We start from the raw sequence: 44,509 nt of genomic DNA, 5'->3' as shown, positions 1-44,509 counted from the left end.
ACAAATTCCCCATACTGCACCAGGTCACCTGATTTAACTACTTTCATGGCTTCTTCGACGGGTAGCAGTTTGCGTTTATATTCCATGCTGTAATCCATCTTAGGGTAATTCCTCCTTACTGGCATATTTCTGAAGGATTCTAGTTTAATATGAAAATATATCATCATAGGGACGGTCCTTCTGATATATATCTGCTATAATAACCTCCCGTAATACCTTTATCTTCATCGGTGGTTGTGTCCTCCACCCTGCGGGTACTCCTGGTGTTCCACCCTGCGGGTGTCACTATTAAGGTTGCGGGCATGGGGGTGGTTAATAAAGCCAGGCTGCAGGCCGGAGCGTAGAATGTTGTTGGCAGGACTGCTCGCGGCCGCAACCCGGAAACTGATTAACCCCTGAGCAGGTCTCCGGCGATTACCAATCTCTGAACCTCGCCGGTTCCTTCGTATATCTGGAATATCTTGGCATCACGGTAGTATTTCTCTACCGGGTAGTCCTTGGTATAGCCATATCCGCCAAATACCTGCACTGCTTCGGTAGCGCAGAATACGGCGGTATCACCGGCGTAGGCTTTGGCCAGGGAGGCGGCTTTGCTGAAACGGGGAACATTCATATCCTGCAGCGAGGAAGCCTCCAGATAGAGCAGGCGGGAGGCTTCAATCCTCATGGCCATATCCGCCAGCTTGAACTGAATGGCCTGGAAGCTGCAGATGGGTTTGCCAAACTGGGTGCGCAATTTGGAATATTCCAGGGAAGCATCCAGACAGGCCTGGGATACGCCGGTGGCCATGGCGGCAATGCTGGCCCGGGAAAGGTCCAGAGTCTTCATTATGATATAGAAGCCCTGTCCTTCGGTGCCCAAAAGATTCTTGGCCGGAACCCGGACATCTTCAAATATTACTTCAGTGGTGTTGGAAGTCCTGATTCCCAGTTTATCTTCGGTTTTGCCTACGGTTATACCGGGGGTATTGCGGTCAACAATAAAGGCGCACATACCTTTGGTACCCATCTTCTTATCCAGGGTGGCCAGTACGGTATAAACACCGGCGGTTCCGCCATTACTGATGAACTGTTTGCTGCCGTTTAGAATATACTCATCGCCGCTTTTGACGCAGCGGGTGGCAATACCGCCGGCATCGGAACCGGCTCCTGGCTCGGTCAAACAGAATGCTGCCAGTTCGCCATCCAGCAGGCGTCCATAAAATTCTTTTTTCTGCTCGTGATTGGCGGCTACCAGGACGGGGTCAGAGGCCAGAAGGGTGCTGGCTACCATGACGGTACCTACGCCGGCATCGCCCCAGCAAATTTCTTCAGCGACAATGTTTTGAGCGGTATGATCGAGGCCTGCTCCGCCATATTCGGCTGGTACTCCGATGGTCATCAGGCCTACTTCATGCATCTTTTTAATGCAGTCTTCGGGATAAATGTGGTTGTTATCCCACTCGGAGGCATAGGGTGCTATCTCATTGGTCGCAAAATCATGGGCCATTTTTTTCATCATTTCTTGTTCTTCATTTAAACGAAAATCCATTATTATTCCTCCCTATGTGAAATTTTTCAACGAAAGCCTTGATTTTATTGCAAAAAGTAATTAATCCGCCGGCTTGTATAAATATACCGCTCGCCGTCTTCGCATGGGCAACACCTGCGGCTTGTCTCGTGGCTCAAGGGGTGCCGCGCTAATCTCCCATCCTGGTCACAACCTTAATAGTGACACCCGTAGGGTGGAACACCAGGAGTACCCGCAGGGTGATAGCGCTCTCGCGACGTCCTGTCGCTCGCCCCCTTTCGCCTGCTCGCCTTCGCCGGTGCAACCTTAATAGTGACATCCGAAGGATGGAACATCAGGAGTACCCGCAGGGTGCTGCATCCATGCTTCGCCAACGCTCGCTTTGTATATTTATGCAACCCTCATGCAACAAAAGGGGTTTTTGCAGTAGAGTCAAAAAGTAATTAATTCGCTTCGTTAGTCGAACCTAGATATCTCTGGTCCAGAGGGAACAGTAAGCCGGTCCGCCGCCTACGCAAAGTGAAGCGCCGCCAACGGTCTTACCCTGTTTTTCCAGCTCATAGTACAGGGAAACGACAATGCGCAGGGCGGTGCATCCTACCGGGTGGCCCAGGCCGATACCGGAACCGTTGGCATTTACTTTGCTCAAGTCCATTTCGATGCCGAATTCCTCTTTTAGCATGCGGCCTACACCGATAAACTGAGGAGCAAAGGCTTCGTTGATTTCCCAGTATTCCACATCTTCATATTTCATTCCCGCTTCTTTGAGGCATTTGGGAATGGCTACCGCCGGACCCAGTCCCATTACTTCGGGGGCCACGCCTTCACCACAGATATTTATCAGTTTCATCAAGGGCTTTACCCCTAACTCCAGGGCTTTGGCCTTGGACATGATGATAACGGCAGCGGCGGCATCATTGAGACCGGAAGCGTTGGCGGCAGTTACCACTCCGCCCTTTCTGAAAGCTGAAGGCAATTTGGCCATGGCTTCCAGGTTGGCATCGGGAATCATATGCTCGTCTTTGTCATAGATTTTGACACCCTTTTTGGACTTCAGTTCTACCGGGACTATTTCTCGCTGGAAGGTTCCGTCTTGAGTAGCACGGGTGGCACGTTGATGGCTAGTCAGGGCCAGCTGGTCACATTCTTCACGGGTAATGCCGTATTTCTCGGCAATATTTTCTGCGGTTACGCCCATGTGGCCGGGAACCAGGCGATCTATCAGCCCGTCATGGAGCATGGCATCTTCGATGCTGCCTGGTCCCATGCGATAACCCATCCGGGCTTTGGGAATCATATACGGGGCATTGGTCATGCTTTCCACCCCTACTACCAGGGCAACATCGGTCTTGCCCAATTGAATATGGTTAAGGGCAATATCCAGAGCCCGCATGCCGGAAGCGCAGTTCTGGTTTACATTACAGGCATTGCTTCTTACCGGGAGCCCGGCGGCCATTCCTACCTGGCGGGCAGGGAGAGAACCTTGCATATGGGGGTAAACTTCGCCCATTACGATTTCGTCAATTATATCAGGCTGGATTCCGGCTCTTTTTATAGCCTCTTTGGCTACGATAATGCCCAGATCTATGGCCTGTACATCCTTAAGACTGCCCAAAAATTTCGCTATAGGCGTTCTGCACGCACTTACAATTACCACGTCCTGTATTTCCTTCATCATGTTTTAAAACCTCCCCAATATAATTTTAGTCATTTAAGCTTGAGGGAGAATTGGTCCCCCCTATTTATTTACCTTTGAATACGGGTTTTCTCTTTTCCAGGAATGCTCCCATACCTTCTTTTTGATCAGCGGTGGAGCAGCACATGCCAAACATATCGGACTCTATGCCCATAGCGGTATCAAGGTCGGTTTGCAGGCCTTTGCCGATGGCATATTTGGCAAAACCTACCGCCAGAGTTCCCTTGGATGCAATCCGGGCGGCCATTTTCTTGGCGGCTTCCATCAGTTCGTCCACCGGATAGACATGATTAACCAGGCCGATGCGATAAGCTTCGGCGGCATTAATGGTGTCGGCGGTGCAGGTTAATTCCTTGGCTCGTCCCTCGCCGATCAAACGGGGCAGCCGCTGGGTGCCGCCGAACCCGGGGATAACCCCCAGCCCGACTTCCGGCTGGGCAAACAAAGCGTTTTCCGCTGCCAGCCTGATATCACAGGCCATAGCCAGTTCGCAGCCTCCCCCCAGGGCAAATCCCTTGATGGCGGCAATAAACGGCTTTTCTATTAGCTCTATCATGCGCATGGTTTTTTCGCCATAGTCGGAGAATTCGCGTCCCTCTGAGGCGGACAAGGGCTGCATATAAGCGATATCAGCACCAGCCACAAAGGCTTTGTCACCGCTGCCGGTTACAATGACCACTTTTATGGCCTGGTCTGCGGCAATATCCTCCAGGGCCTTTCTCATTTCGCTCAGAGTGTCTTTGTTGAGAGCGTTGAGGGCCTTGGGACGGTTAATAGTGAGTATTGCCAGGTAGTCTTGCTTTTCTAAGATGATGTTTTCATAGCTCATTTCTTTTCCCCCTCCGTTAGGGTTCTAATTTTCGGAAAGTCATAAATGTAATTTTGATTCTACCGCAAAAATTTGTTAATATTCATTGGCTTGTATAAATATACCGCTCCAGCGTCCTTAATAGCGACCGAAGGGAGCATCAGTTGTGCCCGACAGGGCGCTTCGCATGGGTAACACCTGCGGCTTGTCTCGCGGCTCAAGGGGTACCGCGCTAACCTCTCGTCCATGGGAGATAGCGCTCTCGCGACGTCCTGTCGCTCGCCCCCTTTCGCTTGCTCGTCTTCGCCGGGTGTTGCATCCATGCTTTGCCAACGCTCGCTTTGTATATTTATGCAACCCTTATGCAACAAAAGGGGTTTTTGCAGCAAAGTCACTTAATATTTTTACAACATGGCACAATAAGTGCTTTTGTTGTAGGGTCATACTTATTCCTAATAATTGAAGAAGCCTTTCTTGGTCTTCATTCCCAGCCAACCGGCGCGTACATATTGTTTGAGCAGGCCGGAAGGACGATATTTGGGATCTCCGGTTTCATCATAGAGGGTATTCATTACCGCCAGGGCGATATCGCCGCCAACCAGATCACAGAGGGTAAGCGGACCCATGGGCCATCCTGCGCCTAATTTCATGGCGGTGTCGATGTCTTCGGCAGTGGCCAGTCCTTCATAGAGGATGAAGCAGCCTTCATTGATGGTGGGAACCAGGATGCGGTTAACCACAAAGCCGGGTCCTTCTTTTACCTTTACTGGTTTTTTGCCGATTTCTACGGAAAGGTCAATTACCGTTTGCACAGTTTCTTCTGAGGTCTGCAAGGCGGGAATAACTTCAACCAGTTTCATAACGTTGGCCGGATTGAAGAAATGCATACCTACGACTTTGTCCGCTCTCTTGGTAATTGCGGCGATTTCGGTAATGGAAAGGGAAGAAGTATTGGTGGCAATTATTACTTCGGGAGCCAGCAGGGCATCCAGTTTGGTATAGATGTCTTTCTTGACCTCCATATTTTCAAAAACTGCTTCAATAACGAAGTCTACATCTTTTAGATCATCAAAATTTACTGTTCCGGTGATGTTGCCTACTACAGTATCCTTGGTGCCAGGAGCAGCTTTTCCTCTTTCTTCTGCTTTGGCCAGGCTTTTTTCAATAGCAGCGATGGCTCTATCAACAAATTCCTGTTTAATATCATAGAGTACGACCTTTTTACCGACTGCCGCCAGCGCCCAGGCGATACCCTGGCCCATGGTTCCTGCGCCGAGCATGGCAATTTTGTTAATAGCCATTTTGGTAACCTCCTTAATTAAAAATCATCTTTAGCTCGCAACTAATCCCGAGATTAATCTTTCACCCCCTTGCTCGCGAAATATCTACACATTCTGCCTTTCCGGCAGCGAAATGGTCCTTGATTTCTCTTTATATACAAAGCAAGAATGATGCCAAGTATTTGAAAAGAGAAAACAACAGGGCAAAAAGGCGGTATTTCGCACTTTTAAAAATTGCCGCCATTTTTTTAAGGGAGTATATTTTTTTGTTTTTCATATCAAAATAGGGTGCAAATAAGAGGTGGAAATGCTTGTAATGGGCTAGAATGCAGCATTAGGCGGAAAATTCCCAAATTAATATGCTGGGAGCAGGGGGGCAATATTTGATGCTGCTTATATGCGGAACTCGCAAACGCTAATACGGCATGATGCGGCTTACAGGGCGGTAAAAAGCGCTGCCGGTTTTAACCCCCTCAAAATAGGAGGACATGGGCTGGTATTAATATTCATTGGCATGTATAAATATCCTGATCAGCAACCTTAAAAGCGACCGCAGGGAGCATCAGTTGTGCCCGAGGGCGCTTCACACGGGCAACACCTGCGGCTTGTCTCGCGGCTCAAGGGGTACTGCGCTAATCTATCTTACAGCTCATCCAGGCCGTATTTGCTTATTTTTCGGTAAAGCGCCGAAGTGTAAATACCCAGTACTTTGGCGGCCTGCATTTTGTTGCCGTTGGTTTTTTCCAGCGCTTGAATAATCAGCTGTTTTTCCAGTTGTTCAATGGCGTCCGGCAGGGTGGAGGGATTCGGCTCATCCCGGAAATAGGCGTTTTCCACCATAAGAGGGAAGTGCTTTATGGTGATACTGTTTTCCCGGTTCATATCCGCCAGGTTCAGGGCTCTCTCCAGCAGATTCTCTAATTCCCGTACATTGCCGGGCCAGGCGTAATTTTGCATAAGTTCAATGGTTTTATAGGAAATCTTATTGATTTTGGTACCTAATTTTTTGTTAATCTTTTTTATCAGATTTTTAGCCAGGAGGGGAATATCATCGCTGCGTTCTCTAAGCGGGGGTATGTCCAAGCGGACTACATTCAAGCGATAATAAAGGTCCTGGCGGAATTTATTATTGGCTACCAATTCTTCCAGGTCACGGTTGGTAGCGGCTATAACCCGCACATCTATATAAATGGGCCGGGTTCCGCCGATCCTTTCCACCATTCGGTCCTGTAATACGGTTAATAGCCTGGTTTGCATGTTTAAGGGCATATCGCCTATTTCATCCAGGAAAATGGTACCACCCATGGCCAGTTCAAATTTGCCGGGTTTTCCCCCTTTCCGGGCTCCGGTAAAAGCTCCTTCTTCATAGCCAAACAACTCGGACTCCAGGAGACTATCGGGCAAGGCGGCACAATTTATCATGACAAAGGGATAGCTGCTCCGGTCACTGGAGTTATGAATAGCATGGGCAAAAAGTTCCTTGCCGGTTCCGCTTTCGCCGGTTATTAGCAAGGTGGAAACACTATGGGATACTTGTTCAGCTACGGATTTAACCTTTAAAAAGGCGGGTGATTGTCCGATTAAATCTTTAAATTGCCATTTGGCCTGGTAGCCCTGCCGTAGTTCTTCTCTATATATATTAAGTTCTTTTTTGGTTTCCTGTAATTTGTTCATGAGGATTTTGGCACCGGAAATATCCATAAACAGGCTCCGGGCAATAGCGCCGATTATTTCCCCATCTTTGATAATAGGCAACCGGGTCACTATGGTGTCTTGCCCGTTGATGCTATAGATATCGGCCAGATCTATCTGTCTGGTTTTAAGTACTTCCGGCAAGAGGGAAGTGGGGGTTATTTTGCTGATATGTTTTCCCACTACCTCGCTTTTTTCCATACCCAGTGCATCCAGGTAAGTCTGATTGATGGAGGTGATGATGCCATCCTTGTCCACTATGACATAAACCATATAAGGACATTCAATCAAGGCTTCGGAGATAGCCCGGAACTCCTTCTCCGTTTCCTGCAAGCGGTGCATTAAAATCCTGGCCCCGGACATATCCAGAAAAAGACTCTTGGCAATGGCGCCGATAATTTTATCATCCTTTATAATAGGCAGGCGGGTTACGATAGTATCGCGACCGTTAATGGGCCAGATGTCAGCTTTGTCTATGCGCCCCGTATTCAGAATTTCGGGCAGTTTGGATTCGGGGATTATTTCCAGAATGTGCTTTCCTACCACTTGCTCCCGCTCCAAAGCTAAAGCATCCAGATAGGTTTTGTTCATATTGGTGATAAAACCATCCTTGTCCACGATAACATAGACCATGTAAGGGCTTTCAATCAAGGCTTCGAATAGAGCCTGAAATTCTTGCTGGGTTTCCTGCAGCTTTTGCAGCATCATTTTGGCTCCGGACACATCCAGGAAAAGACTTTTAGCAATGGCACCAATAATTTTGCCGTTCTTAATGATGGGCAGGCGGGTGACAATGGTATCACGCCCGTTAACACTCCAAATATCGGCTTCGTGTATACGCCCGCTCTGCAGAACTTCCGGCAGGCGGGATTCGGGTATTATATCAAGAATATAACGGCCTATAACCTCTTTTTTTTCCATACCCAGGGCATCCAGACAGGTTTGGTTCATCAGAGTGATAAGCCCTTCTTTGTTTACGGCTACATAGACCAAATATGGGTTTTCGATCAAAGCTTCAGAGAAGGCTTGGAATTCTTCTTCAGTTTCCTGTAATCTTTGCATCAATATCCTGGCTCCGGACATGTCCAGAAAAAAACTCTGCCCCAGTGCGCCTACGATTTCGCCGTCTTTTATCAGGGGAAAACGAGTTACGACGGTGTCATTGCCATTAATGGGCCAGATGTCAGCCTTGTCAATTCTTCCGGTTTGCAGTATTTCAGGGAGTTCTGAGTGTGGCAGCACCTCCAAGACATGTTTCCCGATGGCTTGCTCCTTTTTTAGACCCAGCAAGTCCAGGAATGTTTCATTCATCAATGTAATGTATCCGTCTTTATTAACGGTGACCAGAGCCATGTAGGGGCTTTCCACCAGGGCTCCGTTAATAGCTTCAAGATTTATTTCCAGCACTTTGAATAGGCCTCCTTTTTTGCAGCAATCATGATTGACTCCCCTGCGAAAACCCCTTTTGTTGCATAAGGGTTGCATAAATATACAAAGCGAGCGTTGGCGAAGCATGGTTGCAACGCCCGGCGAAGGCGAGCAGGCGAAAGGGGGCGAGCGACAGGACGTCGCGAGAGCGCTATACGACCATGGATGGGAGGTTAGCGTGTACCCCTTGAGCCGCGAGACAAGCCGCAGGTGTTGCCCATGCGAAGACTGCGAGCGGTATATTTATACAAGCCAATGAATATTAATAACTTTTTGCAGTAGAATCATGATTAAGTATATATACAATTATACATGTTTTGTGTCTTTTGTATTAAAGCGAGTCAGCATAGAATCAGGGGTGAGTTAAAGGAAGACTATTACTCTGCTTATTCATTCTTTATTTTTTTCATCGATTTGCCCAGGGAGCGGATCAAATCAACCGCCGCTTCGGGTGGAATATCATAACGGACTGCCTCTTCAATAACCTTTTCCCACTGCTGCAATTGCGGTGAATAGGACAGGCCATCAGGGGCGCGTTTATTATCTGGCTCAAGGTAGCCGGCTGCAGCCAGCAGATCTTGGATGGCAATATCGTTCCAGGCGACTTCGGCCAATCTTTTAATTATGGTTGCACTGGGGGCGTTATCCACCAAACCGCGCAACAAGCGTGATATATATCCCGGGTCAACTCCTGCTTGATTTCCATAACGGTTAATTGATCTATTGCCTTTGGCCAGAGCCAGTAAATGAGCAAAACCTTCTTTGTCGAAAACCAGCGTAATTCCCTCCTAGTATTTCTATTAGTTTACCTGAAATATTGCCTACAGACAATTATATTGTGCCATATTATGCTAAAAGATGCCATAAATGGTTGACCATTGTCTGATTACATGATAAACTGGATTAAATGTTGCTGGTAAACAATAATGGGGCTGTGGCTATGAAGGCAAACCTTTCTGCATTGCAACAACTGGCAAAAACTAAGAACTGGACTACTCCAGAACTTGCCCGCCGCTTAAAGGTAGATTACTCCTACTTATTTCGGATAATGCGAGGGGAAAAACGGGGAGGAGCCAAGTTATGGAGTGGGATTTATTTCTTGTGCAAAAAAGAGGGGTTATCAATTGAAGATTATATTTTCCTGGATGAGGAATAATCCTTCTACCAGGCTGCCAGGCAAATTTATTTTATAAAAAACGCGGAATTCTTAAAAACCTTATGCACGGTACTCTGGATAATCAAATATAAATCAACTTAAGTATTCAGGTTGAGTGCCGGGTGGAAAGCAAATCAGGGGGGCTTGAATAGTGGGATATACATCGGATTTATATTAACTCCTCTGCCTTAACATCTCACATTTCCTACTATATTGCGAGGGGAGTGCAAAGGGAATGGCAGCACCATGCGCAGGAAAAGGTAACAATATTGCCGGGGAGGATAATAGGGAGCTTATTGAGTGGATAGAGTTATTGCGAAGGCGTCTGGAAACGCTTGCAGTATTGCGGCAGAATTATACTGATCCTGAGGTTTTGGCGACCAGTCAGGCTTTGGATGAAGCTCTAAATGAGTTTTATTACCGGAGTGAGGCGGAGGGTGCTCAAAGGGTTCAATCGCAAGTTTGGCAGGTGAAAAAGGCTCAAAAATCGGCTATTGGCTGAATTCTGAGCCATATAATTATTTAATTAACCACACAGATTTAAATCAACTATCTATTCATCGTGGCTGGTGTAGCCTTTTTCCTGGGCCAGGAGATCAAGGTAAATGGTTTCTATATTAGCAATGAAAAGATCAACCATATCCCCGCCGGGACGCTCATCAAAGGTTTTGAGGTATCCTTTGCAGTTGTCGCAGAGATATAATTTATAGGCTTCATCGTTTTCAACATTCAAATAACGGATATCACCCGGCCGGTCATGGCCGCAGTGTACACAAAAGAGATACCTGACCTTCCATTCAGAAAAACAGCGATCACAAAACATGAAACGCTGCCCGTTTTCTGATTGCAACCTGCTAAAATGCGATTTGCTGCCGCAAACCGGGCAGGTGGAGGAGAAATCCCAGTAGAAGCGCTCGCCGGTCAAATCATTGCGGTAAGGTTCGGCAAATATACGCAAAAACGGACGCAGAGCATGGTCTGCCACAAAGAAAAATAATTCCCCGGGGATAGCGGCCGTTTCCGCGGCTTTTTCTATTTCTGTTGTTTGCATGGCGATAAAGGAAGATATAATGTTCTCGAAATTGACTTTATCCAGGTTGTTTTTAATAAGAGCAAGTTGGGGGCCAATTTCCGGACGGGTGGAATTTAAGAAGTCCAGTAGGCGCTCAAATACTTCACGGTAAGTATCGGCTTCAATATGGGGATTAACTTGTAGAATTAAGGGTTTTTTAGTTTCATCCAGCATTCTTAAAATATCTAGCTGTGACGGTGCATAGACAGTTCTCAACTTTATTAGCTCTTCATTCTCCCAGCTTTCCAGGCTTTTAAAAAAATCCACATATCCATCAGGCAGGGTAACCGGTACTTTATGTTCAAACAATTTAATCACCTCTAACATCTATTATCGTTTATACAGTATGCCCTAAAAGACGGGGCAAGTAAAGCAAAAAGGGGGAGAAAACTCCCCCTTTTAGTATAAAGCGTAAACTCTTATTCGGTCTTATCTTGATCTTTATCGCCGTAGGCTTCCTCATACCAGATAGCATGATGATGCTGAGCCCAGTCGGCTCTGACCGTGCCTTTCCACATACCCCAGAAGGATTCGCCTGAACCGGGGTGGAAGGAGCCGAGATAACCGTGCATGCAGACCATGAAAGTGGCGAGAACCATGGCGATGTCATGGGTCCAATAAGCCACTCTTACCAGTCCGCCTGGGAATATGGCCGGGAACCACATGATATAGCCGCTCAGTACCAGCAACATAACACTGGTGGGGGTCAACATGGAGTTGCCCTTCTCACCGCCGTTGAAGCGGGTCTGGGGCGGCATTTTTACCGGGAATCCCAGGAACTCCAGGGGGAACTTCATGACAAAGATAATATCATTCTTCCCAAAGCGTAAGAGATCCTTAATCCATTCGATAACGCCCTTAAAGCCAAAGACTCCGCCAATTACAATTACTATGGTCATACCGACCGCTGCTATTCTGTGCACTAATCCGGCTCCGGCATAGCCGCCAAATATGGCTGCCAGCCAATTAACTCCGTCCAGGAAAAGAACCAGACCGGTAAATAGACAGAGCAGGAAGGTTACCGTGTGTCCCCAATGGGAGAAACGGGCCAGGAAGTTAAACCTTTCCACTCTGGGGACATCAGCTCTATATTCGGGTATCAGTGCCATTATTCATGCCCCCCTTCGCCATGTGCACCATGTTTATTGGCTAAAATCCTGGTGGTTATAAAACTGGTGGCGGAACCAGCCAGGGCCAGAGGAATCAGCCAGCCAAAATAGGGCTGAATCCAATCCTGCCAAAATACGGTATTGCCGGATACTTTGGGGTTTACAGGTAAATCAAATTTGTCCGGTGTATCGGTTAGAACATAAAGTTTGTTCAGGCCTCCCAGTTCCAATTTACCGTAAATGGTGGCATTGGGAAAGCCATTGACTCTCAGGAATTTTACTCTCTCTTCCGCTACCTGCAGCAACTCGTCCCGGGGTCCGAAGGTTAAGGCGCCGGTTGGGCAGGTGCGGGCACAGGCCGGGGTAAGTCCAGCTTCCACCCGGTCAACGCAGAGAGTGCACTTGGTAATCTTATCCTCTCTCTCGCGGTATTTAGGGACCTCAAAGGGACAGGCATAGGTGCAGTACTGGCAGCCAATGCATTTGTCCGGGTCATGGAAGGTTGCTCCCCATTCGGTTTTGGAATAAGCCTGCCGCGGGCAGACCTTCATGCATGCGGGATCGAAACAGTGCATACACTGGTATTTGAGAAAATTCCACTGTACACCATCAACCGGATCCTCGTATTCCATAAATTTAACAATGGTGAAGGTGTCACCATTGGTGTCTTTATGGGTCTGGTAGTTGCCTTTAAATGGTTCAATTACTGCCGGAAGCTGGTTCCAGTCCTTACAAGCTACCTGGCAACCGCGACATGCTGTACATTTGCTAACATCATAAAGATTTGTTAAATTAGCCATCCTTAAGCCCTCCTTATGTCGCATAGCCATGCTTTGTATTCCGGAATCATGGTATTGGCATCACCAATATGCGGCGTCAGACGGTTGGCCGGATCGCCGGTGGCATAGCCTTTGAAACCGTAATGCCATAAGAGTCCGATTTCATGAACTGTTTTTCCGTTTACAATAAAGGGCTTGAAACGTTTGGTAACACAAGCAACAGCCTCAATATCACCACGAGTGGTGGAAATAACCACTTTGTGACCATTCTTTATACCTTTTTCTTTGGCCAGTTGTTCACTCAATTCCACCATCATGTCCGGCATAAGCTCTGCCAGCCAGGGCAGGTTGCGGGTTAAGGCTCCGGTTTGCCAGTGCTCGACCACCCGGTAGGTGGTTCCTATAATAGGATACTTATCAGTGGTGCCTTGTTTGTCCGGTTCCCAAATCTTGGTGGCCGGGTTCAGGTTCTGTTTGTTCATAATATTTTCGGTCGGGCTTTCCCAGGGCTCATAGTGCTCGGGGAAGGGGCCGTCCTTCATAGCGCTCTTGGGTGCGAACAAGCAGCCTTTTAGCTCGGGACGCATGATAAAGGGACCGGTGAAGGCCGGTTTATCAGGACTGGTAGGCTTGAGGAAGTCAGGTACATCATCGCCTACCCAGCTGCCCAGGGCCTCGGGTTTCTTCGGATCCGCAGGAATGGTTGGATCCCAACGAATCAGCTGGCGCTCTTCATCGCCAGGCCAGGGAGTCATTCCATCCGGCTGAACCGAGCAGCGATTATAAACTATACGACGGTTCATCGGCCAGGCCCAGGCCCAGTTGGAATACAGGCCCAGTCCGGTCTTCGAATTGTCTTTATTGTCGCGGTTCTGGGTCTTGTAAATAATCTTGCCGTCTTTATAAGTCATAGCACCGCAGTAAACCCAGCAGCCACAGGCAGTTGAGCCATCATCGCTCAACTTGGCAAAGCCTTCCACCGGTGTGCCGTCAGCTACATTGTAGCCGCAAAGTTCCAGGGCCACCTTCATGATATCGTCATGACCGTGCTCGTCATCATAGTTCCAGTCCAGGTTGACAATAGGTTCGTCCTGGGGTTTGGTACTGCCGGCATAGAGCTTCTTGATTCTCTTGCCCAGCTCGTTGTATATCCAGAGGTCGGCTTTGGATTCGCCCACCGGGTCGGCGCCTTTCCAGCGGAATTGTACCCAACGACCGGTCTGGGCGGCGGTACCTTCTTTTTCATAGACAGCAGCTGCCGGCAGGAAAAATACTTCCGTTTGAATATCGGCTGGAGTATAGGTGGGTACATCGGGATTTTTTACTGTTCTTTCCCAGCCCTGGTAGGTCCAATAATCAGCGGTTTCATTCAACCACAGGTCAACGGAAACCATCCATTTCAATTTGGTTAAGGCTTCCTGCTCCTTGTTGGCATTAGGACCGCCGACCACCGGGTTGGTGCCGTTTACAAACAGGCCGTCAATCTCGCCCCGGTGCATGGCTTCAAAAAGGGCGATATGGGAGTAGTTTTTATTTCCGTCCCGTTTGGGCAAATAGTGATAGCCAAAATCATTATCCAGTGTAGCGGCTTTGCCCCACCAGGCTTTCAAGAGACTGATCACCCATTTGGAGGTATTAATCTTGAAACCGGAATTGGGGAATCCCGCCTTAACCAGAGCTCTGAACTCTTCTAAATTGGTAAAAGGCAACTTGGCGGCGCCAGGGGTTTGAGCCCTGATAAAAGAAAGCAGATCCTTATTGGCGGCATTACTAATAGGTGAATCAATATAGCCCGGGATAATGTGGAAAAGCAGGGCCATATCGGTAGCACCCTGAACATTATTCTCACCGCGCAGGGCGTTGACTCCGCCACCAGGTCTTCCCATATTACCCAGCAATAGCTGAACCATAGCAAAGGAGCGGACATTCTGACTGCCTACGGTATGCTGGGTAATACCCATGGCATACATTATAGTACCGGTCTTGTCCGGAGCGCCGGTAGCACAGAAGGTTTTTAGAACTTCCAGGTATTTGTTTTTGGGAGTTCCGGTTATTTTGCAGACAGTTTCAATATCATAGCGCTCGTAGTGTTTCTTCATTAATTGAAAAACACAACGGGGATCTTGCAGGCTTAAATCCTTAAGAGGAAGACCGGCTTCATCCACCTGGTAATCCCAGCTGCTTACGTCATATTTCCGTTTTTCCGCATCATATCCGGTAAATAAACCATCTTCAAAACCGTACTCTTCTTTTACCAGAAAAGCGGCATTAGTATAATTCACCACATAATCTTTGTGGTAGAGCTCGTTATCAATGATGTACTTTATCATTCCGCCCAGAAAAGCGATATCGGTACCTGATCTCATGGGACAATAGATGTCCGAGCGAGCCGAGGTACGGGTGAAGCGGGGATCCACATGAATTATCTTGGCTCCCCGGTTTTCTCTGGCCTTTAAAAGCCACCTCATGCTGATGGGATGGTTTTCGGCGGCATTGCTGCCCATAATCAGGGCACAATCGGTATTCTTCAGGTCTACTATATGGTTAGTCATTACTCCACGTCCAAATGATGGTCCCAAACCTGCGACCGTAGAGGAGTGTCAGATACGGGCCTGGGTTTCCAGATAAACCAAACCCAGCGCACGCATCATTTTTGACAAGATATAGCATTCCTCGTTGTCCAGACCGGAGCCACCGATGGAAGCGATTCTTTCCGTGCGGTTGACGATTATTTCATTGCCATCTTCTAATTTTTCCTTGTGGATAAAACTGCTGTCACGGGTTTCTTTAACTCTCTCAGCAATTCTAGCTAACATCCAATCCCAATCTTTTTCTTCCCACTTGTCACTACCGGGAGCCCGGTATAAAGGTTTTTGCACTCTCTTGGGGTTAATCATTTGTTCCCCGGTTCTTTCGTCATAGATTTCCCGGAGGTTAAACATTGCAGCACCCTTGGAACAAGCTCCCCCCTGGTTAATCGGGTTGTCCGGGTCACCATGCACACTGAGTAATTTTACAAATTTCCCGTTGGCGTCCCGTTCAGCGTAAATTACCAGGCCACATCCTGAGGCACAGTAAGGGCAAACCGTAGGTGTCGGGGTTACATTTTTAATTCTCAGCTCTTTTGCTGCTGATGCTGTTGCTTGCAGGTCGAAACCCAGGTCAACTAATGCAAAACCAGCAGCTGTAGCCCCGGTTACCTTTAGGAATTGCCTGCGGGTAACCTTCATAGAAACCACACTCTCCTTTCCCCACTTATTAAATTTTCTTGCTGTAAAGATTATAGCACCTTGGACAAAATATAGACACCCTGAATAAATGTATAAATCTATATTTTTAACCACCAAATATAGATTATATACATAAAATTAAGGCAGCAATGACAATAGATATCAATTCAGGGTTAAAATATATATAATTTTCCCCCCTCCTTTTTTATTACTTTGGCCGAACCTGAGATGACGCAGAATATTCAACCATCTTCCAAATTATATTTCGACATAAAAATCCAGTTTCCCTGCAAATTAATACATTATCCAATAGTATTATAATAAGTAATGATTAAAATTGATTATTATAATGTATTATCTGACCTGAATCCTCCAGATTATATCCTCCGAAATCGCTGACTTGTTGGCGAAATTCTGGCGAATTAATGGTATTAAGAAGCAAGTCTAGTTCCCGTTCTCCTATTAAATCGGGGAGAATGCAGAGGTCAAAACGTTCTTCGCTTAAGGGAATAAAATCCAAATCCAGGACCCGAGCACTGGCATAAATCCCCATGCCGGTGTCACAGGCATCGTTTTTAACTGCAGCGGCTACCGCTAAATGAGTATATTCCTCACGGTTATAACCGTTTATGGCCTCGTTATTAATTCCTTCGCGAGCCAATAGGTAGTCAAAAAGTATCCGGGTGCCGGCTCCTTTTTGCCGGTTAATATAACGAACATCACTCCGTAACAGATCTTGTAATCCCAATATTTGCAGGGGGTTGCCCTTTTTTATAATTAATCCTTGCTGGCGTTTGACCAGGTTAAGCAAAATCCAGCTCTCCCGGGGGAGGTACTTTTTCAGGTAACTCCGGTTATATTCACCGTTTTTTGCATCCAGCAGGTGAATACCGGCAAAATGGGTTTCTTGCCGGCGCAGGGCCATTATACCTCCCATGCTGCCAACATTGCTGGAAACCAGGCGTATAGCATATTGTTTCTGGAGTAGATTACCAAGGATATCAATGGTCATATCATGGCTGCCTATAGCAATAAGGCTATGATCAACCTTTTCACGGGGACGCAGCAAAGATACCGGGCAAGATTCTCCTGCCTGCAATCCTTCATTACCCCTCTCGATGCAAATGACTCCGTCAGCTTTAACCAGGATGCTGCTAATGCCGGCACCGCGGTTTAGCGGGTAAGCCATATATTTGTCCTTGATGCGTGCCAGGTTTACATATATATACTCATCCACTCCCATGGATGATGCTATCTTTCTGGATACATGAGCCTGAACCTTATCTGCATCTGGCAGTACCAATCCCTGTTTTTTAAAAACAACAGGGCGGGCGAAGAGCTGGAAAATCAATTGAGCAGATACCGGATAACCAGGTACACCGATAACCGGTTTACCATCAATAATCCCCAGAATGGCTGGTTTTCCCGGGCGGGTAGCCACTCCATGTATCAGAACCTGGCCGAACTCTTCTATAATAGTAGAAGTATAATCTTCACGACCGGCGGAAGAACCGGAACAAATTACCAGTATATCAGCATTATCCTTGGTTTTCCTTACAGCCTGTCTCAATAAGTCGGGGTCGTCCACTACAATGTCATGACGCAAGGGAATAGCCCCCCATTCTTCACAGAATGCGGAAAGCATACGGCTGTTCGACTCTACGATTTTACCTGCTTCCATATCATCAGAGGCTCTTTCTTCCAGTTCGGTACCAGTAGGAATAATTGCTACCCGCGGTTTTTTTACCACCGGTATCTTTTCTACTCCAGCAGTATGGATGGATGCTAATTCGTAAGGTCCTATTCTGGTAAAAACAGGGACCATCATGTCATGGGTTACCAGGTCTTCACCTACGGAACGAATATGCTGCCAGGGTACGGCGGGTTTAATTATCTGGGCATAGCCGTCCAAAAAGTTAACCTCTTCTATCATTATTACAGCATCAAATTGGCGAGGAACATAGTTTCCGGTATCCACTTCGACATAATCCTGATACTTTTTTAAACTAACGGGATTAACTTCGTTGGCGGCAAAGGTACTGGAAGCCTTTACGGCAATCCCATCCATGGCGGAGGCTACATAATGAGGTGAAGATCTATGGGCGTATATGGCCTGACTGGTAATACGGCCATGACTGGAGAGCACATCGACTTCTTCGCTCTCGATTTTAAAGTAATTTTCTTGCTCCAGCGCCTGTAAAAACTTCTGCAAGGCCTGTTCGCGAGGTATGTTTTCAATATAGATTTTCCGCTGCATAGTTCTATCTCCTTTATCTAATCCCGGCTTCTGACTGCCTTATTACTTTTGATTATTTTACCCCAGCAACGGTATTTAGACAAAATATTTAACCCTGGCTTTTATTAGGTTATTTTTACCAGGGATTAGAATCATATTAGTATGTTTGACGGCAAAATTCGGTAAAGTATAATAGAATAAGATTATTACGGAATTTTGTTGGGATTTTTAGCTAGCATAGCAGATGAGGTGAAAGAGTGGCTGAATTTTTAAAAGTAGTTAGTTTTCAGGAAGCCCGGCAAAAAATCATAGAAGGCTTTCCCCGGCAAGGGAAGGAAAGGGTTTATTTAACGGAAGCACAGCGGCGGGTTCTCGCCAGCGATGTGAAGAGCCCGGAGGATTTGCCTGCTTTTCACCGTACAGTAGTTGATGGTTATGCGGTTCTGGCTGAGGATACTTTCGGCAGCAGTGAATCACTGCCGGCCTATTTGGACTATGTGGGAGAAGTAAAGATGGGGCAAGAGGCCGGGTTAAGCTTACAAAAGGGACAGTGTTGCTGGATTCCTACCGGGGGAATGCTTCCAGCGGGAAGCAATGCAGCCGTAATGGTTGAATATACGGAAAAGCTGGGAGAGGATACGGTTCTGGTTTACCGGCCGGTGGGACCTTGGGAAAACATAATGCAAAAAGGCGAAGATATAAAAAAGGAAGAAGTTATTTTTTCCGAGGGTAGCTTTTTACGGGCACAGGATATCGGTTTGCTTGCTTCCCTGGGGATTAGTAAATTATTGGTATTTAAGCCCTGGAGGGTAGGGTTAATTTCCACCGGGGACGAAATCGTTCCCATTGAAGAGACCCCTTCCACCGGCAAAGTAAGGGATGTTAACTCACATGCACTGGCAGCAGCTATCAGGGACTGTGGCGCGATTCCCCATAATTATCCTCTGGTTATGGATGATTTTAAGGTTTTTAAAAATGCGGTGGAATTAGGGCTGAGGGAGAATGATTTGCTGATTATGTCAGGAGGAAGCTCGGTAGGTCTAATGGATGTAACCCTGGATGTCCTCTTATCTTTTCCCGGGGCGGAAATGCTTTTCCATGGCATTGCGGTTAAACCAGGTAAACCCACCCTGGCTGTTAAGATAGGGGATAAGATGGTCATTGGACTTCCCGGGCACCCGGTTTCAGCCTTGATGATGTTTCATATTATATGTGCACCTGCTTTAAGCCCTTATCCACCTTTAAGTATTGATGCATGTTTAGAGCTTAATCTATCATCACAGGCAGGTCGGGATGACTTTGTTCCGGTAGAACTGCGGGAAGAGAAGGGGGAAAAGCTGGCCCTTCCGTTGCTAGGCAAATCGGGTTTGATGAATATCCTATCCCGGGCCAGCGGTTTTATCCATATTCCCTATGAAAAGCAAGGCCTGGTCAAGGGCGAAAATACAAGGGTTTATCTTTTTATGTAAAGTTTTTGACAGGCTCATTTCGGTTTCCATAAAACTTTGCCCAGGATAATGTATTCTTCCTGTTCGCAGATCTGTGCCGGGTAGGCGTTATTGTCGCAGAGCAGGATAATTTTATCCTCATAACGGTTCAACCGTTTAACAGCAGCAGGACTTTGTTCATAGAGAACCACTGCCAGGTCATTATTGTCCACTTGAGCTTGTCTTTTGACCAGAACAATGCTTTGATTCTTGATAGTAGGCTCCATAAAATCCCCGTTGACTCTCAAGTAGAAGTAGTTGGAAATATCCTGGCCATAAATCTGCATAACCGTAGTATTTACCGGCCAGTAGTCCTCAATAAATTCCTGGTTGGCTTCAGAACGGGCGGATACTATTCTATTGTAAACAGCAACTACTCCGGCTCTAAGCGCAGCTTGCCAGTTAGGAGCTTTGTTGTTAGCTGATATCTTGTTTGATTGTGCTGCTGTCTGAGTCAATGAATCAATATAATAGGGAAGGGAATCCTCATCGTCCTTTCTTTCTTCATTCCGTATTTCCAGCAATTCATTAACAACTCGATGGCTTTCCAGTGCTTCTTCCGGCGGCAAATGGGGGAAAGCGGTTCCCAGGAGCAGTCCGGGTGTTACATCAAAAAAAGCCGCCAGTTTATGCAGGTGCTCCAGGTCAATACGAAGTTTCCCTCTTTCGTAAAGCCGTATAACCGATTCGCTTATACCCACCTTCTTACTTAGTTGTATTTCACTTAATTCCTTTTCCAAGCGCAAGTATTGCAGGCGTTCCTTGAATTTCATGGCATAATCGCTCCCCAGGACATTTTAAAGAATATATTACTAGTTTGGCCAGATCTTTTCAAGGATATTGGACGGAAGTCGGAAGTCGGAAGACGGAAGACGGAAGGCGGAGGACGGAAGACGGAGGGCGGAAGTTTGAAGTAACAACTGGTGAAAAGTGAATTAGTAGATGATTGAATAGTAAGATAAAATGGGAGAAAATCTAAAGTTGGTTCTACTGCAAAAACCCCTTTTTGTTGCATAAGGGTTGCATAAATATGCAAAGCGAGCGTTGGCGAAGCATGGATGCAACACCCGGCGAAGACGAGCAGGCGAAAGGGGGCGAGCGACAGGATGTCGCGAGAGCGCCACCTCCTATGGACGGGAGATTGGCGCGGCACCCCTTGAGCCGCGAGACGAGCCGTTGGTGTTGCTCATGCGTAGACTGCGAGCGGAATATTTATGCAAGCAAATGCATAATTATTACTTTTTGCAGCGGAATCAAAGTTCTGCCATAAGTTGCTGCAGCAGCTCTGTCCTTAAGTTTTCCAGGGCCGTAAAATCCATGGCGGGGATATAAAAGGATTCCAATTCATCATGAAATTGCTTGGCCTTACGAATAAATTCTACTGCTCCCTGCAGAGATTCATCAAAGCGATTACGGGCGGAGAATACTCTTCCGGCATGTGGGTCTATAAGTGATTTATGAATAAGCTCGTCAAAATCCAACAGGCGTTTCGGTTTAGCGGAGATTTTGTCTCCGTAATTTATAATATAGGAAGAAAAATCGAGCAAGGCGGTTTTTTGTTCAGGCAGAATGATAAGATCGATTTCTTGAGGTTCGAAGGGGCTGTGGTAGACTTCCCCATAATATTGCTGCAATTTCAGCATATAAGCGACATGCTTCAATAATTCCTTGCTACCACTGCCCGGGCTGCCCTTAAGGGCGTATAATGAATAATCATGGTCAACCAGGCTTTCTATCCGGGTTACCGGTCCTGCCGGGGTGATGGCTGCTGCGAATAGATGCCGTAGTTCATAAGGTGAAACAGAACAGTCCTGTAAAATTTCCTGGCTCAAGGCTAAAATATTGCGCTTAACCGCTGCCGGGTCCCGGGCTTCTTTATAATAAGACTGCCATTCTTCATAGGCGGCTGCAGCTTCCTGTAAGCGCAGGTAAGCTCGGGAAAAACAGCGGGAAATTTCCTGACCAAGCTTTATCACTTCATTCTTATGTTCTTTAATAATCCGGCTGTCCCAGAAATCGCCCAGATTCAGTATTTCGTCCATTGCTCCCGGAAAAAGTGGATCAACCACATGTGGCGCAGTACCATCGAGGATGCATATCTTCTGCCCGATTACTATCCCGTCAAGGGATTGGTTATCCGAAGAACAGCAGTGGTATTCCATATCCAAACCATGGGAAGAGAATGCCTCAGCAATTTTCTCCATAAAAGTGGACTTCCCTACTCCGGGGCCACCTTTTAAGATTATTTTCCGTTCGCCTTCAGGCCAGAGCATATATTGGTAGAAAGAGTAGAAGCCGCGACAGCTGTTAGCACCTGGATACATATGTCTAAGCTTGGTCAATTAGAGCACCCCCTGTTGCTTTTTCACTTCTTCTACCAATAAATATATGTGTTTTTGTTTATCTGACCCCCGTAATAATATGGAAATGCTGAACTGTGGCAAATGTTCTGTTCCAGCAAAGATATGGTAGAATAAAAAACATGAAACCCTGGGTTTATCTGGATAAGATTGGAGAAGGGTATGGAGAATTAGTGAGAATAAAACGAGGAGAAATGATGAGAAGTTGGATAAATGGGAAATATGATGAAACAATAGTGGAAAAAATAGCCGGGGAAATGGGGATTTCCCACTTGCTGGCAAAAATATTGGTGAAGCGGGGGATGGGCGGAACTGAGGAGGCCAGCCGGTTTTTGTATGGGAAGCTGGAGGATTTGAGTGACCCCTTCCAGCTTAAAGATATGGATTTGGCAGTGGCCAGGATAGAGCAGGCCATAGCGGCGGGCGAAAGGATAGTGGTCTATGGGGACTATGATGTTGATGGAGTATGCAGTATTGTTATACTGCTGGAATGCCTGCAGCTGCTGGGAGCCAATTGTAGTTATTATGTCCCTGACCGCTTCTTAGAGGGCTATGGTTTGAACGGTGATGCCATAGAAAAGCTGGCCAGTGAAGGCTGCCAGCTATTGATAACTGTGGATTGCGGTATATCATCGCTGGCGGAAGGCCAGCTGGCTGGTAAATTGGGAATGGATCTTATTATAACCGATCACCATACACCGCTGGATGAGCTTCCTCTAGCCTTGGCTATAATCAACCCCAAGCTGGGGGGAGGAGCAGGGAGCAGTGACCTGGCGGGGGCAGGGGTGGCCTTTAAGCTGGCAGCAGCCCTTTGCCAGCAAAAGATTGAGCAGGAAGAGCTCTACAAGTGGTTGGAGCTGGTAGCTCTGGCTACAGTAGCGGATATTGTCCCGCTGCGGGGTGACAACCGGATAATGGTTAAGTATGGCTTGAAAAAGATTGAGCAGACAAGCCGCAAAGGCTTGCGGGCTTTACTGCGGGAAACAGCCCTGGAAGGCAAGACCCTCAGAACCTGGCACATAGCATTTGTCTTGGGTCCACGATTGAATTCAGCCGGGAGGCTTAATAGCGCCAGAAATAGCATTGAATTGCTTCTGGCCCGGGACGAAGAAAGGGCCGCTTCGATGGCGGCTTTTTTATGCCGGGTTAATGAAGAGAGAAAAAGAATTGAGGGGACGATATTTCAGGAAGCAATGGCAGAAATCGAACAGAATATTGACCTGGAGAAGGAAGCAATACTCTTATTGGGTGGGGAAAACTGGCATGACGGGGTTATTGGCATAGTGGCCTCACGCCTCAGTGAACACTATCGGCGGCCTTGTATTTTAATTTCCTGGGAGGGCGATTGCGGAAAGGGATCCGCCCGCAGTATAGCGGGGATTGATATATTTGCGGCCCTTGATTACGCTGCTTGCTTTTTGCAGCAATTCGGGGGGCACAAAATGGCGGCCGGTTTAAGGATGGAGCGCAGGAATTTTTCTGCTTTTAAAGAAAAAATTCTGGAATGGGCGGCAGCTCAAGAGCTTTCCTCGCTTAAACCTTCTGAGCGAAAGATAGATGCTGAAATCAAGCCGGTTGACATAAATGAGGCCTTGCTCCAAGAACTGGAGCTTTTGCAGCCTTGTGGAGAAGGTAATCCGGTACCGCTGTTCTTGTTGCGCCGGGTAGCTATTAACTCGGCTGTTCTGATAGGCAAAGGGCGGGAACATTTCAAGCTCAAAACGGAACCGGATGATTTAGAGGGTATAGCTTTCAACCAGGCGCAATATATGGATTTACCATGGCGAAATTCCTGTCAGGATCTGCTCTTTGAATTGGCGGAAAATGAATATCAGGGCCAGAAAAGGATACAGCTCAAAGTGAAAGATATGAAATGCAGCTTTATGCCGGACAGGGTCGGCACAGTCCAGAACAAGCTGCAAAGGGCTGCAGAGCTATTGACCGCTAGTATGGAGGAATTGAAAGAGGGCAGGCCCGTTCTTTTTATTTATCCTACATCCCGGATACTAAAGCGCAGCCGGGTTGTTTTGGAGAATTATTTTCATAGGAGCGCTTTACAAGCGTTGCACGGTTTGATGAATACCGGCGAGAGACGGGAGACGGAAAATATGTTCAGGCAGGGAAGGCCGCGAATCTATCTGATGACCCGGGCATATTGCCGGTATTATTTAAGACGAAACACCTTCCCCCAAAACCTCCGCCTTGTTCTGGAGTTATGGGCAGGGAAGATGAAGGAACTGGAATATGATCAAGAACTTCGGCAGGAAGCCTTATATCCCCCGACGGCAGAACTCTGCTGGCAGAGAACAGAGCGGGTGGCGGACTCCCCTTCCCCTACCTGGATATATACCAATCGAAAAAGGACGGTGGAGAGCTTAAGACGGCGATGGCCTCAGGCCGTTGTTCAAACCGGAATAAGGGAGCTTGAAGAGCTGCGAAGTTTATATCAATCAGGTCTTAAGGCCGGAGCCTCCGTATTCTTATCGGACGGGGTATTTGCCGGCATATTTCCCCAAAAACGGCTTAACGCAAGGCTGTTTTTTGCCGATGTACCTTTTAGTATTTATGAAGCTTTTTCCGTCCGGGGGCAAATGGCTGCCGACAGTGAGGAGCCGGTGCTAGCTTTGTTTGATAGCCAGGGTATAAAAAGCAATTGGGATTATTTAAATCAGGCCTATCCTGATTTACCTGAAGTTAAAGCCTGGTTCCGCCAGTTGATTGAATTGCGGCAGAATCCAATTATTCTCGACTTGAACAACTGGTCGGCAGCGGCGAAAAAATTTTCCCGGTTAAAACTACTGTCGGTTCTGCTCACATTGAGCGATCTGGACTTGTGCCGTTGGCGAAAAGAAGGTAGTATTATTGAAATAAAGCTGCTGAAACCGGACAGCTCTACAATAAACCTTGCTAATTCCCCATATTATCTGGAAGGACAGGCGGAAAAAAAGCACTATCAAAACCTGGTAAGCCAAATCGAGAAATCTCTAAAATGGTGATGAATATGAGATGCGAAGCCCTGATCAAGAGGGTAAGTGAATATGATCCCGATACCGATTTTGCCCTGATTGAGAAAGCATTCAGGGTGGCGGAGCAAGCTCACCAGGGGCAAAAAAGGATATCCGGGGAGCCATATATTATTCACCCGTGTGAAGTTGCTCTCATACTGGCGGATATTGAAATGGATACTCCCACTATTTGTGCTGCACTGCTGCACGATGTTATTGAAGACACCCAGGTAAGTTATCTGGATATACTTAAGGAGTTTGGCGAAGAAATCGCTTTACTGGTAGATGGTGTCACCAAACTTACCCGAATAGATTTCAAGTCCCGGGAGGATGCCCAGGCGGAAAATCTACGGCGGATGTTCATTGCCATGGCCCGGGATATCCGGGTAATTATCATAAAGCTGGCGGATAGACTCCACAATATGCGGACTCTGAGCTACCACGGTGAAGCTAAACAAAAAGTAATTGCCCGTGAGACTATGGAGATATTCGCTCCCCTGGCTCATCGTTTGGGCATATTTCGTTTTAAATGGGAACTGGAAGACCTGGCTTTTTATTATATGGAGCCGGAAATGTACTATGAGGTGGCCAAACGGCTGAAACAGAAACGCCGGGAAAGGGAGAATTATGTCAATGACCTGGTGGAGCAGATTGAGGTTGGGCTTCATCAGATTGATATCGATGCTGATATTAAAGGTCGTCCCAAGAACATATTCAGTATTTACAAAAAGATGATCAAACAGGGAAAAGATGTTGATGAAATATACGATAAGATAGCTATTAGGGTTTTGGTTGAGGATGTCCGGGATTGCTACGGGGTACTGGGTATTATTCATACTATGTGGAAGCCCTTACCCGGTCGTTTTAAAGACTATATTGCCACCCCCAAGGCTAATATGTACCAGTCGCTGCATACTACTTTGATTGGTAGAGGAGGTGAGCCTTTTGAAGTACAGATCCGTACTGCGGAAATGCATCGCACTGCTGAATATGGTATTGCTGCTCACTGGCGCTACAAAGAAGGCTATAATCCGCGGGAGCGAAAATTCGATGAAAAGCTGTCCTGGCTGCGGCAGATACTGGAGTGGCAGCAGGAAGTCAAAGACACCAGTGAATTCATGGAATCTTTAAAAATCGATCTCTTTGATGATACCGTCTTCGTCTTCTCACCCAAAGGGGCTGTTTTTGAACTTACTAAAGGGGCTTGCCCGGTGGATTTTGCTTACCGGGTTCATACCGAGGTAGGGCACCGCTGCACTGGTGCTCGGGTTAACGGGCGTATTGTACCCCTGGATTTACCGCTGGAAAATGGGGATATCGTGGAGATATTAACTTCCAAAAGTTCGATTGGCCCCTCCCGTGATTGGTTGAATTTTGTTAAAACTTCTTCGGCTAAAAGCAGGATAAGGCAATGGTTTAACCGGGAGAAGCGGCAGGAGAACATAATCCGGGGACATGATTTGCTGGAGAAGGAATTAAAGAAGCAACACCTGAATCCCAAAGAGCTGCTTAAAGAAGACAAACTGCTAGAAGTAGTAAAGAAATTGGGTTTCAATGCGGTAGAAGATTTGTTGGCGGCCATTGGGGATAGTGCGCTTTCAGCTTTGCAGGTAGTGAACAAGCAAAAGGAACTTTACTTTCCTGACCTTCTGCTGGAGGATATAGCAGCGGTCCCGGAGGAAAGCAAAGCTGCGGTAAAGGACCGAGTTACTACCGCCCTGCGCGTAAAGGGTGTGGATGATGTGGCTATCAGACTGGCTCGTTGTTGTAATCCTTTGCCGGGAGATCAGGTTTTGGGTTATATTACTCGGGGGCGGGGGGTATCGGTACATCGTAAAGACTGCCCCAATATGCAAAATTATCTGCAGAATGAAAAAGATCGCATACTGGAGGTTGAATGGGCCGATACCAGCGGTATTTACTATGTAGAGCTGGAAGTGAAGGCTTTTGACCGGGCGCGCCTGACCACAGATGTTATGAATGAAATTGCCGAGGTCAGAATTCATATTAATTCGGTTTTTTCTCGTGCTACCAAAAACAACCAGGCGGTGATAAACCTTAAATTGGAGATAAAAGATATGAGCCGCCTTCAAGCTGTGATTCAGCGCATTCTAAATGTTAGAGATGTTTTAGAAGTTAGAAGGGTTTTGCCGGGGGAAATGAGAGGTGAATCGCTTGCGGGCCGTAGTTCAAAGGGTTAGTTTTAGTGAGGTTAGAGTTGAAGGTAAGCTGCGGGGAAGAATAAAGCAGGGTCTTATGGTTTTGCTGGGTATTAAGAAGGGGGACAGCAAGGCTGATGGGGATTACCTGCTGGATAAGATAGTAAATCTTCGGATATTTCCTGATGAAGAGGGGAAGATGAACCGTTCTCTGCTGGACATTGAGGGGGAAATACTCCTGGTTAGCCAGTTCACCCTTTATGGTGATGCCCGTAAAGGCCGCAGGCCGAGTTTTTCTGAGGCTGAATTGCCGGAATTAGCCGAACCGCTGTTTGATTACTGTGTTGATGGCCTTCGCCGCCGCGGTGTGCAGGTAGAAACCGGAATCTTCGGAGCGGAAATGGTATTGAGCATAGAAAATGACGGACCTTGCACCATTTTGCTGGATAGCGAAAAGTTGTTTTAAGAGGCTTATGATAAACCTTGGACTAGAGTGAGGCCTTCCGCAACAGCAAAGTTTTATCATAGGTCCCTGTAGAATTAAATATTTTCGAAAGGAGTATTGATATGATATTAAAGGGTTTGGAACTAAGCAGTATGATGGTCAACTGCTATATCATCGGCTGCGAAGAGACCAAAGAGGTGGCGGTTATCGATCCCGGGGGAAATGCCCGGGCTATATTGAATCTATTGGAGGAAGATGGACTCAAAACGCAGTATATAATCAATACCCATGGTCATATTGATCACATCGGTGCCAACCAGGCCATAAAAGATGCTACCGGAGCCAAAATCCTTATTCATGAAAATGATGCTAAAATGCTGGTAAATCCGGTTTCCAATTTTTCGTTTATGATGGGAAGCAAAGTGGTAAGCCCTCCGGCTGATCAGTTTATCCGGGAAGGAGACATTATAAAGATTGGCAATACGGTGGAGTTGGAAGTGATTCATACTCCGGGTCACAGCCCGGGAGGGGTTTGTCTTAAAACCGGAAACATTATTTTTGTAGGGGACACCTTGTTCCAGGGTTCCATTGGGCGTACGGATTTCCCGGGAGGCTCTTACAAGCAATTGATTCAAAATATTAAAGAAAAGCTCTTTCGTTATAATGATGATACTATTTGTTATCCCGGACATGGACCGGCAACAACTATTGGTTTTGAGAGGATGCACAACCCGTTTTTGACTTAAGCAAACAAGTCCATGTTTAGTACCAGAACCCTATTCCATAAAAATTTTTCAAATGCCTTTACAAATACTTAAATATTGTGGTAATATTATCGCATATATTTCAAAATGCGATGAAGAAGTAAAGTAGCTTTGTGGAATTATGCAGAGAGGAGATGCCACCGGCTGTAAGCATCTCTATAAGGAAGCGGAGTGAAGTTCACTTCGGAGTGCCTGGCTGAAACCCTGGGTAAGTAGGTCGTGGCGGAGCTCCCACCGTTAAAAGGGAGGGGATATCGGATTAACCTGTATCTTTTAAGCGGACCTGGAATGGTAATTTGGGTGGTACCGCGGGCAGTAGAAGCTTCTCGTCCCATGAGGATGTGAAGCTTTTTTTAATGCAGGAGTCCCGTATCCTTTTTTGAGTGGGCTTTAGCCAAAATGGGTGGTACCGCGGGAAGTCAAGCAGACCTCTCGTCCCTTGGGGGATGAGAGGTTTATTTTTTTGAAATTTCAGTAAAGGAGTGCTGGAAATGAAAAATTTGTTGGCCCAAAAAGATGGTGAATTACTGGTATCCCGTATTTGTCAAAGCGAATCAACTCAGATAGACGTTAAAGGTTGCCTGATCGGCGGAGAACAGGTAATGGTCATAGCCGGACCATGTGCGGTGGAAAGTGAAGAGTTATTAAAAGAAACGGCCTTCAAGGTGCGGGCGGCAGGAGCAGCCATGCTGAGGGGAGGAGCTTTCAAACCCAGGACTTCTCCTTATAGCTTCCAGGGATTGGGCGAGAAGGGATTAAAATTGCTCGCTCGAGTGGGTGAGGATATGAACATGCCGGTGATAAGCGAGATAATGGATAGTGAGGATATTGGGCTGCTGGCCGATTATGCGGATATCTTGCAAGTAGGAGCGCGCAATATGCAGAACTTTGCTTTATTGCGCAAATTGGGACAGCTCAAGAAGCCGGTGGTTCTAAAGCGGGGTATGTCAGCCAGTATTGAGGAATGGCTGTTGGCAGCAGAGTATATCCTGGCCGGCGGGAATTCCCAGGTGATACTATGTGAGCGGGGTATTCGCAGCTCCGAGCCCTGGACACGAAACACCCTCGATCTTTCTGCGGTGGCTTTGGTCAAGGAATTGTCGCATTTGCCGGTTATGGTTGATCCCAGCCATGCTACCGGGGTCAGGAGCCTGGTAAGCCCCATGGCCCGAGCAGCCATTGCAGCGGGTGCGGATGCTTTAATGGTGGAAGTACATCCGCAGCCGGAAAAAGCCCTTTCTGATGGGGACCAATCATTAACTCCCCGGGGCTTCAGCACTATGATGCGAGAGCTTGGGCCGGTGGCCCGAGCTGTGGGAAGGAGGTTGAGGTAATGGCCTGTGCTATTTTAGGTCCGGCAGGAACCTTCAGCGAAGAAGCTGCTCAGCTGTATTGGAGTGATAAAGAGGATTATGTACTGGCCCGAAGCATTCCTGAAATTTTTGTTCTACTAAATACCAAGCAGGTTGCAGAGGCTTTAATACCTATGGAAAATTCCCGGGCAGGCAGCATAAGCCTCACTATGGAGGCACTGGAAGCGAACAACGTATATATAAAGGGTGAAATAAGCATCCCGGTAAGACAGCATCTGATGGCAGGGAAAAAGCTGGATCTGGCTGATATTGAACTTCTGGTTTCTCAGCCCACAGCATTGATGCAATGCCAACATTTTATAAATAGCTATTTGCCGGAAACAAGGAAGGAAATAACTACCAGTACGACACGGGCGGCGGAAATTGTTAGGAGTGAGGAAAGAAGGGCGGCATGTATCGGCAACCAGCTGGCCTGCAACCTCTATGGTTTGGAAATGATACAGAACAACATTCAGGACGAAGATAATTACACCAGGTTTGTTCATGTTCGATCGGGTCAGGCGCCCAAAGTGGAAAAGGAGAAAAGCAGCATAATTTTTACTTTGCCTGACCGTCCGGGAGCCCTGTACCATACCCTGGAAATCTTCAATCGCAGAAATTTAAACTTGAGCAAGATAGAATCACGCCCGGGGAAATTGGCAAAAGGCAGCTATTCTTTTTACATCGAAGTTGAGAATGGCTCTAACCGGGTTGGCATAGAGGAACTATTGAAGGAATTGCAGAAGCGCTGCACTTTGGTTAAATACCTGGGTTCGTACTCCTCTTGTACCCGAGGAAAAACACGGCAGGAGTAGTTGGAATAAGCAGCCAAAGCATGAATGATGTCGCCCTTAAGAAGAACAGGGAGGAAAGAAACATGATGCGAAAGGGGTGATGCTATCGCAAGAATAGGCAAGGGAAGCAGGAATAACAACAATAAAATATGAATCTTATCATGATATTTCCGGAGAAGCTATCTTCGGGGAAATACGCGCACAGCAGAAGAAATCCGGCAAAAGGCAGGGAGTAGCAAGTGAGGGGTGAGGAGTTAGGGAGTAGGAAAAAGGAAGGAGGGAGTGAGGGAATAAAGGCTTATTGATACAGTATCAATGGGAAAGGCTAATAAGGCGCAAGTTGACAAGCTTCAGGCCTTAAATTAGAATTATCCAAGGAATGGTTCCACTGCAAAAAGTAATAATTATGCATTTGCTTGCATAAATATTCCGCTCGCAGTCTACGCATGGGCAACACCAACGGCTCGACTCGCAGCTCAAGGGGTACCGCGCCAATCTCCCGTCCATGGGAGGTGGCGCTCTCGCGACATCCTGTCGCTCGCCCCCTTTCGCCTGCTCGTCTTCGCCGGGTGTAGCATCCATGCTTCGCCAACGCTCGCTTTGCATATTTATGCAACCCTATGCAACAAAAAGGGGTTTTTGCAGTAGAACCAAGGAATGGTTCCGCCAAGACTTCTTTAGATGCAGGATGGACTTGAGCTTTGACCCGGACAAGACGGGTCGGATATTTATTAATTAGGAACTAGGATTTATTGTTCCGGAGGAGTAATATATGCAAGTCAAAGCCCCCAGGGGAACCTATGATATTTTACCTCAGGATTCTGTAAAGTGGCAGTATATTGAAAAAATAATGAGGGATAGCGCTGAATCCTTTGGTTTTAGAGAAATCAGGACTCCGCTATTCGAGCATAGCGAGTTGTTTCAGCGAGGTGTTGGCCAGGGGACTGACATTGTCAGCAAAGAAATGTACAGCTTTAATGACCGTTCGCGGCGCAGCCTGACCTTGCGCCCGGAAGGTACTGCCCCTTGTGCCCGGGCCTTGATTGAGCATGGGATATATAGTGGTGTAATGCCGGTCAAATGGTATTACCTGGGCCCCATGTTTCGTTATGACCGCCCGCAGACCGGGAGATACCGGCAATTCCATCAATTCGGGGTTGAGGCTTTTGGCAGTAATAGTCCTTATCTGGATGCGGAAATTATCATCTTGCTGGTGGAGATTTTAAGGCGCCTGGGTTTAGATGACTACGAACTGCATTTGAATTCGCTGGGCTGCTCCGTATGTCGTGATGACTACCGGCAAAAACTGCTGCAGCATATTAGCCCGTTCAAAGAGCAATTGTGTCAGGATTGCCAGCAAAGATATATGCAAAATCCCTTACGGGTTTTGGATTGCAAAATGGAAACTTGTCACCAGGCTATTAGGGGATATCCCATTTTTTACGACCATCTCTGCCCTTATTGCCAGGAGCATTATAGCCGGGTGCAAGCGGCTCTGCAGGCTAATGGGGTAAGCTATATCCACGACAACAACCTGGTTCGCGGCCTGGACTACTACAGCAATACCGCTTTTGAGATTCACCTTCCCGGCATCGGAGCGCAAAGCGCGGTCGGTGGTGGGGGGAGGTATGATGGGCTGGTAAAAGAGCTGGGTGGACCAGACATACCGGGTATCGGTTTTGCCCTGGGTATGGAACGCTTGCTGCTGGCTCTCGATATGCTGGGTAAACGGGAGTTTTCCAAGCCTTCGCTGGATGTTTTTGTGGTGGTAATGAATGATGCCTATGAGATGCAAGGATTACAGCTGGTAAGTGAGCTCCGGCGCAGGGGCATCAGGGCAGACAAGGACTATGGCGGCCGCAGCGGCAAGGCGCAGATGAAGTATGCCGGGAAAACTGCTGCCAGGTTCGTAGTTATGGTGGGTGAAGAGGAAGTGGAAAAACACTTCTGGACCTTGCGGGATATGCAAAGCAAAGAACAGCGGCAGCTGGGTCAGGAAGAATTGATTGACAGCATTAGATCCGTTATAGAAACGAAGTAGGAGGAGAAACACTGATGAAAAGAACTCATAATGCCAGCGAACTGGATACTCATCTGGTGGGACGGGAAGTAGTGCTCAATGGCTGGGTGGACACCAGAAGGGATCATGGCGGTTTGATTTTCGTTGATTTGCGGGATCGCTCCGGCATAATTCAACTGGTATTCAGTCCTGAAGTCAAAGAGGAGGCTTTTCACCTGGCGGAACAAATAAGAAGCGAGTATGTAATAGCCGTGCGGGGCAAGCTTTCTCTCCGCCCTGAGGCTACGGAAAACCCCAACCTTAAAACCGGCAAAGTGGAAGTGTATGTAGACGATATGGAAGTTTTAAGCCCGGCCAAAACTCCTCCTTTTTATATTGAGAATGATATAGATGTTGATGAAAACCTGCGCCTGAAATACCGCTATCTGGATTTGCGGCGGCCCGAGATGCGAGACAACCTGCTCTTAAGACACCGAGTGGTCAAGTGCATGCGCGACTTTCTGGATAGCCGGGGTTTTATCGAAATAGAAACCCCCATTTTGACGAAAAGCACTCCCGAAGGGGCCAGGGATTACCTGGTACCCAGCCGCGTTCACCCTGGTGAATTCTATGCTTTGCCCCAATCTCCGCAGATATTCAAACAGATACTTATGGTAGCCGGGATGGAGAAGTATTTCCAGATTGCCCGTTGTTTCCGGGATGAGGACCTCAGGGCCGATCGCCAGCCGGAATTCACCCAATTGGATATGGAGATGTCTTTCGTTGATGAAGAGGACATTATTGTGCTGGTAGAAGAAATGATGGCTGAGATCTTTTTCAAGGCTGCGGGGAAGGTCATTAAAACCCCATTCCCGCGCCTGGCCTATGATGATGCTATGATAAAGTACGGTTCGGACAAACCTGATTTACGCTTTGGCCTGGAGATTGTGGAGTTAAGCGAAATGCTCCGGAACACGCAGTTTAAGGTCTTTGCTTCGGCTTTGCAATCCGGGGGCGTGGTCCGGGCTCTGAATGCTAAAGGATGCGGTTCCTTTACTCGCCGGGAAATAGATGCCCTGGGGGCTATGGCGGTGGAAAGCGGAGCTAAAGGTATGGCCTGGATACTGGTTCAGGAAAATGAACTGCGCTCGCCTATTACCAAGTTTTTAAGCGAAGAGGAAATCAAGCAGATTCTGGCGGCAACTGGAGCTGAAAGCGGGGACCTTATACTCTTTGGAGCGGACCAGGCTGAAATAGTGGCCCGGGTCATGGGCAGCCTGCGACTGGAGTTGGGCCGGAAAATGGGCCTAATTGCGGAAGAGGAGTTGAATTTTGTTTGGGTGACGGATTTTCCCCTCCTGGAATATGATGAGGAGGAAAAACGCTACCAGGCCAAGCATCACCCCTTTACTTCACCCCGCCTGGAGGACATAGAGATTATGGCCCGTGAACCGGGAAGGGTTAAGGCCCGGGCCTACGACCTGGTTCTTAATGGAACCGAACTGGGCGGAGGGAGCATACGTATACACCGGCGGGAATGGCAGGAAAAGATGTTTTCCGTACTGGGTATGAGCCAGGAAGAAGCTCGGGATAAATTCGGTTTTATGCTGGAAGCATTCGAATACGGCACTCCACCTCATGGCGGTATTGCTTTTGGAGTAGATCGTCTCTTGATGCTCCTGGCCGGAAGAAACAGTGTACGAGACGTAATGGCTTTCCCCAAAACCCAGAGTGCTTCCTGTCCTATGACGGAAGCACCATCAACAGTAAGCGCCAGGCAGCTGAGGGAATTGGCCCTTAGGATTAGAGAAAAATAGCAGAAATGGAAATGGTGGCGAATAATTACAAAACCAATGTCTTGAAGAAGCCGGTATTCTATGGTATTATTTTACCTGAAAAGACATAGTAAAGACCTGACAAGTAAACCCCTGCTGTGTGCGTGAATAGCTGTTAAGTTTTTGCCAACACAAAAATTAAGGGAACCTGTCTCCGCTTATGACTTGTAAGCCCGCAGCTGCGGGACACATTAAATATGCGGGAGGGCACCCACCTGCAAAGCAGGTTAAAACTACGGCATCACGGCTCGGTGGGGTTTTTGCATGATGAATGAAAGATTTTTTCAGCGGACAGAACTATTGATTGGCCAGGAGGCCATGAATATACTTCGAGCTTCCTGCATGCTGGTGATAGGACTGGGCGGAGTTGGTTCCTATGCGGCTGAAGCTATTGCTCGCTGCGGAGTCGGCAGGATTATTCTATGTGATCCTGACCGGGTTGAGGCCAGTAATATCAACCGGCAGCTAGTGGCCTTGAATTCCACCCGGGGCGAGTTAAAGGCCGAAGTCATGGGCCGGAGGCTGCGGGATATCAACCCCGGACTCCAGCTCGAGGAGTATCCGTTCAGCTATTCCGAGGAAAGCAGTGCGGAGATTTTGGACGAAGAAATTCATTTTGTTCTGGATGCTATTGATTCCCTCCCTGATAAGATTCATCTGATTAAAACCTGCCTGCACAGGAAGATTCCTGTAATCAGTTCTATGGGTACAGCCAACCGGCTTGATCCCCTCCTGCTTACTATTGCCGATATTAAAGACAGTTCAATATGTCCCGTAGCCCGAAAACTGCGAAGAGAACTGCGCCGGGAAAATATCCTGCAGGGAGTTCCGGTGGTTTACTCGCGGGAAACCCCGGTTAAAACTGCTTATTCGGGGGAAACCAGGCTGGGCAGCATATCTTTTGTGCCTGCGGCTGCGGGTTTATTGCTGGCCAGTTATGCGGTCAAGCAGTTGATTAGTAAGAAAAGTGAGGGGTGAGGGGTGAGGGGTTATTTATAAACGTGACAAGGGGACGGGGTTGTTGACATATTTATCAGAAGAACCGTTCCTAAAACGTGACAAGGGGACGGGGTTGTTGACATATTTATCAGAAGAACCGTTCCTATGATATATGCTAGCCTGGGTAAGCGGAGGTAATATGAAGCAGCAGAGATTAATGGAAATATACCATAAGCTTCTTGAGCGTTTTGGTCCACGGGGATGGTGGCCGGGGGAAAGCTGCCTGGAAATAATGCTGGGTGCAGTACTGACCCAGGCGGTTGCCTGGAAAAATGTGGAGAAGGCTATTGCGGCTCTTAAGGAGGCCGGGTTGCTCGATTTTTCCGCCTTGCTGGCCATCACAGAAGAAGAACTGGCAGATTTCATCAAACCAGCCCTCTATCATCGCCAAAAAGCTCGCAGGTTAAAGATTTTGCTGGATTTTATTGCTGAGAATTATGGCGGTGATATTGACCTCATGTTTAGCGAACCCCTCTCGCAAATAAGAGCGAGGCTTCTGGCCTTGTGGGGTATAGGCCCGGAGACCGCCGATTCTATTTTGCTCTATGCCGGTAATTACCCTGTTTTTGTGGTTGATGCCTATACTATTCGAATATTTTCCCGGCTGGGATGGGTGGAAGATAAATGTTCTTATGAGAAGATGCAGGGATTGATGCAGCGCCACCTGCCGGCCGATACCCAAATATATAACGAATATCATGCTTTGCTGGTAGCCCTGGGAGCCAATTATTGCAAGAAAAGAAAGGCGTTTTGTCAAGAATGCCCCCTGGCGGAGTATTGCTCAGCGAAGCGCCCTGCCGGGCACAACTGATGCTCCCTGCGGTCGCTATTAAGGGCGCTGGAGCGGTATATTTATTAATACTAATAACTTTTTGATTAGAAAAGTGAGGGGCAAATAAGTTGTCAATAACCCCGTCCCCATGACAAGGGAGGAAATTAATAAAGGAGGTAGAATTAATGTTGTACTGGGATAAGGAAAAGGAATGTATGCCCAGGGAAGAGCTGGAAAAACTACAGTTAAGAAGGTTAAAAGAAACGGTATTCAGAACCTATGCTTTTGTTCCCACCTATAAGGAGAAACTAAGCCAGGTCGGCATTACGGCAGAAGATATACGGAGCCTGGATGATTTAAAACAACTACCGTTCACCACCAAACAGGATTTGCGCGATAATTACCCCTTTAATCTTTTTGCCGTACCGATGAGCGAAGTGGTCAGGATTCATTCTTCATCCGGAACCACGGGAAAACCAACGGTAGTTGGTTATACCAAAAAAGACATCGAAATATGGGCTGAGCTGATGGCCCGGGCCTTGACCAGTGCGGGAGCCACCAAAAACGCGGTAATTCAGAATTCATATGGCTACGGGCTGTTCACCGGAGGATTGGGAATACACTACGGGGCTGAGCGAATAGGGGCTTCGGTTATCCCCACTTCCGGCGGCAATACCCGCCGGCAGGTGATGCTGATGCAGGATTTTGGAACCACCCTGCTTACCTGCACCCCTTCCTATGCCTTGTTTATGCATGAGGCTATGCTGGAGGGCGGGATTGAACCAAATGATTTAAAACTGAAAGCCGGGGTTTTTGGAGCCGAACCCTGGTCGGAGAGTATGCGCCGGGAAATAGAGAATAAACTGGGAATAAATGCCTTTGATATTTACGGTTTGAGTGAGATTATCGGTCCGGGTGTAGCCATTGAATGCTCCTGTAAAAATGGTCTGCATATCGCTGAGGACCATTTTCTGGCCGAGATTATTGACCCGCTTACCGAAGAAGTTCTGCCGGATGGCTGCCCGGGTGAGTTGGTCATAACCAGTATTACCAAAGAAGCGCTGCCTTTAATCAGGTACCGTACCCGCGACCTTACTACCCTGGAGAGAACACGCTGTGATTGCGGGAGAACCCATGTCCGCATGCAAAAGGTTCTCGGCCGTTCTGATGACATGGTAATTATTCGGGGGGTAAATGTTTTTCCCTCCATGGTGGAAAGCGTTCTGCTTAACATTCCCGGAGTGGAACCCCATTACCTGCTGATAGTGGACCGGAAGGGCAATCTGGATCAACTGGAAGTGCAGGTAGAGGTTTCCGAGCGTTTATTCAGCGATGAAGTGCGCAAATTAGAAGAACTGGGGGGGTTAATCCGTAAAGATTTGGAGAGCAATCTGGGCATAGGGGTAAAAGTAAGGCTGGTCGAACCCAAATCCATACCTCGGAGTGAAGGCAAAGCTCAAAGAGTGATAGACAAGAGAAATGTGTAAGGAGGGAAAGCAGTGGCTAAACAGATTTCGGTATTTTTAGAGAACAAGGCGGGAAGACTCTCTCATGTTACCCGGGTTCTGGGGACTGCGGGAATCAACATCAGAGCCCTGTCAATTGCGGATACTTCTGATTTTGGGATATTGCGATTGATAGTCAATGAACCGGATAGAGCCTATCAGGTTTTGAAGGAAAATGGCTTTACCGTCAGTGAAACAGAGGTGCTGGCGGTTCAAGTAGCTGATTCTCCCGGCGGGCTGGCAACCGTACTGGAACAGATGCATGAGGAAAATCTTAATATTGAGTATTTATATGCGTTTATTGGTACATCAGGCAATGATGCCCTGGTAGTTTTGAAGGTTGAGGACAGCGAAAAGACCAGCGAAATATTCCGCCAAAAAGGAATAAAGTTCCTGGATGAGTCCCAGCTCTACCGTTTATAGCAGGTGCCAGGCACTTAAGTTGTTAAGTTATTGCAATGGGATTAGAATACAACCGCGCGAAAACATAAATATTGTCAAATATTCTGAGCCGAGTGAGGAGACTCGGCTCTTTTTTTGTCTATTTTTGGACATTAGGCTTAGGACCAGGGTCTAATTTTTTATGGGGCAAGAGTGCAATTTTTTCTTTGCAAAAAAATTGCCGAATGAGCTCAAATAAAGCAGCTACAAGGCTTGAATGTCGATAAGCCGCAACTTTTGTGTTTGTAAAAAATTTCACAAAGAAGGATAATGATTGGGGCGAATAGAATAAGGTGGAGTAAAGTGGAGTAAAGTGGAGTATAATCCCAATAAAAAGCTCAGAAGGGGCAGAACAAATGTTCTTAGGCGAATATCAACATTCACTGGATGAAAAGGGCAGAATTACAATTCCGGCAAAATTCCGTGAAGAGATTGGCTACAAATTTGTGGCTACCAAGGGATTGGATAATTGTATTTTTCTCTATCCCCAGGATGAATGGCAGCTTATTGAGAAAAAGTTGCGTTCACTTCCGTTCACACGGGCGGATGTGCGTTCTTTTGTGCGTTTTTTTTTCTCGGGAGCTGCCGAGTTGGATTTGGATAGGCAAGGACGGTCGGTATTGCCGCTCAACCTCAGGGAATATGCGGGGATTGACCGGGATGTAATAATAATTGGCGTAGGTACCAGGGTTGAGATTTGGTCTATAGAAAAATGGACAGACTATAACGAGAATGCACAATCATCTTACGAGGAAATTGCGGAAAGCCTGGTTGATCTGGGAATATAGGAGTGGTTAGCTTTTGCATATACCCGTTTTGCTTGATGAGGTTATATCCAGTCTGCTGGGTGATCCTAAGGGTTGCTATGTTGACTGTACGCTGGGAGGAGGGGGACATCTGGAAAAGCTTCTCCAGCACCTGAAGGCTGGCGCCCGGGTGCTGGCTATTGATAAGGATATGGCTATTCTGGAACAGAGCAGGCAGCGATTACCGTTGCCCAATGTTACTTTTGTCCATGGAGATTTCAGGAATCTAAAGCAGATGTTGGAGCATGAAGGAATCTCAGCGGTAGATGGGGTGTTGTTAGACCTGGGGGTATCTTCATTTCAATTGGATACGCCGGAGAGGGGTTTCAGTTTTCATGAAGATGCCGGCCTGGATATGAGGATGAATCAGGAACAGGATTTAAAAGCCTGGGAGATTATAAACTTTTATCCGGAAGAGAAGATTGCGCAAATACTATTTGATTTTGGTGAGGAGCGTTATTCCCGGCGCATAGCTGCGGCTATAACGAAACACAGAAAGACCGGGAGTATAGACAGCACTCTGCAACTGGTGGAAATTATCAAAGCAGCGGTACCGGCTGCCTACCGCCGGGGAAAACACCCGGCACGCAAGAGCTTTCAGGCCTTAAGAATGGCGGTCAATAGTGAATTGGATGCTTTAAGGGAAGTTTTGCCGCAGGCTCTGGAAGCATTGAAAACAGGGGGCAGGTTGTGTGTTATCACTTTTCATTCTCTGGAAGACCGGATGGTCAAGGAATTCATGAAAAACCGGGCCCGGACTTGTATTTGTCCCAGCCAAAGCCCGATTTGTACCTGCGGGCACCAGGCGGAATTGAAAATAATAAGCCGTAAGCCGATAGTGGCTTCAAAAGAGGAATCTGAGGCTAACCCCCGCGCTCGAAGCGCCAAACTGCGGGTAGCCGAAAAAATCTAAAAGTTCTATATTCAGGGGAGGAAGAATAAAGATATGTTACAGGCAGGCCATAGTTTAGCTAGAGTTCTGGATACTCCCGGAGCTATCCAGCAGGAACTGCAAAGCAGGCAAAGCAGAAAGATACGAAGGACTTATAAAAAAATTGATTGCCGAAAAACCTGGTTGTTTAAGGGTGGGCTGTTTTTCTTTGCCTGGGCTTTATTAATAGTTTTTCTATGTATAACGATATCCACTATGGGTTACCAGATTGTAGGGCTGCAAAAGGATATTGAAAAACTACAAGCCTCCAACCAGCGTATTGAGTATGAAATAGCCCAGAAAAGTTCTCTGGATAGGATAGAACTACTGGCTACAAAGGATTTGGGCATGGTAAAAGCGGAAGAAGATTTAAATTTTGCGGTGGTGATTCCTTCCGAGCGGAGAGGGGAGACGGCAGTGAAACAAGATTCTGTAAATGTTGCCAATCGTGATCAGGAAAAGGCTTTAAAAAAGATCTATGATAATTTGATTCGTTTGGCCGCCCGAAGCAACTAAAGAACGAGGTGGATATTGATGCAAACCACCGGTTTCATAGTAAGAAAGCGTATTGCTACGCTTTTTTTCTTCTTTGTCATTATATTTTTACTTTTGGGGAGCAGGGTCTTTTGGGTACAATTTGTCAAAGGGGCCGAGCTCTCGGAAAAAGCGCTGCAAAACCGGATGCGGGATGTGCCGGTAGAATCCAAAAGAGGTATAATCTATGACCGCAATGGCAATGAATTAGCTATTTCCGTAAGCGCTGATTCGGTCTATGCCATTCCGGCTGAAGTTTGCAGTAAGGGGCAGCAAAAGGAGATTGCCGCTAAGCTGGCACAGGTCTTGGAAATGGACGAAGAAAGCTTGTTGCGCCGAATTAGCCGGAATAGTTCTTTCGAATGGGTAAAACGACAGATTGATCCGGAAAAATCGAAAGTAATAAGAAAAATGGATTTGCCGGGAATCGGGCTTACGGAAGAAAGCCGCCGCTATTATCCCAAAGGTACTTTGGCCAGTCATGTGCTGGGTATTGCCGGGGTGGACAACAACGGTCTCGAAGGGGTTGATTTTTATTACGACAAACTGGTGGGGGGAACCAAAGGCCGCATAATCATAGAGCATGATGCCGTCAACCGGCCTATTCCCGAAGCTACTCATAAGTTTATCCCTCCGGTTGATGGGGCTAATTTGATATTAACCATTGATGAAACTATTCAGTATATTGCGGAAAGGGAAGTCGACAAAGTCTTTAACGAAAGAAAAGCTAAATCAGCTGCGGCCATAATAATGGATGTGTCAACCGGAGAAATACTGGCGCTGGCTTCCCGTCCTACTTTCGACCCCAATGATTTTTCGGCATATGCGGTCAGCAATCGCCGGAATTATGGCATCAACGATAGTTATGAACCGGGTTCCACTATGAAGATAACCACTGCGGCTATGGCTTTGCAGGAAGGTGTGGTGAATGCGGAAAGCCGGTTTTATTGTCCTGGTTATATTAAGGTGGGTAAAGAGGTTATTGGCTGCCCGGACAGAAAACCCCACGGCAGCCAGAGCTTTGCCCAGACTATTGAGAAATCTTGTAATGTAGCTTTTATACAGATAGGTTTGGAGTTAGGTCTGGAAAACTACTATAAATATCTCAAGGCTTTTGGTTTTGGACAAAAAACCGGTATTGACCTGCCCGGTGAGGCGGAAGGGATTCTTATTCCCCGGGCTTCAGCGCAGCAGATTGAACTGGCCACCATGGCCATGGGGCAGGCCAATGCGGTAACTCCCATACAGTTGCTGACAGCGGTAGGGGCGGTGGCCAATGAGGGTAAGCTGATGAAGCCGCATTTATTGAAACAGGTTATAGATGATAAGGGAAATGTTATAAAAAAAGTTGAGCCCCAGGTGGTGAGGCAGGTTATTTCCCCCGAAACCGCCCGGGAACTTTGTGGAATGCTGGAAGGCGAAGTGGTAAATGGGACGGGACGGAATGCTTATTTGGAGGGCTATAAGGTTGCCGGGAAAACAGGTACGGCCCAAAAAGTAGGCCCTGATGGGAGATACATGAGCAATGAGCATGTAGCTTCTTTTGTAGGCTTTGCTCCGGCTGACCAGCCGCGGCTGTTGGGCATTGTAGTGGTTGATGCTCCCAAGGGTTACCCCTATTATGGAGGCTGGGTGGCGGCACCGGCTTTTCGGGAAATCCTGAATGATTCCTTCAAATACCTGGAAATACCCAGGTATAATTCGGGCAAGGATGGGCAAAGCATAGAGCAAAAGGAACAGCTTATAGTGCCTGATGTAGTTAACCTGCCAGTGTCAGAGGCCAGTTCCCTAATCAAGGCACGGGGTTTGAGAGTCGAGATCGATGGCAGCGGTACTGTGGTATGGCAGCAGACTCCCCGGGCCCATACTAAAGTGGAGCGGGATTCTGAGGTTATAATCCATCTTTCTCCCTTTGAAGGGGGAAAGGAAGGCGCCGAGGTTACTATTCCCGATTTACAGGGGAAATCAATGAAAGAAGTAGCCAGAATACTGGCTGATCTGGGGCTTCATTTAGTACCGGAGGGATATGGCCTGGCTTACCAGCAATTGCCTGAGGCCGGGAAAGTGGTAAGCAGTGGCTCCAGCATAAAGGTTAAGTTCCAGCCGGTGGGAGAATAAGGGGAAGTGAGGCGTGAGGGGTCAAGGGGTCAGGGGTTTTTAGAGTTGAAATACCGGGCATGCTGGGAGAATGAGAAAAAGGGGGACTGCTTTTGAAGCTGGTGGAATTAATTGAAAATTTAACCATAGAGCTGCAGGATGGTCCTTTAGATAGGGAGATTAGTGGAATTGCTTATGATTCCAGACGGGTTAAGCCGGGGGATATTTTTATCTGCATTAGCGGTTTGAAGAGTGATGGTCACCTGTTTGCCGGACAGGCAATTGAGAATGGAGCCGGGGCGGTTTTGGCCGAAAGACAGCTGGATACGGAGGGAAAAGCGACTTTGCTTACCACTCCCGACACCCGTAGTGCTCTGGCCTTGTTGGCGGCCAACTATTATCGCCGGCCTTCAAAATCCATGAGGGTGGTTGCAGTTACCGGAACTAATGGTAAAACTACTACCACGCATTTAATCAAGGCTATTTTGGAAGAGACGGGTAAGAAAACGGCCATAATGGGCACTCTTTATGCCCAGGTCGGTAAAATGCAAAGAGAAATGCAACACACTACCCCGGAAGCTCTGGAGATTGAGAAATTTATGGCTTTATGCCGGGAGGAAAAGGCCGATTATATAGTAATGGAGGTATCATCGCACGCTTTGCAGCTGCAGCGGGTGGCAGAGATAGATTTCAATGTGGCGGTATTTACCAACTTGACTCAGGACCACCTGGATTTTCATCAAAATATGGATAATTACCGGGCGGCCAAGCTTCAGCTCTTTCAAATGATAAAAGCAGAAGAGCAAAATTTTGCTATTATCAATATCGATGACCCCTGGGCCGAAGAGATTTTTCAGGCTGCCGCAATCCCTTGCCGTAGTTATGGAATAAAAAAGAGAGCCGATTATCAAGCCGGCGAACTCAAGATTGACTTGAATGGCAGTAGTTTCCGGCTACAGTACGGAGATAAAAGCCTTATTATAAATATGAAACTCATTGGTCTTTTTAGTATTTACAATGCTTTGGCGGCCATCAGCTTTGCTTTGCAGGAGGGGATCGATCCAGGCTTAATTCAATCGGCTCTGGCCAGGGTGGAGGGGGTACCGGGGCGTTTTGAAAAGGTCGACTGCGGGCAGGATTTTGCGGTGATTGTGGACTATGCTCATACTCCCGATGGTTTGGAAAATGTTCTACGAACAGCCCGGGAACTAGGGGAAAAGCGCTTGATTAGCGTATTTGGCTGTGGAGGTGACCGGGATCGGGGTAAAAGACCGCTTATGGGTGAAATTGCCGCCAAATACAGCGATTTTTGCGTGGTGACTTCCGATAACCCGCGCAGTGAGGCCCCCCATGCCATTATTGCGGAGATAATTCCCGGGATGGATAAGGTGGAAAAATCCCGTTATGCTATAATTGCCGACCGCAGAGAAGCTATAAGACATGCTATTCACCTGGCGCGCACGGGTGATTTGGTGGTTATAGCCGGGAAAGGGCATGAAAACTATCAATTGGTAAAGGATCAGGTCCTGGAATTCGATGACCGGAAAGTGGCAGCCGAATTCTTGAGAGGAAAGGTAAAATAATGTATTTGGAGCTGGGTTTTGTTGTAGATAGTATTAAAGGAAAACTCCTGGCTGGCAATGAAAAGACCATAGTTAGCGGGGTGGAGATTGATTCACGCCGAGTTAACCCCGGGTATTTGTTTTTTGCCTTTAAAGGAGAAAGTTCTGATGGACATGATTTTCTGGAGGATGCATGGAGAAATGGGGCTGCGGTGGTTGTTGTCTCCCGGGGGGACTGCTTGACTAAAGCCGGCCCCGGTAAAGCTCTAATCCTGGTTAATGATACTCTTGATGCTTTGCAGGATCTGGCTGCTGCTTACCGGCGCAGCTTCAATATACCGGTGGTGGCGGTTACGGGCAGTGTTGGCAAAACCAGTACCAAGGATGTTTTAGCTCTCTGCCTGCAATCCCGTTTTAAAACCTTGAAAAGCAGTGGCAATTACAATAATGAAATTGGCCTTCCCTTGACCTTATTGCAACTGGATGAAACTCATCAGGTGGCGGTACTGGAAATGGCCATGAGGGGCCGGGGGGAATTGTTGCAGCTGGCTGCAATAGCTCAGCCGAGCGCGGCCCTTATAAGCAATGTGGAAAAGGTACACCTGGAAACCCTGGGCAGCCTGGAGAATATAGCCCGGGCAAAAGCGGAAGTACTGGCAACTCTCA

General features: G+C 47.3%; 34 protein-coding genes, 1 other RNA gene and 1 other annotated feature (1 of these 36 running past the window's edge). Of the genes, 22 read left to right on the top strand and 13 right to left on the bottom strand.

The features are described from left to right. Positions 1-388 precede the first annotated feature (388 nt). The 6 genes from AWB54_RS06955 to AWB54_RS06930 form a co-directional block, all read right to left on the bottom strand. On the bottom strand, positions 389-1,531 hold the full coding sequence (locus AWB54_RS06955) for an acyl-CoA dehydrogenase family protein (RefSeq protein ID WP_061213878.1): 1,143 nt from the start codon (positions 1,529-1,531) through the stop codon (positions 389-391). A gap of 445 nt (positions 1,532-1,976) precedes the next feature. Next, entirely contained in the window at positions 1,977-3,188 is a 1,212-nt protein-coding gene (locus AWB54_RS06950) for a thiolase family protein (RefSeq protein ID WP_061213877.1), read from the bottom strand. A 64-nt stretch (positions 3,189-3,252) separates the two neighbouring features. Next, positions 3,253-4,035 (bottom strand): enoyl-CoA hydratase-related protein, encoded by a 783-nt coding sequence (locus tag AWB54_RS06945; protein ID WP_061213876.1) that lies wholly within the window; start codon positions 4,033-4,035, stop codon positions 3,253-3,255. 431 nt (positions 4,036-4,466) lie between these two features. Further along, entirely contained in the window at positions 4,467-5,315 is an 849-nt protein-coding gene (locus tag AWB54_RS06940; protein ID WP_153014678.1) for a 3-hydroxyacyl-CoA dehydrogenase family protein, read from the bottom strand. A gap of 621 nt (positions 5,316-5,936) precedes the next feature. Next, positions 5,937-8,393 (bottom strand): sigma 54-interacting transcriptional regulator, encoded by a 2,457-nt coding sequence (locus AWB54_RS15285; protein ID WP_160328917.1) that lies wholly within the window; start codon positions 8,391-8,393, stop codon positions 5,937-5,939. 407 nt (positions 8,394-8,800) lie between these two features. Further along, complete coding sequence (locus AWB54_RS06930; protein WP_061213875.1) at positions 8,801-9,079, bottom strand: hypothetical protein; 279 nt, start codon at positions 9,077-9,079, stop codon at positions 8,801-8,803. A 275-nt stretch (positions 9,080-9,354) separates the two neighbouring features. Here AWB54_RS06930 and AWB54_RS06925 point away from each other — a divergent pair, with 275 nt between their 5' ends. Beyond that, complete coding sequence (locus AWB54_RS06925; RefSeq protein ID WP_061213874.1) at positions 9,355-9,570, top strand: hypothetical protein; 216 nt, start codon at positions 9,355-9,357, stop codon at positions 9,568-9,570. A gap of 235 nt (positions 9,571-9,805) precedes the next feature. Beyond that, the gene (locus tag AWB54_RS06920; protein WP_061213873.1) at positions 9,806-10,072 is read left to right on the top strand and encodes an aspartyl-phosphate phosphatase Spo0E family protein; all 267 of its coding nucleotides are present in this window, start codon (positions 9,806-9,808) and stop codon (positions 10,070-10,072) included. 51 nt (positions 10,073-10,123) lie between these two features. Here AWB54_RS06920 and AWB54_RS06915 read toward each other — a convergent pair whose 3' ends face one another. The 5 genes from AWB54_RS06915 to AWB54_RS06890 form a co-directional block, all read right to left on the bottom strand. After that, complete coding sequence (locus AWB54_RS06915; RefSeq protein WP_061213872.1) at positions 10,124-10,951, bottom strand: formate dehydrogenase accessory protein FdhE; 828 nt, start codon at positions 10,949-10,951, stop codon at positions 10,124-10,126. A 110-nt stretch (positions 10,952-11,061) separates the two neighbouring features. Beyond that, positions 11,062-11,751 carry a formate dehydrogenase subunit gamma gene (locus AWB54_RS06910; RefSeq protein ID WP_061213871.1) on the bottom strand — a complete coding sequence of 230 codons (690 nt, stop codon included), beginning with the start codon at positions 11,749-11,751 and terminating at the stop codon, positions 11,062-11,064. Then, positions 11,751-12,551 (bottom strand): 4Fe-4S dicluster domain-containing protein, encoded by an 801-nt coding sequence (locus tag AWB54_RS06905; RefSeq protein WP_061213870.1) that lies wholly within the window; start codon positions 12,549-12,551, stop codon positions 11,751-11,753. Before AWB54_RS06905 ends, AWB54_RS06910 begins: the two co-directional genes overlap by 1 nt. A gap of 2 nt (positions 12,552-12,553) precedes the next feature. Then, the gene (gene fdnG / locus AWB54_RS06900; RefSeq protein WP_153014677.1) at positions 12,554-15,760 is read right to left on the bottom strand and encodes a formate dehydrogenase-N subunit alpha; all 3,207 of its coding nucleotides are present in this window, start codon (positions 15,758-15,760) and stop codon (positions 12,554-12,556) included. A gap of 331 nt (positions 15,761-16,091) precedes the next feature. Continuing rightward, positions 16,092-18,017, bottom strand: coding sequence for a molybdopterin biosynthesis protein (locus tag AWB54_RS06890; protein WP_061213867.1), 1,926 nt, complete (start codon positions 18,015-18,017; stop codon positions 16,092-16,094). Positions 18,018-18,253: 236 nt separating this feature from the next. Here AWB54_RS06890 and AWB54_RS06885 point away from each other — a divergent pair, with 236 nt between their 5' ends. Further along, complete coding sequence (locus AWB54_RS06885; RefSeq protein ID WP_061213866.1) at positions 18,254-19,465, top strand: molybdopterin molybdotransferase MoeA; 1,212 nt, start codon at positions 18,254-18,256, stop codon at positions 19,463-19,465. A gap of 14 nt (positions 19,466-19,479) precedes the next feature. Here the strand turns inward: AWB54_RS06885 and AWB54_RS06880 are convergent, their stop codons facing one another. Beyond that, positions 19,480-20,256: a helix-turn-helix domain-containing protein gene (locus AWB54_RS06880; RefSeq protein WP_061213865.1), complete on the bottom strand. Its 777-nt coding sequence runs from the start codon at positions 20,254-20,256 to the stop codon at positions 19,480-19,482. Positions 20,257-20,736: 480 nt separating this feature from the next. Then, positions 20,737-21,825, bottom strand: coding sequence for a PRK06851 family protein (locus AWB54_RS06875; RefSeq protein ID WP_061213864.1), 1,089 nt, complete (start codon positions 21,823-21,825; stop codon positions 20,737-20,739). Positions 21,826-21,920: 95 nt separating this feature from the next. Here AWB54_RS06875 and recJ point away from each other — a divergent pair, with 95 nt between their 5' ends. The 19 genes from recJ to AWB54_RS06780 form a co-directional block, all read left to right on the top strand. Further along, the gene (gene recJ / locus AWB54_RS06870; RefSeq protein ID WP_061213863.1) at positions 21,921-24,839 is read left to right on the top strand and encodes a single-stranded-DNA-specific exonuclease RecJ; all 2,919 of its coding nucleotides are present in this window, start codon (positions 21,921-21,923) and stop codon (positions 24,837-24,839) included. A 5-nt stretch (positions 24,840-24,844) separates the two neighbouring features. Beyond that, entirely contained in the window at positions 24,845-27,049 is a 2,205-nt protein-coding gene (locus AWB54_RS06865) for a RelA/SpoT family protein (protein WP_061213892.1), read from the top strand. Then, positions 27,024-27,473, top strand: a complete 450-nt coding sequence (gene dtd / locus AWB54_RS06860; RefSeq protein WP_061213862.1) for a D-aminoacyl-tRNA deacylase — start codon at positions 27,024-27,026, stop codon at positions 27,471-27,473. Before AWB54_RS06865 ends, dtd begins: the two co-directional genes overlap by 26 nt. 101 nt (positions 27,474-27,574) lie before the next feature. Further along, entirely contained in the window at positions 27,575-28,198 is a 624-nt protein-coding gene (locus AWB54_RS06855) for an MBL fold metallo-hydrolase (protein ID WP_061213861.1), read from the top strand. 101 nt (positions 28,199-28,299) lie between these two features. After that, positions 28,300-28,553, top strand: a binding site (T-box leader). A 154-nt stretch (positions 28,554-28,707) separates the two neighbouring features. Continuing rightward, positions 28,708-29,550 (top strand): 3-deoxy-7-phosphoheptulonate synthase, encoded by an 843-nt coding sequence (gene aroF, locus AWB54_RS06850; RefSeq protein ID WP_061213860.1) that lies wholly within the window; start codon positions 28,708-28,710, stop codon positions 29,548-29,550. Beyond that, complete coding sequence (gene pheA / locus AWB54_RS06845) at positions 29,550-30,383, top strand: prephenate dehydratase (RefSeq protein WP_061213859.1); 834 nt, start codon at positions 29,550-29,552, stop codon at positions 30,381-30,383. The genes aroF and pheA overlap by 1 nt, the downstream gene beginning before the upstream one ends. Before the next feature lie 751 nt (positions 30,384-31,134). Beyond that, entirely contained in the window at positions 31,135-32,403 is a 1,269-nt protein-coding gene (hisS, locus tag AWB54_RS06840; RefSeq protein WP_061213858.1) for a histidine--tRNA ligase, read from the top strand. Positions 32,404-32,417: 14 nt separating this feature from the next. After that, entirely contained in the window at positions 32,418-34,178 is a 1,761-nt protein-coding gene (gene aspS, locus AWB54_RS06835; protein WP_061213857.1) for an aspartate--tRNA ligase, read from the top strand. A gap of 105 nt (positions 34,179-34,283) precedes the next feature. Next, a non-coding RNA gene (ssrS, locus tag AWB54_RS06830) (6S RNA) lies at positions 34,284-34,458 on the top strand. A gap of 2 nt (positions 34,459-34,460) precedes the next feature. Beyond that, positions 34,461-35,174, top strand: coding sequence for a tRNA threonylcarbamoyladenosine dehydratase (locus AWB54_RS06825; protein ID WP_235811116.1), 714 nt, complete (start codon positions 34,461-34,463; stop codon positions 35,172-35,174). A 160-nt stretch (positions 35,175-35,334) separates the two neighbouring features. Beyond that, positions 35,335-36,006 carry an endonuclease III domain-containing protein gene (locus AWB54_RS06820; protein ID WP_061213856.1) on the top strand — a complete coding sequence of 224 codons (672 nt, stop codon included), beginning with the start codon at positions 35,335-35,337 and terminating at the stop codon, positions 36,004-36,006. A 146-nt stretch (positions 36,007-36,152) separates the two neighbouring features. Beyond that, positions 36,153-37,454, top strand: coding sequence for a phenylacetate--CoA ligase family protein (locus AWB54_RS06815; RefSeq protein ID WP_061213855.1), 1,302 nt, complete (start codon positions 36,153-36,155; stop codon positions 37,452-37,454). Positions 37,455-37,466: 12 nt separating this feature from the next. Beyond that, positions 37,467-37,895 (top strand): ACT domain-containing protein, encoded by a 429-nt coding sequence (locus tag AWB54_RS06810; protein WP_061213854.1) that lies wholly within the window; start codon positions 37,467-37,469, stop codon positions 37,893-37,895. Between the two features lie 374 nt (positions 37,896-38,269). Next, positions 38,270-38,701, top strand: coding sequence for a division/cell wall cluster transcriptional repressor MraZ (mraZ, locus tag AWB54_RS06805; RefSeq protein ID WP_061213853.1), 432 nt, complete (start codon positions 38,270-38,272; stop codon positions 38,699-38,701). 13 nt (positions 38,702-38,714) lie between these two features. Next, complete coding sequence (gene rsmH, locus AWB54_RS06800) at positions 38,715-39,632, top strand: 16S rRNA (cytosine(1402)-N(4))-methyltransferase RsmH (protein WP_061213852.1); 918 nt, start codon at positions 38,715-38,717, stop codon at positions 39,630-39,632. A 33-nt stretch (positions 39,633-39,665) separates the two neighbouring features. After that, positions 39,666-40,166: a septum formation initiator family protein gene (locus AWB54_RS06795; RefSeq protein WP_061213851.1), complete on the top strand. Its 501-nt coding sequence runs from the start codon at positions 39,666-39,668 to the stop codon at positions 40,164-40,166. An 18-nt stretch (positions 40,167-40,184) separates the two neighbouring features. Further along, positions 40,185-42,302, top strand: coding sequence for a stage V sporulation protein D (locus tag AWB54_RS06790; RefSeq protein ID WP_061213850.1), 2,118 nt, complete (start codon positions 40,185-40,187; stop codon positions 42,300-42,302). Positions 42,303-42,394: 92 nt separating this feature from the next. Next, a complete protein-coding gene (locus AWB54_RS06785; protein WP_061213849.1) occupies positions 42,395-43,864 on the top strand; it encodes a UDP-N-acetylmuramoyl-L-alanyl-D-glutamate--2,6-diaminopimelate ligase in 1,470 nt (489 codons plus the stop codon). Further along, positions 43,864-44,509 carry the beginning of a UDP-N-acetylmuramoyl-tripeptide--D-alanyl-D-alanine ligase gene (locus tag AWB54_RS06780; protein WP_061213848.1) on the top strand. 743 nt of this gene lie beyond the right edge of the window, so only the first 646 of its 1,389 coding nucleotides appear in the window; the start codon lies at positions 43,864-43,866; its stop codon lies beyond the right edge, outside the window. Before AWB54_RS06785 ends, AWB54_RS06780 begins: the two co-directional genes overlap by 1 nt.

Origin of the sequence: Syntrophomonas wolfei subsp. methylbutyratica (assembly GCF_001570625.1) — a bacterium.
GTDB lineage: Bacteria > Bacillota > Syntrophomonadia > Syntrophomonadales > Syntrophomonadaceae > Syntrophomonas > Syntrophomonas methylbutyratica.
The sequence above is the reverse complement of the archived record's forward strand: the minus strand, read 5'-3'. Positions and strand labels throughout refer to the sequence as shown.

Coding starts and splice junctions, on each gene's coding strand:
- aspS (WP_061213857.1), top strand. CDS start 32,418: ATGAAAAGAACTCATAATGCCAGCGAACTGGATACTCATCTGGTGGGA.
- AWB54_RS06865 (WP_061213892.1), top strand. CDS start 24,845: ATGAGATGCGAAGCCCTGATCAAGAGGGTAAGTGAATATGATCCCGAT.
- AWB54_RS06890 (WP_061213867.1), bottom strand. CDS start 18,017: ATGCAGCGGAAAATCTATATTGAAAACATACCTCGCGAACAGGCCTTG.
- AWB54_RS06950 (WP_061213877.1), bottom strand. CDS start 3,188: ATGATGAAGGAAATACAGGACGTGGTAATTGTAAGTGCGTGCAGAACG.
- AWB54_RS06790 (WP_061213850.1), top strand. CDS start 40,185: ATGCAAACCACCGGTTTCATAGTAAGAAAGCGTATTGCTACGCTTTTT.
- AWB54_RS06820 (WP_061213856.1), top strand. CDS start 35,335: ATGAAGCAGCAGAGATTAATGGAAATATACCATAAGCTTCTTGAGCGT.
- AWB54_RS06880 (WP_061213865.1), bottom strand. CDS start 20,256: ATGAAATTCAAGGAACGCCTGCAATACTTGCGCTTGGAAAAGGAATTA.
- AWB54_RS06905 (WP_061213870.1), bottom strand. CDS start 12,551: ATGGCTAATTTAACAAATCTTTATGATGTTAGCAAATGTACAGCATGT.
- AWB54_RS06955 (WP_061213878.1), bottom strand. CDS start 1,531: ATGGATTTTCGTTTAAATGAAGAACAAGAAATGATGAAAAAAATGGCC.
- mraZ (WP_061213853.1), top strand. CDS start 38,270: ATGTTCTTAGGCGAATATCAACATTCACTGGATGAAAAGGGCAGAATT.
- AWB54_RS06855 (WP_061213861.1), top strand. CDS start 27,575: ATGATATTAAAGGGTTTGGAACTAAGCAGTATGATGGTCAACTGCTAT.
- aroF (WP_061213860.1), top strand. CDS start 28,708: ATGAAAAATTTGTTGGCCCAAAAAGATGGTGAATTACTGGTATCCCGT.
- AWB54_RS06795 (WP_061213851.1), top strand. CDS start 39,666: ATGTTACAGGCAGGCCATAGTTTAGCTAGAGTTCTGGATACTCCCGGA.
- hisS (WP_061213858.1), top strand. CDS start 31,135: ATGCAAGTCAAAGCCCCCAGGGGAACCTATGATATTTTACCTCAGGAT.
- AWB54_RS06825 (WP_235811116.1), top strand. CDS start 34,461: ATGATGAATGAAAGATTTTTTCAGCGGACAGAACTATTGATTGGCCAG.
- AWB54_RS06815 (WP_061213855.1), top strand. CDS start 36,153: ATGTTGTACTGGGATAAGGAAAAGGAATGTATGCCCAGGGAAGAGCTG.
- AWB54_RS06910 (WP_061213871.1), bottom strand. CDS start 11,751: ATGGCACTGATACCCGAATATAGAGCTGATGTCCCCAGAGTGGAAAGG.
- AWB54_RS06920 (WP_061213873.1), top strand. CDS start 9,806: ATGGCAGCACCATGCGCAGGAAAAGGTAACAATATTGCCGGGGAGGAT.
- AWB54_RS06945 (WP_061213876.1), bottom strand. CDS start 4,035: ATGAGCTATGAAAACATCATCTTAGAAAAGCAAGACTACCTGGCAATA.
- AWB54_RS06940 (WP_153014678.1), bottom strand. CDS start 5,315: ATGGCTATTAACAAAATTGCCATGCTCGGCGCAGGAACCATGGGCCAG.
- AWB54_RS06925 (WP_061213874.1), top strand. CDS start 9,355: ATGAAGGCAAACCTTTCTGCATTGCAACAACTGGCAAAAACTAAGAAC.
- pheA (WP_061213859.1), top strand. CDS start 29,550: ATGGCCTGTGCTATTTTAGGTCCGGCAGGAACCTTCAGCGAAGAAGCT.